This window comes from Tissierella carlieri, assembly GCF_018917285.1.
Classification (GTDB): domain Bacteria; phylum Bacillota; class Clostridia; order Tissierellales; family Tissierellaceae; genus Tissierella; species Tissierella carlieri.
On record NZ_JAHLOH010000025.1, the window covers coordinates 115,344 to 158,571 of the forward strand.

Here is a 43,228-nt window from a genome sequence, read left to right on the forward strand (position 1 = left end):
ACTCATATAGTCTTGGTAGTAAATGTACCAAAGAAGATTTACCAGATCCTGTAGGTCCTATTAAAGCAATGGTTTCACCAGCTTTAACATTAAATGAAAGATCTGATAAAACTGGTTTATTCTCCTCATACTCAAAATAAACATTTTTAAATTCTATATTACCTCTGATATTAGGTTTATGATTGCTTTCATCTAATATCTCTATAGGCTCTGCAAATATTTCATCAATTCTTTTTAATGATACAAATGCCTTCCCCATATCTGTTAGGGTTCTACCCATTTGTCTAACTGGCCAGATTATCATATTAATATAACTAACGAAAGCTACAAAAGACCCAAGTGACAATTCACCTTCATATGCAAGGTAGCTACCAACTATAATAACAAATCCAACCTGGGACATACTAAGTAAATCAGATAATCCCCAATAAGCTGATAAGTTTTTTATTAGCTTATAAGTTAAATCCTTATATTCTAAATTTTTCTCATCGAATTTATCAACTTCGTATTTTTGTCTAGAGAAGGCTTTAACAACTCTTACTCCTGTCAAATTTTCTTGAAGAGTAGTAGTCATTCTAGCCTCTGCCTCATCAGAGGCCTCAAAGGCCTTTTTAACCTTAGTAAAAAATATAAATGAGAACAAAAATGTTATAGGTAATACTATTATAGATATCATAGCCATCTTAATGTTCATGGTGAACATTACATAAAGTATGAAAATCAACATAAACATTGATCCTACAACCTCTACAAGTTGTATAGATAAAAATCTTTTTATTGTATCTACATCAGATGTACATTTTTGTATAAGCTCTCCAGTTTCTGATTTAACATGATATTCATAAGGTAGTCTCTGTATATGATCATAGAGTTTATCCCTTATTTTTTTAGTAGTATTTTCTGCTGATTTACTAGCTAAAGTGTTTTTTAAATATAGAAATATTCCTCTCGAAATAGCTACAGAAATAAGTAAAAGTCCTATAATCCATAGTTTTTCTTTTAAAAATTCTTTTCCACCTAAGAAATCAACAATTTTCTGAATGGTTGAAGAGTTAATTACTTCATCACCAATTATGCTATCAATTGTGGTTCTCAAGATAAGAGGGGTGGCAGTAGTAAGTATTTGTGATATAAGAATAGATATCATTCCAAATAAATAAATAATCCTGTACCCTTCCATAAAGTTTAGTAGTTTTTTAAAATTTTTCATTATCTCCCTCCTTAATAAAAAAACCATAGGTATGCACCTATGGTAAATTATTTTTATATTGAGACACGGATATCCTAAATAGGATATTACAAGAATATAAAAAAACCATAGGTGAACACACCTATGGTATCAAATTCAGTAGCAAAAAATTAGTTCTTGTACCTAGGTCGTGTTGTTAAAATTATTAAGTTTTCCTTATTGTTAATTGTAAAATTCATTCTGATCATCTTCACGACCTCCTTTCATATTTTTGCCAATAATTTAATTATATATGAAAATTTGGAAAAATCAAGCTTTATTTTATAAAAATTATAAAATAAAACAAAAGAATGTTTCTTCAAAATAAAAGAAGCATTCTTTTGAAAATTATTTATTAATATACTTAGAAAACCAAGATTTTCCCTTTGGGTTTATAATCTTATGAAAATCATCTATAGGAACATCTTCATCTTCACACGATTTTTTTATATCATATTCTAATTCACAAGGTATCTTTGCAGCTGTTCCACAGCTTGAGCTGACTTGTCTAGGCACAGGCATCAGCTTTACAGGAATACCTTTATCATTCATAAATTTCTCAAAAATTAATGCATGTTGGGTAACATGAAATGTAACTACACAGTAAAAGTCTTCCATCAAATCACCTATTTTTTAATATGAATTGTATATTCTCCATTTTTTTCCTCTACATTTACATTATACCCTTTTCCAGTAACAAATCTAGTAATATTTTCAACTGCTACATGGGTATCAACTAAAACCTGCAATGTTATATTAGGATTAATATCAATTTCATTTTTAGTCATAATAACAGGTTCAGGACAGGACCTACCTCTAGCATCAATAATATTAGCCATTGATTTTTACCTCCTTAGACTGAGATTTGACTTTTTTACTATTTATTACAACACTATAAGCTAAGAAAAATACAAATATTATACCGATAATAACAGCAAGCTTGCCATTAGCCGTAGCACCCTTAGCGCTGGATGCTAAACCAAAGTTATGAGCAAATGCAGCACCAACTACAAGCCCTAATACTGTAACACCAGCATCGCCATCTCCCTGACTGGCTAAGACAGTTTGTCTAATTGGGCAGCCTCCAAGTAAAACTGAGCAAAGACCTACAAGAGTCATACCTAAGAAATTCCAAAGATGATTTGTATGAGCCACCGGTTGACCTTCAAAACCTAATTTAAAGCTACTGAAATTTAATATAAGATTACCAGCCAGATTAAATACAAAAATTCCAACTAATCCCCATAAGAAATGATAATCTTTAATTAGTATAGCATCTCTAAATCCACCAGCAGTACAGACTCTACTTCTTTGAAGAGCGATACCAACTATTGCACCTAAAACTAAGGATATAATAATAGGTGCTGCCATAGAACCGGGACCCTCTGTACTAAATAATATAAATGCAGGTTTAACAACTAAGAAAATAAGTAAAACAACAGCTATTATCGGGAAAATAAATCCTACAATTTTGGGTTGGTCTATACTTTTACCAAGGGTGTATCCCCTTTTAAGGAATTGTACACCTATGAAGATTCCTGCCACATATCCAAATAAACCTACCAGAGCATTTAAATCTCCATTTCCCAATCTTAGAAGCATTCTGAGTGGACAGCCTAAGAATACAAGAGCACCAATCATTAAAAAGAAGCCTAAAACAAATCTTATTAATGAAGAAGAACCACCTTTAACCTTAAAATCGCCTGTCATATAAGAAATAATAAAAGAACCGAATATTATGCCGATTATTTCAGGTCGTATATATTGCACTACTTCAGCCCTGTGCAGACCAAGGGCTCCAGCAATATCCCTCCAGAAACAAGCAATGCATATTCCCATATTACCAGGGTTTCCAAGCTTCATAAGAATAGCACCTATAAGTCCAATAATACCTCCATAGATAAACATTTTGCGTTTATCACCCATTTACAAAACCTCCTTTGAAAAATAATTATCAATCTTAACTAGATTATATAAAATTAGTTGGGGATATAAAAATAGAAGATATCTATAAATAATTTATATCTATAGATATCTTCTATACATAAATTGGATTATATGGAAATATATTCACATTCACTATTTTAATAAACATTCTTCTAGTAAGTCTATGTCGACAATTTTTAGCTTATTTTTATGGTAGTCAATTATACCGTCTTCTTTCATTTTCATCAATTCCCTCGACAAAGATGGACGAGGAATATTTAATAATTCTGCCATTTTTTTTCTACAGAATGGTAGTGTTAATAGCTTGTTTTTCTGCTTACTGTATTCAGTTAATATAATATTGGCAATTTTTTTTCTAACAGTATCATAAGAAAGATTTGTTATTCTATCATTTAGCATTAAAATTCTATTAGATAAAACTGACACAAAGTTATTTAATACTCTATCATCGGACCTCATTAGTTTAATTATATCATCTTTGTTTATATACATTATTTCAGTATTGCTAGAGGAAATTATAGTAGCTGGATACTTATGACTTCCAGAAAAAATAAGGGCTTCGCCGAATACATTCCCAGCTTCAAAATTATTAATTGTTACAATTTTTCCTGATGGGAAAGGTTTATGAATTTCTACAGTGCCAGACAATATTATACCTAGGCTGTTGCAATCATCTCCTTCTATTGCAATTACATCATCTTTTTGATAATTACTTATACTATATGAGACTACAGAGATTAAATCATTTATTTCATCCTTGTTTAAATTTCTAAATAATATTGACTTATTTAAACTATCTAGATATTTTTTCATAAGAACATCCTTTCTAAGTTTTGATACAAAGGCTACTTAATTTATAATATATACTAAAGGAAAATCCTAATAAAAACAAGGCTAATATTGATAAACAATATAAATAAAATTAATAATAAAATAATAGTCATAAATAAGTTTTTTTTTATAAATATTGGGTAAATAGGATAAAGATAAATGTATTTATTTTTGTATGAAACATTTTAAAAATTAAAATCATAATATTATAATCTTTAACTAATGATATAAACCATATAAACGACAAGATGTTTTGGGGAGGGTGCTGCATGACTTAATTGAGGTTCTTTGCTTATTTGTATTATAGAAAGTCTTTTATAAAATCAAAAAGGAGTTATTGCAATGAATAAAATTATGTTAATTAGTAAATTAAACCCCCAAGATTATACAGATGAGAAGAAGAAGATATTTTTTTTACTAGGTGGAATGAATATACCTACTATTGAAAACAAAATTATAGATATTTTACGTAAATCGGAGTTAGTGGGATTAAGTGATATAGTTTTAAAATATAATGGAATTGAATTAAATATAAATACACAGAAAATACCTAATATAGTTAAACTTCTATGTAAAGAGAATATTTCCATATACAGCATTTATCAATTTTATAATCCAGATTTATAGTATAGTAGCTCTCTGAGAATGCAGAGGGCTATAAAATATTTAAGAGGTGATGTAATGAAATATTTTGACAATATTAAAGGAAAGTTAGTATTAGCAATAATCGTTGTAATATTAATAGTAGGAATTGCTGGATATACAAAAATTTCAATGGATAGAAAGACTATTTTATTATCAAATAAGATTGAGGAAAAAGTTCTTAGACTAGTTGAATTATCTACTGTAAAATATAATTATACTAATATAGTGGAATATGAGGATAAAGTTCAATTAAGTGGTATAAGTGTACCTTTTACCAATAAAAAATTTATTGTAAAATATAGTGGATATATTAAAGCAGGTATAGATTTAAGCACTATAGAAGTCAATGTAAAAAATAAGGATGCAGTAGAAATAAAAATGGCTAAACCACAAATATTTGAAAATGTAATTCCAGAAGAAGAGGTTTATTTTTATGATGAGAAAGATTCCATATTTAATAAGCTAAGTTTTAAAGATTTATATGTAGTACTTATACAAGAAAAAGAGAAGATGAAAGAGGAGGTAATCCAAAAGGGAATACTAAATGATGCAGAGAAAAATGGCACTGATATTATTACTTCATTATTAGAAGGTATGGGCTTTAAAAATATTGTAATAACATTTAAATAATCAACAAGATTCACCCCTTAAACATTATGCAATTTTATAATATCAAAAATAAAATTATAAGTTTAATTTATGGAATTGCTGCATATTAATGTTAGGAAGGGGGGATATAATGAACAAGGATATTAAAATGTTTATTTTAATAATTTTATTAGTAACTGTTTTTTTAATTTTAGGAAACTATATACATAGATATTCAACTATGAAAAAGTTAACCTTAGAGGATGTCTATTTAAAAGATAAAGCAACGAATTATACTATATTAATTGAAGTAGATAAGAAACAACTTAAATTAGTAGATAGAGAAAACGAAAGTATAATAAAAACATACCCAATAGCAACAGGAAAACCAAGTTCACCAACTCCCTTAGGAACATTTAAAATTATAGAAAAAGGACAGTGGGGAGAAGGATTTGGTACTAGATGGATGGGACTCAATGTTCCCTGGGGTAAATATGGAATACATGGCACAAATAAACCAGGCTCTATTGGTGGGAATTTATCTGCTGGATGTATTCGTATGAGAAACAAAGATGTGGAAGAACTCTATTCTATGGTGAATCATAATACTATAGTTATCATAACAAATGGACTATATGGGAACTTTGGTCAAGGGTTTAGGGAACTAAAACCTGGAGATAGAGGTGCAGATGTTTTAGAAGTCCAGAAAAGGTTGGCACAAAGAGGATATTATGAAGGCAGTTTAGATGGAATCTATGGAGAGGGTATGAAAGCATCTTTGATAAGATATTTAAAGGATAATAATATGACTCCTACAGATAAAATAAACTATGGAGTATATAGTATTTTAGATATTATTTTAATGGAATAATATATTTATGATTAAATGGAAAATCTTAGGGTATCATAGAACAGTAAAGGAATATATAGAATTAAATAAATATGAATAATAAAACAACAGGAGGCATATTATGGCATCAGAAAAATTATTAAAAGCGTTAAACGATCAATTTAACTTTGAATTAGCATCTGGATATCATTACATGGGAATGGCGGCATATTGTTCTGATAGAAATATGAATGGATTTGCTCATTTCTTTATAGAGCAGGCTAAAGAAGAATACTCACATGCTATGAAATTCTATGGTTTTATCTATGATATGGATGGAAGAGTTATGACTCAAGCAATGGAAGAACCAAAAAATGAATATAATTCATTCTTAGAAGTTTTTGAAACAGCTCTTGCACATGAGAAATTAGTTACTTCAAAAATAAATAATTTATTAGGAATGGCGGAAGAAGAAAAATCATATCCGACTATTCAATTCTTACAATGGTTTGTTGAAGAACAACTAGAGGAAGAAAATAGTATGAAAGATATAATATTTAAATTAGAGGGGATTAAAGATAATTTCCATGGACTATATCTATTAGATAAAGAGTTAGGATCAAGATAATATAAAATATAAAAAGATAGGTCTTTATTGACCTATCTTTTTTAGAACTTACTACTTAGTAGTTCCAGTTCCACCCATAGTTTGTTGTGCCATTCTAACTAAGTTTTTAGTCATATATCCACCAACATAACCATTTTGTCTTGATGGTAAATTACCTTTATCCATTGAATCATAGTTTGCCATACCTAATTCAGAAGCTATTTCTAACTTCATTTGGTTAAGAGCTTGACGTGCTTGTGGAACAAGAATGTTGTTACTACTATTATTATTTGTAGTCATTTTTTATATCTCCTTTCAATCTTAATTTTGTAAAACTTTGGTGTAGTAGTATTATGTGTAGAAAATCATTTAATAATCATGTAATATTATGCAATATTGAACATGGTTTCCAATTTTTCCATAAACAGCTATTTTAAAAAAATAAGATTATTTTCCCTTTCACATAGACTTAAAAAGAAAATCCTTGTAGCTTTGGGGATTTTCTTTTTAAGTTTAAAAATTTGTAAATACATGATATAATAAGCTGTTCATACTTATAGAATAGGAGGAATAAAACTTGGAACAATTATTATTAGGTGTTAAAAGTCTTGAATTAAACCAAATATTTATGTTTATTATTGGCGGTATACTTATTTATCTGGCAATAAAAAAAGATTATGAGCCAATGTTGTTATTGCCTATAGGATTCGGAGCAATACTAACAAATTTACCTGTTGTTGCAGGTATCCCAGGTATAGCCAGTGATGAGGGGATTTTAGGAATACTTAAAAATGCAGGAATTTTAAATGAATTATTTCCAGCTTTAATTTTTATAGCAGTTGGGGCAATGATAGACTTTTCACCCTTACTTCAAATGCCATCCATGCTTTTCTTTGGCGCAGCTGCACAATTTGGAATATTTATGACCATAATATTTGCATCTTTTTTAGGATTTGATATAAAAGAAGCTGCATCCATAGGAATTATAGGAGCCGCTGATGGACCTACATCTATATTTGTAGCCACGAGATTTGCCAAGCATCTACTAGGGCCAATATCTGTAGCAGCTTATTCATATATGTCTTTGGTGCCTATGATTCAGCCTATTGTTATAAAAGCTTTGACTACAAAAGAAGAAAGAAAGATTAGAATGGAGTATAGGCAAGTTAACGTATCTAAGACTGTAAAGATAATATTCCCAATAGCAGTTACTATAATTGCGGGGATTATAGCACCTATATCTGTTACTTTAATAGGATTTTTGATGTTTGGAAATCTTATTAGAGAATCTGGTGTATTAGAGAGGTTATCCCAGTCAGCTCAAAATGAGCTAGCCAACTTAGTTACTTTGCTTTTAGGAATAACTATTGGATCTACTATGACAGCAGATGCATTTATTAACGTGGATACTTTAAAGATAATGGGACTTGGGTTAGTTGCATTTATATTTGATACAGCAGGTGGAGTATTATTTGCTAAGTTTTTAAATTTATTTGTGAAGAAAAAGTACAATCCTATGGTTGGAGCCGCTGGTATTTCAGCATTTCCAATGTCAGCTAGAGTAATACAAAAATTAGCTAAAGAAGCAGACCCAACAAACTTTGTTTTAATGCAAGCAGTATCTGCCAATGTAGCTGGGCAAATAGGTTCAATTATAGCAGGTAGTATTGTATTGATACTATTATCTTAGGAGGTACATTATGGACGTTATATTATTTAAACTATTAGCCTATGGAATGGGAACTACATTTTTTGTTTTAATATTATTTTATTTTGTCATAAGAATATTAGTAAAATCATTTCCCGAGAAATAGCCCCCTTTTTAGGGGTTTTTTTATGCCAAATAGGAAAGTTCTACTTTTATTTTTTAATTTCAAGAAAAGCCCCTAACGGGTCTTAGAAGCTTTTCTTAAAAATATCAACCTTTAAAAAAGAGGAAAATAATAGATAGCTCAATTAGGATATTTGATGTTGAGGACTGGAATGTTTTGGAGTATATGGAAATATATGGGGGATACGAAAAGATATGATTAAGGATATAATGGAGATAAACAATTAATACATTTAATAGAACTGTTTCGGAGGCTAAATAATTAGCTTCTTTTTTATTGTTTGTAACCATTTGTTTTTTTCTACGTAATATGTAATGAACAGATTTTTTTAGGAGGAGAGAAAATGGATAGAGAATATGAAGGCGAAGGAAGACCATGTTGTCCTGGCGCACTAGCAAGGGCCTGTGTCCCCTTTCAAATTATGAATCAAGTATTTAGTCCGAGAGAAGCATTGAAAAAGGGAACATTATTCCCAGAATTATATCAACCATATATTGTGGAAGAGCATAGAGAAGGTGGGTGCAGATGCTATGGATAGAACACAGATGGATTTTCTAATAGAGTTAATGGAAGTATCTTTTGTTCTAGTGGAGACAGCTTTATATTTAGATACTCATCCAAATGATGAAAAGGCTTTGAGACTTCACAACAATGCATCTCAAAGATATAGTGAATTAGAAACTATGTATCAAGCAAAATATGGTCCTTTAAGAAATACAGGTATGAGTAAATATCCTTGGGGCTATATTGATGGACCTTGGCCTTGGGAAATAAACTTTACTAATTTTTAAAGGAGGATAACTATGTGGGTATATGAAAAAAAATTGCAGTATCCAGTAAGAGTTGATACAACCAATCCAGCATTAGCTGCAATGATATTAGAACAGTTTGGAGGACCAGATGGTGAATTATCAGCAGGAATAAGATATTTAACTCAAAGATGGACTATGCCAACAAATGAAGGTAAGGCAATATTGACAGATATAGGTACAGAAGAATGCGTACCGACAGGTTATCAATAATAAAAGAAAACTACCTGGGCAATTTCAGGTAGAGCTCTAATTCAAATTCATCTATATTGTCGCCACTTCTATTTCCTCTTACTGTTTTTAAATATACGGCTTTTTCTAGTACTTCTTTGAGCAATTTATTTTTATCTGCAGGATCATCTAATGTCCAATAGACTTTTATAATATTTTCTATCTTAGGAGCTAATGCCTCCTCACGTAATTCTTTTTCTTCTTCTAAATTTATTTTTTTAAATAACTTATCTTTATCTTTTTTCAGAGTATCTATTTTTTTAGATACCAGATTAGACCTCTTCATAAATACTTCAGTAGAATATATACCTTGCTCAAGTAAATCATACATATTATTTAACTGATTATTAAGAGTTTCTAATTCAGCATCTAAATCCTGTATAGCTTTATTAATTATTTCATTCTCTAAATTATCTTTTTTCTTTGCTTGCTTTTTATATTTTATCTTATGTTGCTTTAACCATGTCTCTAATGAATCAAATAGTCTTTTTTCTACTAGATGAAGGTGAGAGCTAATATTAGCGCAAGTAGGACCATCACACATAAGGGTGTCAGGGTTTTTATTACTATAGGGCCTTCTCTTCATTTTTCTATCACACATTTTACATACTACTATTCCTGCAAGAGGGTTCATAATTTTATATCTAGTAGGTATTGGTAGAGAAGGATTTTCGGAAAGATATTCCTGAGCTAAATTAAAGATATCTTCATCTATAATAGGTTCATGAAGTCCATCTACTATAATCCAATCTTTTTCATTAGCACGAGGTCTTTCTTTTACTACTTGGCCATCTATCATTTTCTTTACCTCAGGTCTGCTATTCCATCTTATTTTGCCTATATACACAGGATTCGATAGTATTCCTCTGATTGTAGAAGTTGTCCAATCTCCACCTTTAGCAGTAGGTATTTTCATTTCATTTAATCTATTAGCTATAAGAGATACTCCAATTCTATTATTGCCAGTGTAAAGGTTATAGATTAATTCAACTATTTTAGCCTCCTTAGGATTAATTTCTAATGTATATCCTTTCTGCCCTTTTAATTTAACTCTTTCATAGCCATATGGAGCCACAGTGCCGAGATATTTACCTTCCTTGACTGATTGTATTCGTCCACGTTGTAAACGTCTATTAATGGTCTTGTACTCTCTCCTGGACATAAACAAACCAAACTCAAAGTATTCTTCATCAAATTCATTTGAAGGATCATATATCTTCATAGGAGTTATTATTTTAGTATTGGAATATTTGAATGTTTGAGCTACTAATCCTTGGTCCATAGTGTCACCACGAGCCAAACGTTCCACTTCTACTACAAAGACACCTTCCCATCTTCCTTGCTCTACGTCAGAGAGTAACCGTTGCATTTCAGGTCTAGAAGCAATAGTTTCCCCGGATACTATTTCTCTATAAATGGAATCTTCACTAATAGATATATTCATCTTAGCAGCTAAGTCTAAAAGAATTTTCTCATGTCTCTTTAATGTTTCACCCTCTCCCATTAATTCAGCTTCAATATCTTTTCTAGATTTTCTCAGATAAGCACAATACATTTTCTCACCTTCTTTTTATTTAAATTAGAATTGCTATGAAGTTTGTTAGTAATAATCTTTTTAAAATCATTGTACTTGAAGTTATTATAGCATAAATATTGAATGAGTAAGAAAAAAGAAAAGTAAAAGTATAATTAATAAAAATAGATGACATTATATATAAAAATGGTATACTAAAGTATTGACTTTAATTTAAAAAATTGGTATCCTGGAATAAGAAAGAGGGGGGTGCCAATGAAAGTAATAGATCTCTTCGCAGGAGCAGGGGGACTATCAGAAGGCTTTAAAAGACAAGGGTTTAATATAGTTTCTCACGTTGAAATGGATAAGTCCGCTTGCTTGACATTGAAGACACGAGAAGCTTATTTCTATTTAAAAGAGCAAGGAAAGATTGATACCTATAAAAAATATATTACTGGCGAGATAAGTAGGGATGAATTATATGGATATATACCTGATGATATACTTAAGAGAGTAATAAATGAAAGCATATCTGATGAAACCATTGAAGATATATTTAAATTAATAGGTAATGAAGAAATAGATATTATAATTGGTGGACCACCTTGTCAAGCATATTCTTTAGTTGGTAGATCTAGAGACCCAAATAGAATGAAAAATGATCCTCGGAATTATTTATATAGACAATATATTAAATTTATTATAAAATACAAACCAAAATTATTTATTTTTGAGAATGTTACAGGAATACTTTCAGCTCAGGAAGGAAAGATATTTGAAAACATAAAGGATGAAATGAAAAAAGTTGGATATAACTTAGATTATAGGATATTAGATGCGTCAGATTTTGGAGTGTTACAAAGTAGAAAGAGAGTAATACTTATAGGATGGAAAGTAGATATAAATTTTTCATACCCAGACTTTGGGGAAGTAGAATTAAAAGGAACTATTAATGATTTGTTTCATGATTTACCTAGTATACAGTCTGGTGATTCTATAGAAGTTGGCAAATATCTTAATACGAGCAATGAGATATTAACTGAAATGAAGATTAGAAGCAAGGAATGGGATATTTTAACACAGCATACTGCAAGAAAAAATAATGATAGAGATTTAAAGATATATAAATATTGTGTAGAAATATGGAATAAGGAGAGGCGAAGAGTAAGATATGATGAATTGCCAAAAGATTGGATAACCCATAATAACTTAGAGTCCTTCTTAGATAGATTTAAAGTGGTTGATGGCTCAGGTTTATCTCATACCATGGTTGCTCATATATCAAAAGATGGACATCATTATATACATCCAGATATTAATCAAAATCGCTCCTTAACGGTAAGAGAAGCAGCAAGAATTCAATCATTTCCTGACGATTATTATTTTGAAACTTGCAGAACGGATGCATTTAGGCAGATTGGAAACGCAGTACCACCTTTGATGGCAGAAAAAATAGCAATTAAGGTTTTAGAAGAAATAAAAAAACAAAGGATTTAATCCTTTGTTTTTTCTCTTATGTCTTCATATAATTTAATGAATTCAAAATTATAATTTTTTGCTTCATTCAATAGATCAGAATATGATTTTACATATATTCCTTGAGTTTTCAAACCATCTATCATTTTACTTATACCAGGGGCAAATTGCATATTATCAGATATCAAGTAACCATATACCTTATTAACAGAGTCATGGAATTTTGTTTCAATAAATTCAACATACTCTGAAATTTGTTGTATTTCATTTTGTGTTATTTTAATATTGGGTCTCTTTAACTCAATTATGTGAACAGTGCCAGATTGATTAGTACATAAAAAATCAATACGTCTGTTTTTTTGTTCTAAATGTGAATCATTAAAATTATCTTTTAATAGTCTAGCAAAGGTTACCTCTCTCTCGAATCTAGTCATTTTAGCATCTAATAACCATGGAAATTCTTCTAGAAATTTTTGCATGACTTTACTTTCAGATACATTTTCTTTGATGTATTTTTCAAATTGTTCTATAGTTTTTATTCTTCCTTCAGCGACCTTAGCTAATTCTTTAGTTTCTATAATTTGCCAATCAGTCAATAGCTTTATTGCACGTTCGTCATCTAAACTTATTAGTTCATCTAACTGTACTGTAAAAGATTTAAAAGATTCATAGTCAAACATGTCTTGGATATATCCAATGTATTCCTTTGCTTTATTTGTATCAATATCATCATTGTTTATAATGGCATCCGTAATTTTTTTTGCAATTGGTTTTTCTACAGGAGTCAATTCATCTAACCATTCACTGATATCTAACCCAAATTCCTTTATTTCAGTTTCCTTGGCTTCGTTACGCTTTCTTCTCCATTCTGATTGTGTTTTATTTACAACTGTAGTTAGTAGTTGTTCTAAAGTAATCAAATCATCATTTCCGTAAGTATCCCAAGCTATTGATTTTCTATCGGTTGAAGAATAGTCATTTTCTCCATTTTCATCGATAAAATCTATATTAAAATATCCAGACATATAGTTGAAGAAATTGTCATTTGCACGCTTATTAAAGCTGTTATTTTCTTCTACCAATTTACCACGGGAAAATAAAATAATTCCTTGTTTACTTTTATAAATTGTATTACTAGCAGTAAAAATTTTTCCGGTAATTTTCTTTTCAATTGCAAAAGAAATCAGTTCTTCGTCTATTATATCCAAATAATCATTTGGAAAATTCCAAGTAAATTCAGCAGCAGAGTCAAAATATAGATCATTGGTTACTTTAATAGGCTCATCATCATTGTGATAAATGAATACTTGAAAATCATCTGAAAATATTGTAAATCTTTTAGATAAGTCCAAAGCTATTTCTTTAGCATTAAATTTACCGCTTCGCACTATATTTTTAATATTTATTGTGGTACCATTGTATAAATCAGTTTCCTCATCATATATATTCAATTCTGGATTATAGGTTCCATCAGTATGTTTTTTAATATCATCATAATTCATTGTGAATTCATTTATCAGTCCATCTTTTATTGTAGTTACAGTCAATTCTTTTCCAATGCCAAAAACTGATAATTTTCCTAAACCTTTTTTACCTAATATTGGTCTATGCTCTTTAGAAGTAAAATCTTCTTCCATTTCGACTCTACGATTTCGACCAATTCTTAAGTAATGGTTATTAATCTCTTCAAAAGTCATGCCTGTACCGTTATCTGATATTATTATTTCTTTCTTGTCTATATCATTAAAATAAATAGATACTTTTTTTGCATCAGCATCCCATGCATTAGATACTAATTCAGCTATCATTGGAGGGATCTTTCCATATAGCTTTATACCTAAATGGTCTAAAGTGTTTAGATCAAAACTAAGTGTTAGTGTTTTTACTTCAATAGCAGTAGCTTCCATAATAAATCCTCCTTTTAATTCTTGTTAAAGTTATATTAATATTCATTATAATAATCTATATTAAATATTAATTTTAAACTGTAATTATTTGTCGAATAATGTCGAATGTCAGTTCTAACATGAACTTAAAAAAATACTCAAATCTATAAATTTGAGCTAAACCTATTTTATATTTATCATTAAACATAATACAAACTTTCTTCTGTAACATAAAATCCACGTGCTAATTGCTCAAGAGTATATCCTTCATATAAATCTTCATCAATTTTAATATCTAAAATCTTGAGAGCAAAATAATCGGCTTGATTTTCTAATTTACCTTTATTAATAATCTTACTATTATAAGCAGCTTTAGCTATTTCTGTATGTAATAGGGCATGTCCAAGTTCATGTGCTAAAATAAACTTTTCATATTTATAAGGAAGATCATCTCTAATAAATACGGTCTCTAGACCAAAATGATTTCTTATATAAAGAGCTTCATTCCCTTGTAAGAGACAATCATCCTTGTCAATCCTTTTTATATTTATATTTAATGTATTATATATTTCAAAGATATCTTTGGAGTAGCAGTAGTCAATTATTCCATCAACATATTCATCTATCCAGGCTAAATCCATAATGTCACCTCAATGCAACCACTTTTATAATTTATTATTACTTAGTTTTATATTTTACTTTATATTCTTTCTTTGTCTTATAAGTCTTTGTTTTAGGTCATATAATTCTTTTTCAGTTTGGAATTCCTTATGTGTAAGAAAGTCTAAATCTCTGGATACTTTGTTTAATTTATTGCCAATAGCAACATGATTGGCAGCATTAGTACCTTCTAAATCATTTAGCTTATCATCTAGACTATCAAACCTAGTATTTGTTTCTACTCTAAACTCCTTTAATTCAGTTTTAGTATCTTGTAACTCTATATATATTTTTTCTAGTAAATTAAATAATTTATCTTCATTGTTCATAATATTACCTCCAGTATTTTATAATTATTATTACTCAAGTTTTAATAATTAAGCTGTTTTATATTTTTATCACTTATTCTTCTTTTTAATCAACCTATCTAATCTCTTTATAAAATCATCTGCTGAAAAGTTAAAATTATAATTTTCAATTCTTGCAATAGCTAAATCACAGATTTCTATAGCCTCATCATATCTTTTTAATTTTTCCAATAATATGCAGGGTCTTTCATAGTAAGAAGAGCCTTCTGGTATATATTTGTTTAAAATATCAAGGTAGATATTTAAAGCACCATCAATATTATCTGCTTTTTCAAGATTTCTAGCTTGCTCATATAAAGAACTATATTGCATAAATGTATTATTCTTTTTTATATTTATTGTTTCTTGTAATAGCATTGCTGATCTATGTTCTTTAAGTATCTTACTTTCAATTCCAGTATTTAAATATTTTTTCAATTCTATAGCTAATTCATCAGGTGATAATGTTCTCAATTTTCCACCTCATTTTATAATTATTATTGATCAATTTTTTTTATATTTATAACTAACCATCTTCATTTGTTCTAATAAAGCATTAGCAAACTCTAAAATCTCATTATCATCTAGCTTATCAGCATCAAATCCACCAGAACCAAATATTTGGTGCTTATTTACATATGCACGAGCTTCATCTGGATTAGTAAATTCTTCAGGGACTATATCTTGTTCTTCTTTATCATTTAATTTTATATTTTTATTATCAACATCTTCTTGGTTACTTGTATTTATATTTGTATTATCATTAGGTCTTATTAAGATATCTTCGTAACCAGCTAAAGGTAGCAATATATTTATATCTATTTTATATGCATCGCTAATTAGCTTTAAAGTATCAATAGTTGGCTTAATGGGGGCATCACTACGTGGATCCTTGGCCTTCTCTAAGATTGATAGATAATTATGACTAATACCTATTAATTCACCAGCATCCCTAAGAGAAAGTTTTAGTTCATCTCTCTTGTTTTGCAATGTTTTACCTAATTTGATTAAATCCATATATTTCACCACGCTTGTATTTTTGTTTTATAATTTAATTCATTCTTTATTATATTGTAATACATATTTTACATTTGTTTTAAAATATTATAAAAAAAGTAGTACAACATACTTGACAATGAGTAAAACGGGTGTTACAATTAAAAGTGTAAAGGAGGTATTACAAAAATGAGCAACATAGTTAGAGATTTAAGAATTAAAGAGAAAATGAGTCAAGAGGAGCTTGCAACCAAAGCATTTACAACGCGACAAACTATCATTCGGATAGAAAAGGGTGAGAAACCTAGTTTTGATGTAGCAATGAATATATCAAAGGTATTTAATGTATCAGTCAATGAAATTTTTTTACCTAAACAGTAATACGCGTATTACAAAAAATGAGAAACACATAATTTAGGACAACTTAATTATCTCATAAAAATAAATTCAAAAATAGTGGGAAGCGTTGGAAGAAATGGAAAGGGGTGAGAAGGGATGGATTTAACTAAGATTAAAGAAGTTAAAGAAGTGACAAATGTTACAGAAGTAAATAATCTGATAGAAAAGGATTGGATACTACTGAGGGTAGTACCCAATCAGAATGGAATGTTATTTGTTTTGGGGAGGACCAGAGATTAATCCGTTATCCCAATCCTCATTGGCTTGATTTCTACCTTTATCAATACCTAGAACATAATGAATTGTTTGTTGGTGAGGAGCAACATCATGATCATAACAGGTTGTATAAATTTTAAGCAGTTTCCATCCACGGTCCAGTAAATCATTAACTTTTTTAGTTGCTTCGTATCCAGATTCAGATAGATAACTATCACTAAAAATTTCAGTGACCTTAGATATATCAAGCAAATTAACTGTCAATATTTTCACCCCCTTTACTAGATTTTATCATAAGGGGAGTGAAAGTAATACAACAAACCACACAGCATAGGAGGTGAAAAGGAATGATAGATAAAAAATTAGAGATAGCTGAAAAAGCAATAAATTATTTGATGCAAGTTGAGGGAATGACACTGAAAGATACAAAAGATATATTACTTTATGCAGCTATGACAATAGATATATTTTATAGTTTTGCTAAAGAATATAAGCCGAATCAATATGATGAAGAGGATGTAAAAAACTTTTCTAAAGATTATTTACAAAAACATCTAAAGTAAATTAGCATAGGACAAAATTACTCCAACATAAGCTATACAAAGGGGTTGGTGGTATGAAAGGGAAGGTTGGAAAGGTAATAGAAGAATTCAAGATAGGAAATACAACAATAAAATTTAATGATGCGTATATGTATGAGACAGAAGAAGAGGTAGAAAAAGCTTTGGACAGGATTAGCAATATATGGATAGATGCATATAGAAATGGAAGAGTGAATTGGGAGATGTTGGAGAAGTTAGGGCCATTTGAAATGATAGAGGTTTGAAAGGAGTGGAGTAGATGGAAAAGGATCCAATGGAACTCTTAGAATTTGATTTCAGTAAATACAATAAAATATCAATTAATGGAGTGTATCTTGCAGGTATAGAAATTGAAGTAGAGGATCACCCAATACAAATAAATATGTTTGGTAGGAGATATGGAGATTTAGTTATGGTCACTAGCTTTATGAAAGATAGCAAAGTTCGTATTACTGAAAATAGTGGAGATTACTTATCTATAAGAGAGGTGAGAATATGCTAAATGATGATGATTTACTAAGGATTGAATATTTACTTATAGAGAAAATTGCAGAATATAAAAAAGACTTACCAAGACTAGAAAATCCTAAGTTAACAAAAAGAGTGGAGGAAAGAATTAGCGAATACGAATCTACAGCAGAAAAAATATTAGAAATGAGGTTAGGAAATGCTAAATCTAATATGTAAAGCAGTAGAAAAGATAGTTTTCTCAGGAATAGATGGGACAATCCTTATTTTGCCTTTAGTGTTACTTCTTTCGGTCCTATTAGGACAAGCTAAGGATTGTATAGGAGTAGTAAGGAAAATAATGAGAGAGGGGGCTGAGGATAGGATTAGTTAGAAAAGTTTCTTCATTAATTAAATTTTATCACGAAAAGAGGTGAAATTAAATGAATGAAAGGTGCAGAAATATATATCAATTAGCTAGAAATGTTGCAGGTTTAACTCAATTAGAAGCAGCTGAGAGGCTTAATGTAAGTGTAAGGGCACTAGGTAATTATGAACTAGGAAACACAGTACCACATGGTGACATAGTAGCTGCTATGACAAAAATATACGGTGCTAAATGGTTAGGATATGAGCACTTAAGGCAATCAACAGAATTAGGAAAGCAGATTCTACCAGCAATTGATATTACAGATATAGCAAAGTCAGTTTTGGTACTACAAAAGGAATCTGGGGATGTTGAAGAAGTTAAATCTTGCATGATAAAGATAGCTTGTGATGGCAAGATAGACAAGCATGAAGAAAGAAGGTGGGATGAAGTAACAAAAGAAGTATTTGAAATGGCAGGAGCAGCACTTTCAGTAGTATTTTCAAGATAAGGAGGGACAAGCAAGATGGGTAAGTGTTTTGCAGATAATGGCAATAAATGTACAATTCTAAGAACTAAAAATTGTAAAGGTTGTAAGTTTTTTAAAACTCAAAAACAAGCAGAAGAAAGTGAAAAGAAGGCAATGAATCGTATTGAATCCTTAGATACACATATGAGAGACAACATTATAAATCTTTATTTTTTAGGAGGATTCAGATAATGTCTAGGAAAAATAAATCAATAAAAAAAGAGCTCTCAGACCGCCATCTGAAAAGCTCAACAGTTTTAAAAATACTTTTTATTATTATACCACAATCAAGGAGGTATGAACAATGATTAAATTTTCGAGAGCAGGAGCAAAGGATAATAGAGCAAGATTAAGATGGGTGAAATACTTTAAATATATCATAGAGGGTCAAGAATATTACACTAAACAGAAAGCTTATCTAACTTATTGTGATGGATGGATAGATGAAGATCTTATAGTTAAAGAAACGTATGATAGAGCTGTTAAGAGAGGAAAGCAGGAGTGTAGGAGTATCATTGTAGAAGATAATATATTGGAAATATCGATACAAGTTCTTCCGCTAATATATAGTGAGAAATATCAAATAAGCTATACTGCTGCCAATAAGTCAGTATATAAAGCTAGAGAAGCCTTGTTACTGGTGATAAAGCATTGTGACATAAGTTCATCTACAGAATATAGAATCTTCAACAAAGTGTTTAACTATCATTTGAGTATTCAGGATGAAGAGCGTATCGCAATATGAAATGTCCTAAATGTGGTCGAGATGTAAATATAAAAAAGAATAATTTATTCAATTGCAGATGCGGAGCAGTACTTATTGCGGTTGAAATATATAAAAAATTAGTAGTTGCAGATGTAAAAAATTATAAGGAGGAAAAGTAAATGTCATATTCAAAAGAGAGATTTGATAAATTATTTAGTTTAATTAATAGAGAAGGCAAGGACAAGCTACTTGAGTATTTAAATGAGAACGAATATTTTACAGCACCTTGTAGCAGTCAATTCCATGGCTCCAAAGAAGGTGGACTTTTAGATCATAGTGTAAATGTAGCAGATTTAATGCTAGATATATCGGATACATTAAATTATTTTGATAAAGAAATGATAGAGAGCATTATCATAGTAGGATTATTCCATGACATTGGGAAATCAGGATATTTTAATAAGGCTAATTATGTACCTAATATATTAAAGAGTGGTAAACAGTCTGATGCCAAACCATATGAAGTGAATAAAGAACTATTAAAAATACCTCATGAAATATCAGGAATTCATATTCTATCAAAATTCATTCAGTTAACTGAAGAAGAAGTATATGCAATCCTACATCATAACGGAGCATATGGAACTACCTGGTATGAACTTAAAAGCAATGAAAGACCTCTACAGATGGTTTTACACTTTGCGGATATGTGGGCTAGTAGAGTTGATGAAGTTGAAGCTATAGAAGTTAAAGGCACATTGTTCTAGGAGATATAGCTATGAACGTGAATGAAATGGATAGAGATGAATTGTTGATGGAATTAGATAATTATCAATTTGTACCAGGACATGGACCTGATTATGAAAAGATGTCAGATGATGAGTTGAGAAAAATGCTAGAGATATTTAGAAAATTGTTTGAGGAGGAATAAATATGTCAAATGAAATGATGGTTCAAGAAGTAAATCCAATGATGATTATAGAAGGTTTAAAGATAGATAGGGTTCAAGACTCAATGAATAAGATCCAACAGTTTCAAAAAGTAGTTCAAGGTGCTTTATCTGCAGATCATGATTATGGATCAGCATTCCCAGGCTCAAATAAACCAAGCTTATTAAAACCTGGGGCAGAAAAGATATTGATGTTGTTAGGCTTAGCTAGTGAATATGAAATTATAGAGAAGATTCAGGATTATGAAGATGGATTCTTTGCCTATACAGTAAGATGTGTCCTTACTAAAGCTGGACAAGTTATAACTGAAGGATTAGGACATTGTAACTCTAAAGAGAAGAAATATGATAGTGACAAACAAGATAAGTATATGTTAGGCAATACCTGTTTAAAGATGGCAAAGAAAAGAGCACAGGTAGATGCAGCACTTACTGTAGGAAGTTTATCCAATATATTTACTCAAGATTTAGAGGATATGGTTCAGTTTAATCAGAGCGAGAGAGTAAATACAATGACCATGAAAGAAGCAGAAAATATTAAACTGACCTTTGGCAAACATAAGGGGAAGACACTAGAAGAGGTATATAAGGAAGCACCAGATTATATCCAATGGCTACTAGGAAATGATAGAACAGATCCAGCAATTAAAAAAGCATGCGAAATATTAGTGAGTGGTCCTAAAAAAGAAGATTCTAAAGAAAAAGTAAATACTGAAACAGGAGAGATAGAAGATTTACCACCGGAATTTATGAATAATCCATTTGATGGTGAAGATAGTCCATTTTAGGTTAGGGGGAGAAATCCCCCTTCAAATAACTATAGTAGGTGATTGCTAGATGAAATATTTAACTGAAATAAATGCCTTTAGGAATTATCTTAAGACTAATTCATTAGAAGCAATTACACAAGCTTTATGGTACGTGATAATAGACTATCATAACTCATGTAATTGGGAAAGGTGGATTGCTATAGATAATCCAAGGCTTATAGCAGAGTTAAGTATAAGTGAGAAGACATTAATAAAACATAGAAATAAATTGATCCAAGCAGGACTTATAGAATATAAATCTCAGCAAAGAAAAAAGAATTCAGGGAAATATAAGCTACTAAGTTTTGAATTAGGAGAAGTAGGAAGAAATAAAACTACTGAACAAACTACAGGAAATATTCCAGCAGATAAGAAAGCAGATAATGAAACTACTGGAAAAAATACAGCAGATGGTAAAGCAGAACAGAAAGCAGTTCAGGGAGCAGATTGGAAAGCAGATTGTTCAGACTTAAATAGAATAGATAAGACTAGATTAGAAACTAATACTACTAATATTTCTTTAGTTGCTACAGCATTTCAACAAAATGGATTTGGTACTATAAATATCACCATAAAAGAAATACTTTTAGATTTATTAGAACAATATCCAGCTGAATGGATAATTGAAGCTATGAAGGTAGCAGTAAAAGCAAATGTACGTAGTCTTAGTTATGTAGAAGGTATTCTAAAGAAATGGAATGCTAGCGGAGGAATGAAACTTGAAAAAGATAAAAGTGAAAAGGATGGATATGATCCATATGCAAATGTAGAAGTAATTGAATAGGGGGAGGAATAGTTGAAAAATATAGAACTTGAAAACTCAATACTATCTTGCATGATGCTTGATGAAGAATGCTCTAAGGATTGTAATTTATTATCTAAAGATGATTTTACCCATACAACAAATATTATGATATTTCAAGCTATAAGGTCCTTAGTTCAGAGAGAGAAACCAATTGATTACCTAACGGTCTACCAAGAATTAAAACAAGAGGTAAGCATAACATACCTTTCTGATTTAGCCAATTCTATGCCTACCACAGCCAATTTTAAAGAGTATATAAGGCAACTAAAGGATCTTACACTTAAAAGACAATTATCCAAGCTAGGACAGGCTCTAACGGATAAAAATAAAACTGGCAAAGAGTTAATAGAATTTGCTGAAACAGAGATATTTGCATTATCAGAAAAGACTACTATAGGTGAATTTGTAGAAATCAAAGACATAATCCTGGATGTATATCTTGATATAGATAAAAGATACCAAAATGATGAACTTGAAGGAATCACAACAGGATATCATGCACTTGATAAAGCAACGGATGGGCTAAAGAAAAAGAATTTAATATATCTAGCTGGTAGACCATCCATGGGGAAAACTGCATTAGCTATAAACATAGCAGAAAAGAATGTTTTAGCAGGTAATTCAGTAGCCATATTTAGCTTAGAGATGGGCAAAGAGGAACTGGTTAAGAGATTAATTTTAGGTGTTAGTTATATTAACTCACAGAAGATAAAAAATAAGGAACTAACAGCTGATGAATGGGGCAGGATGCTAAAAGGAGCTAATGCTCTTCTAGATAAAAAACTATTTATTGAAGATAATACAAGCCTTACAGTAGCTGAAATGACTAGTATGTGTAGGAGAATTAAAAGAGATAAAGGTTTAGATTTAGTTATAATAGACTATTTGCAGCTAATAAGCTCAAACAATAGTAAGTTGAGCAGAAGAGAGGAAATAGACAGTATATCTAAAAATTTAAAAGCTATGGCCAAGGAATTAGATGTACCAGTAATAGTAATATCATCTTTATCTAGAGCAACAGAACAAAGGCAAAATAAAAGACCAGTTCTATCGGATCTAAGAGAATCAGGACAAATAGAATATGATGCAGATCTCGTAATGTTTGTTCATAGGGAAGAATATTACAACCCTACAGAAGAAAATAAAGAAGAAGCTGAGATAATAATTGCCAAACAAAGAAATGGTCAATTAGGGATAGTAAAGCTTGGTTGGCTAGGACCATATACAAAGTTTGTAGATGCAAGCCATATCGAAAGGAGAGGATCCTATGGACGGTAAGGAAATAATGAAAGAATTATATAAATACTTCGGTGAAAAGAAAGAAGAAGATCAAGAGATGTATAGCATAGCAAATATATTTTATGAGATGGGGACAAAGGGGGAGTAAGCATGAGTAAAGAAGAGGTTATTGGAAGACTGATAAGTTTAAAACATAAAAGAAGTTCAGAAAAATACTTATCTGATAAAGATAGACAAGCCCTAGATAGAGCAATACAGATATTGGAGGTGACCCCTCTTGGATAAATACAAAATAGCAGCAGAGATTAAAAAGAATAATCCAGCAATGACACATAAAGAAGCATTGGATAAGGCTAAGGAGGTGCTGGAAAAAGATGAAGCTTAAATTTACACAAACAACATTAAACTCAATGCTAGATGAAATTATTGAAACCTTCTTTGAAGAAGATAATTGCATGAGTTTAGGAGAATGTATAGACTATATAAAAAATAATTACAAAGATGAAATTGACACACTAGAGGAAGGTCCTACATGGATAGGGAGGTAACTAGATGAAAATAAAAGAGGAACTTATAAGTGATCAGGAGTTACTAGATGTCATAAAGAAACACGAAGGGGAGAATATGACTGTAAGAAGGTTAGCACAACTACTTGGATATTCTAGTCCTTCATCAGTTCACAATAGGCTAGAGAAATTGGAGGCTAAAGGATTAATTAAAAGGGAGAGATTATCTCTTATTAAAGTGAAAGAGGTGTAGAGATTGAATGAAATGAGACAAGCCATAGAAGAGTATAGAATTGCTGAAAATCTATTCAATAATGCAGTTAGTGAGAAGGAGATAGATATTGCTATATACAAGATTAATGCAGCACAAATAAAAATTGATTTAATAAGTGAAGATGCTAAGAAGGTGAGTTAAATTGAAAAACTATAACATGGCCAATAAAGGTAGAGGATTTGAAGAAGAGGTTAAAATGGCCAACAAGCAATATGAAAGAAAAGGAGTAGCTTTAGTACAGAAAATAAGCACTCCATGGACAGTTATTAGAAGGGGAAAGCAAATAGTATCAGCTTTCCCAGAAGGGAAGAGTACATTAGATTTTAGAGGAACAGTCAAGCCAAGAATACCAGTTAGTTTTGATTGTAAAGAAACTACAGACGAAAGAGGGCTACCCCTAGCGAATATAGCGGATCATCAAATAGATTACATGAAAGATGCTCTTGAAGTAGAAGAAGTAACTTTTATACTTTGTTATATGAAACATTTTGATAGGAGATATTTTATTTCAGGGGAGACGGTTATTTATTACTGGGATAGATGGAAAGAGAATAAAGGGAAAATAGGACATAACTTTATACCTATAGGTGAAATGAAAGAAATTAAATCTAGGAATGGGATAATATTAGATTATTTAGAAGGATTAAAGGAGGGATAGAGTTGGACAAGGTGTTAGAGTTAAGCATAAGAGCAGTAATTCGACATCTGAATGGAGATATGACAGAGTTTAATAAGTATAAGAATAAAGCTATAAAGATATATGAGCATGAGAAATTTAAGGAAAGTTGTAGATATCAAATAAGACATATGGTACCTGAAGAAACTAGGCAGAAATTATATGAGATGGTGAGCTAGGAGGAGGTAAAGAGATGAATATTGATAGATGCATAGTAACAGATGATGACATACTAACTTTACTCAAAACTGAAAACATTGACTCCTGGGAAAGACTTTTAGAACGGACAGGCTACACAAATATGGAGTATTTAAAAAGAAGAGTACGAAGAATGCAAGATAAAGGATTAATTATCATAGGCAAAGATAAAAGCTGCTTAAATATATTATTTAAAGATAGAGAGAGTAAAATTGCTTGGAATAAGAGAAGAAAAGCAATACTAGCAGAGGCTAGATCAACATTAAAAGCTATAGGGAGGTAGAGAATTATGGAAGATAGAGAAATTTACATGGAAGAAATAGAAGATGAAGTATGTTCTTGTTGTAGAACAGAGGAGCAAGATAGGATTATAACTGAACTAGAGGAACAATTAAAAAAGAGATTAGAAAAAGACGAACATGAAAACATTCTAAAAGGAAAACAATCAAAGATAATAAATCACTATGGACTAGACCATCAATATGACAGACTTATAGAAGAGTGTTCTGAGTTAATTAAGGCTATTTGCAAATACAAAAGATTTGATACGTTACAGAGTGATATATTATGCACTGCAGATATCGTTGCTGAAATGGCGGATGTATTGAATCTAATTGAGCAGATCCAATTAAAGGATCCTTTTGTAAGTAAAGGAGTTAGTAAAGTAAAGGATTTTAAAGTAGATAGGGAATTGGATAGGATTTCAAAGAAGATTTAGGGGGCAGCCATGGAAGATAACAGAATAGAAATTAGATGTGTAGGGTGTGGGAAATTACTAGGAAGAGTACCAGGAGATACAAATACAACTATAGAAATCAAATGTGCTAAATGCAAGACTATACATACCTACAAGATAGGGAATGAAGATAGGCAAGGAGGATTAAAATGATAAAATTTAAAGGGAAATGTATAGATACTGGTGATTGGATTTATGGATATTTAGTCAAACAATTTGGAAAGTTTAAAATTTATGATGATACAAAAGAAGATTTCGGTAATTGGATATATGAAGTAGAACCTGAAACAATAGGACAGTTTAGTGGAGTACATGTTAGTGGAGTACATGATAAAGATGATAGTGAAATTTATAAAAATGATGTTGTTAGACTTGAACATGAAGGAAACACACATTATGGAGTGGTAGAGTTTGGGGCAGGTAGTTTCATATTAGCAGCAGATTCTTTACCTGACGGATATATAACACTATTTGATATAACTGAATGTGATAGGGAGTATTATTGGATAAATGCAGAAAAAATAGGCAATGTACATGACTAATTAATGAACATAACAAGTATTAAGTGTAGTAATGAAGGAGGATTAATATGGGAGTGGATAACTACAAGACATTATCTAAATCAAGTATTCTTGAAGTGATTTGTCGGGCTTTGGAAATAAGTCACATGGTATCATATCCAATAGAACATTATAGTATGGAAGAAATAAAGATATTAGCTAAGTTGGCAAAACAAAATGACCTAGTATTAACTATAGGAGAAGAAAAAAGTAACTTTTACCAAGGTGTATTATTAAGCCTAATCAAAAGGTCAAGCTTAAAAGATAATAAAATTTTTATAGATAGGTTATAGTTGAACATAAAAAACAAGAATTATATTCATCAAATTAAATAGATAGAGGCTCTAGAAGCCCAGGGAGAATTTAAATAATATCCTTGGGCTTTTATTTTTTAATAAAACAGTGATGTCAACTAAAGGGAGAAAATACAAGGTTTTTGTCAACCAAGGAGGGATTGGATGCAGGAACTTACATTTGAAATAGATAAACTTAGAAAGGATCTAAATAAGACCATAACAGAACTTAATAAAGCAGGATATGAGAAAGCAAAGGCGGAGTATATTTATAGAGTAGCTTTAGCAAAAGAGCTTCTTATGAATAAAGATAAAGGCTTAGCAGCTACTTTGAATAATGATGTATCTAGAGGGAATGAAGCAATAGCAAAGTATAAGTTTAATAGAGATGTAGCAGAGACTATGTATGATACTACTTATGAGAAACTAAGAGCAATTAAAATAGAATTAGGGATAGTGGAGAGGCAGATGGAGGCTATTAGGAAAGGGGAGTAGGAGAGATGCAATTAAAAAAGGAAATAGAAGTTTGTATAAAGAAAACATCAGAGAAAACAGCTACAGAAGTTGTAGAGCTATTAAAAAAGCAAAGATTAATTAAATCTAATATGAGTTTTTACAAAAAGACAGAAATAGTGTTATATAATTATGAAAAATTAAAGTTAGCAGCAAAACAGAAAGATGAAGATATAAAATATATACAAGAAAATGGATTACCAGAGAGGTCAAAGTCAATAGTATTTTATAGTACTGCAGGTGGTAATGTAAGTGCTGGTGACAGATATGTAGAGTTAATAGAAAAATATAAAATTGAGAAGGCTGAAACTGAAAGGGATATAGTAAGAATAGATAATGCATTAGATAAAGTAAGAAATGATAAATACTTCAAGATAATAGAATTAAAGTATTTAAAACAAGAGGCTAAAACTGATGAAGAGATAGCAGAAATATTAGAGAAGGATCAATCAACCATAACAAGGAATAGAAATAGATTAATGAATTCAATAAAAATTATATTATTCCCAGAGAGTATAAAGGAATTTATGTAATCAAAAATCAATTTTGCATAATTCGTGCATAAAACGTGCCATTGTATGTATCAAAACCTTATAGTATTATGATATTGTGCAAAACTTTTCTAAATGTGTCTCAGAAAAGTAAAATTAAATAAGGATTTACATTAAATCTCACCAGTTCCCCGGTGGGATTTTTATTTACTCTAAAGAAATATACTCATAAATGATAACTAAAACGAGGTGAGAAGATGAATTCAAAGGAGTATATAGTTTATAAGTGTTTAAATTGCAATAAAAGTTTCATTCTTCTTGCCAGTGAAGTAAAACATGATGCAGAAGAGGACCAATACATAACTTGCCCCTATCATGGGAAACATAGAAAAATTGTTGTAACCGGAGCCTATGATTCCATAAAAGAATGTATGCAAGAGAGAAGTTATAAGAGGAATAAGGGTAAGATGAAGCAGATAAAATAGTTTTATCCGGATGGTGGAGCAACCTCATTTAATGGCTTAAAATAGCCAAAGTAAAAAATACTGGATTATTATCCCCTCTTTGGTATAATTATGGTAAAAAGGGGGAAAAGTCTTATGAATAAAAAAATATATCAAGTATTTGTAAGCTCCACATATACAGATTTAAAAGACGAGAGATCAGCAGTAGAGCAAGTATTAATTTCTAGTGATTGTTTGCCAATTGGTATGGAAAGATTTCCATCTTCTAATTTGGAACAGTTTGAATATATTAAGAGTGTTTTAAAGTATGTAGATTACTATATTTTAATAATCGGTGGCAGGTATGGAACTATAAATGAAGAAACAGGACTTAGCTATACAGAAATGGAGTATGATTTTGCTGTAGAACAAGGAATACCGATATTAGTTTTTTTAAAGGATGATTCTGCTATATCTATAGATAAAATAGATATTGAAAACACAGACAAATTAAATATGTTCATAAATAAAGTAACTAATAAGAGATTAAGAGGCAATACTTTTAAAGATATAAATGAGTTAAAAGTACAAGTTTTACAATCTATAACATCTGAAAAAAATATTTCTCCAAGACCAGGATGGGTACGTGCAGATTTCGGGGATCCAATGAATTTGCTATTAGAAAACAATAGATTAATGAAAGAAAATGAAGAATTAAAAAAACAACTTGAGGGATCAATATCAATTCAAGAACTAGAACGTGAAATTAAGTTACTGGTATTGGAAGGTAGGACAGTTGTATCTGATGGGCCTATTCCACTTCCTTTTTTCAAAAAAGAACGAGAAATTATTATAACAAAGCAAAAAAAAGAGATAGTAAAAATTCTTGGAGATAAGTATTTAAAAAGCGGTACTTTAAGAGAAAATGAAATAAGCAAATTAATTGTTGACAATTCGAATTTAAAGGGCAGTGACAAAGTTTTAAAATTGGATAAAAGTAGTGAAGAAGATATAAATAAGATATTATTAATAAATGATATTTTTTCATTAGATGATACAGGATTTAAAATTACCGAAAACGGAAAAGTAACATTAAGGAATCTAGAGAAGTAGAAACAGAAATAAATGTAAGAGCCTGTTGGCTCTTTTTTCATGCAAAAAAACATACATAAAAAAAACAAACTCAAATAAGTAGGTGGTGATCATTGGATGAAATCAGGATAAAAGCAAAACAAGACTATTTAGAGGGGATGAAGTATCAAGACATATGTGATAAATACAACATTTCAATCAATACATTAAAGTCCTGGATAAAAAGATATAAATGGTCTGAAGAAAAGAAAAACTATAACAAAAAGGGTGCACCCAAAAAGAAAAAGGGTGCACCCTTAAATAATAAAAATGCAGAGGGTAATTCTGGAGGAGCTCCACCTATAGGAAACATGAATGCAATTAAGCATGGAGCCTATCAATCTTTATATGCTGATATGTTAAGTACAGAAGATCAGATATTATTTAATATGATACAACCTTCTGTAAATATAGATGATGAAATAAAATTAATCAGACTTAAGATTGCAAGACTACTTAATAGAGAGAAAGATTTCTTCTACAATGCATTTGGAATTAAAGTTGATAAAGATATATCTGAGGAAGATAGAGTATCAGGTATTAATGCTTGTATGGACCAGCTTAGAAGACTTATTGAAACTAAAGCTTCAATGCTAACTGATACAGAAAAGTTACAGCTTGAGAAGGAGAAGTTTGAGTTTAATAAATATAAATCAGATATAGAGCTGCAGCTTAAGAAGGAAAAGTTGGAATTAGAGAAGATAAAGGCCCAAGGAGATGATAATAAGAAAAGTATCAGAGTGACCATAGTAGATGATATAGAAGGTGAAGAAGATGAGAGTTAAGCTTTCAGAAATAATTGCACCTTCATTTCATAATCTTCATGTAGATATAAAGAATAATAAATACACCGAATATATGTTAAAAGGTGGCCGTGGTTCCACCAAATCATCATTTACTGGCATAGAAATAATATTAGGAATGATGAGAGATGCAGAACGAGGTGAATTTACTAATGCAGTAGCATTAAGAAAAGTAAAAGACACCTTAAAAGACAGTGTATTTGAACAGTTGGCATGGGCAATAGAAGTATTAGGGGTTTCTGATGAGTGGCATATACCTCAATCAAAGTTAGAGATAACATACATTCCCACAGGACAAAAGATACTATTTAGAGGAGCAGATAAACCTAAAAAGATTAAATCTACTAAAGTAAAAAAAGGTTATATCAAATATATCTGGTATGAAGAATTAGATGAGTTCTTTGGTCCTGAAGAAATAAGAACCATAAATCAATCTCTTATGAGAGGTGGAGAAATATTTGTAGTTTTTTATACTTACAATCCACCAAAGAGTTCAAGGTCATGGGTAAACCAAGAAGCTAAGATTCCTAAGCTTGGAAGAAAGGTTCACCATTCAGATTATAGGTCAGTACCTAAGAGCTGGCTAGGGAAAGTATTCATAGCTGAAGCAGAACATTTATCAAAGACTAATGAAATGGCTTATAGGCATGAGTACTTAGGTGAAGAAGTAGGAACTGGATTAGAAGTATTTACTAATGTAACTTTAAGAGCAATAACTGATGAAGAGATTAAAATGTTTGATAAGATTAAGCAAGGTCTTGACTTTGGCTATGCAAGAGATCCAGTAGCGTTCGAGAAGATGCATTATGACAAAACTAGGAGAAAATTATATTTCTTCTATGAGTTTAGTGGTATTCAAGTATCTAATAGAAAATTATATAGCAAGATAAAGGAGCATGAATCAAAACTCACAATAGCAGATGGTGCAGAACCTAAATCTGTTGCAGAGCTAAAAGACTTTGGTATGAATATAAAGGGAGCTAAAAAAGGACCAGATTCAGTAGATTATGGAATTAAATTCTTATCAGAGGAAATTGAAGAAATTATAATAGATCCAGTAAGATGCCCTAGAGCTGCAAAGGAATTTATAAACTATGCATTAGAGACTGATAAGAACGGAGAGGTGAAAAATACTTATCCAGATAAAGACAATCATACTATAGATGCTGCAAGATATGGTCTTGAAGACGATATGAAATTCAATAAGCTAGAATTCTTAAGGTAGGTGATAATTTGATAACATTTAATGATCTAATGAAACAAAAGTTAATAAGTGAATCCAAAATAAACGATTCCAACATTATAATAGATTTAATTAACGAACACGATACCTCTCATATGATAAAAGGACATAATTACTATCATAATGAAAGTGAAATCCTTAATAGAAAGCAATATTATTACAAAGATGGATTTAAGACAGAGGATAATACTAAATCAAATCATAAGATACCTCATAACTGGCACAAATTATTAGTTGACCAGAAGGTATCTTTTTTAGTTGGTAAACCTGTAGTATTCCAATGTAATAATACTGATAAGGATGATAAAAGTAGCAAGGAATATGAAGAAAGACTTAATCTTATTTTAGGTGAAGAATGGGATGATAACCTCACTGAACTAGCTAAGAATAGCTCTAACAAAGGCACTGAATGGCTTCACATATATATTAATGAAGAAGGTAAATTCAAGTTTTTAATTATACCAGCAGAGGAAGTAATACCAATTTATGATACAAGTCTCCAAGAAAATCTAGAAGCAATACTTAGGTACTACTTAGTAGAGGTTAATGGTAAAGACAGGATAAGGGTAGAGTGGTGGACAAGGGACACAGTGACCTTTTATATTCAAAATGATAGTGGAGAATACGTATTAGATGATACAGAGTCTACTAATCCAGATAGTCATTATTATTATAATGATATAGGTTATGGATGGGGTAAAGTTCCATTTATAGAATTTCCTAATAATCAAGAAAGATATAGTGACTTAAAGTATTATAAAGAATTAGCAGATAATTATGACCTAAACGTATCTGATTTAGCTAACAACTTATCAGAAATACAGGAAATCATAACTATATTAAAAGGATATGAAGGAACTAAGCTAGATGAGTTCTATGAAAATCTTAGATATTATAAGGCTATAAAAGTAAGTGGTGAAGGTGGAGTTGATAAATTAGAATTAAATATTCCAATAGAAGCTAAAAAAGAACATTTAGATAGACTTGAGGAAAATATATTTTTATTTGGCCAAGGGGTGAATTTAAAAACAGATGTATTTGGGAATGCTCCATCAGGTGTTAGTCTTAAATTTATGTACACACTGTTAGATCTTAAAGCTAGTGTTATGGAAAGGAAGTTTAGAAAATCTATAAAAAGATTATTATGGTTTACTACTGAATATATAAACATTATTGATAAGAAGGATTATGATAGTGCTACTATCCAAGTTACTTTTAGAAAGACTATGATTACCAATGATAGAGAAAATGTTGAAATAGCTAAAAATTCTAAAGGAATAATTTCTGATGAAACAATAGTAGCTAATCATCCTTGGGTTGAAGATGTAGCAGAGGAATTAAACAGGCTAGAAAAACAAGCTACTCCTATTGACTTAGACAATCTAGGTGATGAGTAATGAAAGATAAGTTTGAGAAACTCTTTAAGGATTATGAGAAGTTAATAGGTAAAACTGAAAAAGATATATTAGTAAACTTTAAAGAAGCATTAACAGCTGCATATGAGTTATTAGGTGAACACTATAGGAAATTTGAAGAAGATGGGCAATTAACATATAGCGAAATGGCAAAATACAACCGATTAGAGAAGTTTTTTTATCAGTTAGACCTAATCATCAATGAAGGATATAAAAAGTCTTATAAAGGCATAGAGAATGCATTAAATGAAACTTATTTAACCTCATATAATGGAATGAAGGATATAGTAGAATTAACAGTAAATAAAGAGCTTATTCCTATAGTTAAAGAAGAAGTAATGCAAAGAGCACTGACAAATGATATATCAGGCCTTAGATGGACTCAAAGGATGAATCTCCATAGAGATACTGCAGTGTTAAAAATTAGAGAGACAGTAGCTCAAGGACTTCATCAAGGGGAGACATATTCTACCATGGCCAAGAGGTTAAACAATAGTTTATCTAAACAAGTAGTGAATCCCATGAGGATAGTTAGAACTGAAAGTCATAGGGTCTTTAGTGAGGCTAGGAAAGATAGTTTAGATAAGGCCAAGGATAAAGTCAAAATGACTAAGACTTGGATTACCGCTAGAGATGAAAGGGTAAGAGGTCGAAACCCAAAGGATGTTATGGATCATATATCTATGGACGGAGTAACTATTCCTTATAATGATGACTTTCAGCTTCCAGATGGTGCTAAAGGTTTTGCACCAGGTCAGATTGGAGACTATAATGACATAAACTGTAGGTGTGATTGGATTATAGATTTTATTGAGGATTAGGAGGTGCAAAAGTGTTAGATAAAATAATATGGTGTTTAAGGCAATTGTTTCCTTTAACTTATAGAACAACATATATAGAAAAAGGAAAGAAGCATTTCGTAGTGTGGAAAATGTGGTTTGGAAAATGCTACAAAGTTGAGGATTATATAATTGCATAATAGACTTTGTAGAAGATTAGGAGGGGTAAGATGGAAGATAATATAGTAATAAGGAATGGATTAATAGATCCTAATTATCCTGGAACAGTAGAAAAGATTATGAGAAAATACCCTAAATATTATCCAGTAATGATTTTGCCCGGAGAAATACATCTTACAAAAGTAAAAAATGAATCGAATGTAGTTAAACAGGCTCTTACTTAATTGTAGGTGCTTTTATTATGTTTAGAATCATCTTTTTGGCATTGGAGATGTAAAAGAACAAGACCTACAAGGACGGTCACTTGTAAAAAACGAATAGGAATAATAAGGAGGAAGTATAAATGACTTTAGAACAATTGATGGAAATGGGACTAGATGAAGAAACAGCTAAGAAGGTATTAAAAGCTTATCAAGACTCATTAAAAGATAGGTATATACCTATAGAAAGATTTAATGAAGTAAATGAGGATAAGAAAGAGTTAAAGACTCAAATAGAGGATAGAGATAAGCAACTAAAGGAATTAAAAATTAAAGCTGCAGGCAATGAAGAACTTACAACAAAGATTACAGAATTAGAAACTCTTAATAATCAGACTAAAGAAGAGTATGAGACTAAGATTACAGCATTGAGAAAAGAAACATCTATAGAGTTAAAGCTTAAAGATGAAAAAGCTAAAAATATTAAAGCAGTAAAAGCTTTATTAGACTTAGAGAAGGTTTCACTAGATGGTGATAATTTAATAGGATTAGATGAACAGTTAAAGGCTCTTAAAGAAAAGGAGTCATATTTATTTGGTGAAGACAGCATTAGAGGTAGAGGATCTAATCCTCCAGGAGATTCAGTAGGAGATGATTATAAAAAGAATCCTTGGAGCAAAGAACATTTCAATCTAACAGAGCAAGGTAAAATTTATAGAGAAAATCCAGAATTAGCAGCTAAGTTAAAAGCAGCTGCAAAATAAGAAAAGGAGAGAGGAATAATGAATACAAAATTTAAAATGAACTTACAACTACATGCAGGAATTACTAGAATACAAGATGTAATTCAACCAGAAGTATTTACACCCTATACAATCCAAAGGACTATGGAATTATCGGCATTAATCCAATCAGGAATAGCTGAGAATAATAGTGAATTTGACAACTTAGCAAGTGGACCTAACACTCTCATCAATATGCCATTTTGGGATGATTTAACAGGTGATCCAGAAGTAATGCATGATGAAGGAGACCATACACCAGGTAAGATACAAGCTAGACAAGACATGGCAAGAAAACTAGGTTTCGTAAAATCTTATGGTGTAAATGCTTTGTCAGCTATGCTTTCAGGTGATGATCCTATGGGTGCTATAGCTAATTTATTTGCTTCTTATTGGGAAAGACAAAATCAGCAAATATTGTTATCAATATTAGATGGAGTATTTGCAGCTGCAAATATGGCAGAAAAAGTACATGATATCACAGCATTAACAGGTGGAAAAGAACTAATTAATGGTAGGAGCTTTGTTGATGCAGCTCAGGTCATGGGAGATGCAAAAGATTTATTAACTGGTGTTATGATGCATTCAGTCGTAGAAGCATATCTTGTTAAAAATGACTTAATTGAGTACAAAGAAGATTCAAAAGGAAGTATGAGAATACCATACTTTATGAATAAGAGAGTTATTGTTGATGATGCTATGACTTTTGATTCAGTAACAGGAGCAGCAGAAGCTTATTTATTCGGTCAAGGTGCCATTGCATGGGGTAATGGTAAACATAAAGACATACAAGAAACAGAAGTAGTTAGAAGAGGAATGTCTCTGGCAGGTGAAGATATCCTTGTAAATAGAAAGATATCTATACTACATCCTAGAGGTATAAAATGGGTTGAACCAAATTTAGGAACAGAAAAAACATTCCCAAGTCTTACCGAGTTAGAAACTGGTACTAACTGGTCAAGAGTTTATGAACCAAAAGCAGTAAGAATAGTTAAGTTTATGTTTAAAATCGATTAATAGGGGAGCCTTGGCTCCTCTGATTATTTGTAGGAGGGAATAATATGTCAACAGCATTTGAAAGAAGAGCAAAGAGGTTGAGGGAACACGTTCTAAATCACAGCAAGCAAGAAAATGAATCAACTGGTGAAGAAAGACCACTAGAAGATTTAAAAGTAGAAGAATTGAAGGAGCTAGCTAAAGAGAAGGGAATTAAAGGCTCTAGCAATCTAAAAAGAGAAGAATTGATAGAGGTATTAAAAGAACAAGAGGATGAAGAATAATTTCATCCTCTATTATAAGTAGGTGTTTATATGAATGAAAATGAATTAAAAGAAGCTTATTTTGAATTAATAAAAGAGGATTTGAATAACTTTAGGGATATTAGTGAATTAGAAAATGCACCTAAACCAATTCAATTAGCAGTAGAAAAATTAATCAAATATGATTCTAAGGATAGAACAGTACAAAGTGAAGGAATTGCAGATTTGAAGATGAGTTATTTCGAGGTGAAAAACTTTCCAGCAGATGTGAAAGTGATGCTAAATCCTTATAGAAAGCTTAGGTGGTAGCATGTCGATTACCATTAAAGACACTAACAATATTGACAAGTATAAGAAGATTATTAAAGAATTATGCTCTTATAAGGTTAGGATTGGAATATTTGCTAGCGTAGATTCTGATTTAGTAAAGATTGCTGCAGCTCATGAGTTTGGTGCTAGTATTAAACCAAAGAATGGAAGATTTTTAACTATTCCTGTAAATAAAAAGGCTAAAGGAAAGAATCCAAGAGATATCTCAGATTTATTTGTTATAAGAGCAGAGAGTGGAGAGTTATTTTTGGCCAAAGAAAAAGGCAAATCAGATCTAGAATTTTATTATTGGTTAGCTAGAAGTGTTGAAATCCCAGAGAGGAGCTTTATTAGAAGCGGATTTGATGAAAGATTGCCTAAAATCGAAAAGGAGGCTACTAGATTAGTTAAAGATGTTCTAGTAATGAAGATCTCTCCTAGATTATGTTTTGAGTTATTAGGTGATTATATAGTTGGAGAACTTAAAGACTATATGACCAATTTAGATAGTCCACCAAATAGTACATTAACGAAAAACATGAAAGGTAGCTCGAATCCTCTTATTGATAGTGGTAGACTTAGACAGAGTATTTCCTATAAGGTGGTGAAAGCTTAATGGATTTCACAAATTTAATTAACAATAACAGTGAAACTATAACCATATATATATCAGAAGAAGGTAAAAGAGATTGGGATGATGGTGGAACTTGGAAAGAAGGTCCTCTTACTGAAAAAGAAGTACAAGCTGCAGTATTTCGAATAGGAATAAAAGGATTATCTACACAAATTCAATATGGTGAAGGTGGAAAATATGATATATCAGATATTAAGATATACATCTTACAAAAGTTATCTATAGGACAAAGAATTAAGTGGAAAGGTAAAGATTACACTGTATCCGAAGAATTAGACTATAGTAGTCATAGCAAAGATTTATATATCTATATATGTAAAAAGGGCGTGAGTTAATGGACTATAGGAAAATAAGAAATGATATTGTAAAAGGGTTGCGTATCTTCTTAGGTGTAGATATTGTCCCTACTGATGATATAGGTAAGAAACCTAAGTATCCATATGTTAGCTATAAATTCACAACTCTAAAGATACCGCAAGGCTCACATAATATATATAAAGATATAGTACCTTCAAGTAATGATAAGTTTGAGTATGATATCGAACATATCAGGACAGAACAACCTAAAATGGTTATATCTATTAGTGCCTACAGTACTGATGATGTAGAAAGTTATCAATTAGCTTTAAATATAGAATCTTGGTTTAAATTTCATGGATATGAATTCTTGAAAGAAAATGGAATAGTAGTGGTTGATACATCAAATATTCAAGACAGAACCATACAAATAGTAGATGATTATGAAAAAAGACAGGGTTTAGATGTTACTATTAGGGTTATGGATATACAGAAATTTACAACTGAAACAATAGAAGAAACTGAAATAAATAAGGAGGTAATTCAATGAAGGATTTTGTAGTTAATATTACAAAACAAACAAAGGCTATATCCCAAAAAGGATTTGGCCTTCCTTTAATTTTAGGAACAAGTAAAGATTTTCCGTACAAAGAATACGCAGAAATTGAAGGAATATCTAAAGATTTTGGAGTTGATTCAAAAGAGTATAAAATTGCTGCTAAAATATTCAGCCAAACCCCAAGTCCTCAAATGATAGCTATATATTCTATTTTGTATGATGAAGTAGCAGGAGAACCGAATAGCTTAGTAACAGCTTTAAACACACTGATAGAAACTAGTAACGATTGGTACTTCTTGACTTGTACTAATAACAGTGATGAAGTAGTACAGGAGTTAGCAAAATGGACTGATACCCAGATGAAAGTGTTCTTTATCACTACTCAAAACTTAGGGTTGTCAGCATTAATGGAAAATGAAAATACGGCTGTTTACTATCATAATGATGAAGAGGATTTTATAGGTGAAGGTCTAGTGGCTATAGGTGCGGTAAATAATCCAGGAAGTATTACATTTAAATTTAAAACAGTAAATGGATCTAAACCAGCCAATATAAATACAACAGAATTAAATCAACTTCATAAAGATAACGGAAATAGCTACATTAGGAAAATGGGTGTTTTGCAGACAACAGAAGGGAAAATGACCAATGGTGAGTATATTGATATTGTTATGGGAGTTCATTGGTTACAGTCTAAAATGGAAGAGGAATTAATGTATTTAGCAGTAAACAATAAAAAGATACCATACTCCAATGAAGGTATTAGTATGATAGTGGGAGTTATTACTTCTGTACTTCAAAGAGGTGCAGATATGGGGATTATACTAAAAGATGAAAATGATAAAGCAGTTTACGATATCAAGGTATTAAAAAGAGAAGAGGTACCCCAAAATGATGTAGCAAATAGAGTTTATAAAGGGATTACCTGGAATGCTAAACTTGAAGGTGCTATACATCTTTCAAATATCAATGGAACTGTATTGTACTAGGAGGTGTAATTAATGAGCGTTGAATTATATGATCCAAAACTAGTTAATTTAATTGTAGGTGGAATAATTATTACTGGATTTGCAGAGGATTCCTTCATAGCAGTAGAAAAGATGGAAGATACTTTTACTGAATATGTAGGAGCCAAGGGAGAAGTTTCTATGGCTGAAAATGCTAATGAAACAGGAGAAATAACTATTACATTAGCAAGGACAAGTCCAAGCATACCATATTTAAACAAGTTAGGTTTAGCCAAAGGTGAAAATGCCTTAGTTCCAGTTCAAGTAGTAGATCTAAATACAAATGCTACTAATGTAAGTGGAAATGATGCTAGAGTGAGGAAACCTGCAAATTTAGAACATGGAATAGAAATAAACGAGAGAGAATTTACTATATTTGTACCATATATGGATATGAGATAGGCACCTAAAGAAGGGTGTCTATTTTATTATCATAAATATTAATTAGAACATTAAGGAGGAATAAACAATGAGACAAAAAACAGTTAAAATAAATGGAGTGGAGTATAAATTACAAAGTATACCTTACAGGAGTTATCTAGATATAGTAGATAATAGCACTAATGAGAGAGGAGTTCTTATGAAGTCTGCTTATGCGGATGAGTTGTTCAAGCACTGTGTAGTAAATCCTAAGGTAAAATTAGAGGATTTTGATAATGATTATTCATCAGGTTATGAATTAATGAATGAGGTAGAGACCTTTCTTGGTTCCAGAGGTGAACCAGAGGAAACTAAAGAAGAGAGTACAGAATAACTCTTTAATGTGGGCATTAGTATTAAATAGTTGGTTAAGCTATGGTGATGCTTCTAAGATGGACTATGAAGAATTATTGGAAGCAGAGATGGCCATAACTGAATTTAAGAAGAAAAAGCCACAAAATCAAGGTGGTGAATAGATGAGTGAGAATTTAAGGGATGTAGCTGTTGGTATTGGGTTTGAAGATAATGCTACTGTCAGTTTAAATAAGTTAGATAAAAAGGTTGATAATATAGTAGACAACTTTGGAGCTATGGGTAAGGAAGTATCTAGGGCAAGTGTAGGAGTAGCTAACTTAGGAGATGGTGCCAGGAGAGCTACGAAAGACTTAGAAAAAATAGATAAAAGGCATAAACTTTGGCAACAAACTGCTAGCAGTATGGAAAAGGTACTGCATAGCAATGAAATGCAAACTGATGCACTAACACGAAAAATAGGTAGACTAGATAAAGAACTACAAAACTACCCAGAAACTTTAGGTAAAATTAGCAAAAAGTACGGAGAAAACTCTAAGGAAGTTGAAGAGTATAAGAATAATATTCTAGATTTAAGATTAGAGCATGCTAAGCTTAACAAAGAATTAGGTGGTCTTGGTGCTGCTAGTATGGGGAAAAATCTAACTAAGTTAGGTGGGGCAATGACATCTGTTGGAAGTTGGGGGACTACTAGGTTAAGCTTACCTATAGCTGGTGCACTAGGTACTAGTTTTAAAACTTTTGTAGATAGGCAAGATGCATTTTCTGGTGTAACAAAAACTGTAGATGGTACTAAAGCAGAACTCCAAGCTATAAAAAAAGAACTAGACTATATGGGAGCTAATACTATCCCTATAGCTACTACTGAATTATATGCTATGGCAGAAAGTGCTGGACAATTAGGAATTAAAACTAAAGATATTACCAAGTTTACTTCTACAGTTGCGAAGTTAGATAAAACAACTGACTTAGGAAGTAATGCCAGTGCCGACTTAGCACAGTTTGCTGGATTTACTGGTATGGATATTAGTGATATTGATAGACTTGGCTCAACTATAGTAGAGCTAGGGAACAATACAGAGACAACAGAATCTAAAATAGTTGATATGGCCATGAAAATAGGTGCAGCTGGTAAACAGGTAAAGATGTCTCATAGTGAAATAATAGGACTTGCTGCTAATTTTTCAAGTTTAGGTTTAGAGGCTGATGGTGGAGGTACTGCTGTATCAAAATTATTATTTGATATGCAAGAAGCTACCATGACAAGCAATAAGAATTTAGGCAAATATGCCAAAGTTGCAAAAATGACCACTAAGCAATTTAAGAAAGCTTTTGAAGACAATGCAGCAGGAGCAGTAGTAGCTTTTACAGAAGGGTTAGGGCAACTACAGGAAGAAGGAGCCAATGTTATAGGTTTGTTAAATGACATGGGTCTTGGTGAGGTAAGAGTAAGAGATGCTATCCTTAGAACAGCAGGAGCAGGTAACAAATTAAATAATATTCTTGCTATGGGAAATAGAGCATGGAAGGAAAATAATGCCTTAAATAAAGAATTTGCAAATATAGCTGATAATGCTTCATCTAATTTAATGTATGCTAAAAACAGACTAGGAGATATAGGAGAAGTATTAGGTAAAAATGTATTACCTTATGTAAATAAAGGACTTGACCTAGTTCATAAATTAGGGACTAAATTTGGTGATCTTGGAGAGGAAAAGCAAACCAAAGTATTTAATGGATTAGTAGGAGCTGCTGTTGCTAGACCAGTACTAAAAAAACTTGGAGGACTAGCCAAGGGACTGGGAGAATTAAATACTAAAGTATCTTCAGTAGGTGGATGGGGTCCGTATTTGACAGGAGCTGGTGCTGCATTAAAAGCATTTGCAACTGGACCTGTGGGAATAGCTACAGGAGCTCTCCTTGCTCTGGGAGCTGCATATGGAATAGTCAACTATGGTATTAAAAATGCTGATGAAATAGCTGCAAAAGTACAAAACCAAAAAGCTAATCCTAGAGTTGGAGGATTAAATGCTCCAGGTAAACCTATAAAAACAGAAGGATTACTATCCAATAGTGACAAGGCTAGACTTGCTAGAAGTGGAAACAACCAAACAACTGCTCCTAAGCATGATCCTAAGAGATGGAGTAGAATAGGCAGAAATGCTCTAGGTACTAATTACTGGAAAGGCGGACCTACTGAACTAGGTGAGCGTGGTATTGAACTTATAATAGGTAGACAAACACGTAACTTAGCCAATGGAGCAAAGGTTGTAAATTCTAGGGATACAGAAGAAATATTTAATAACTCTACGTCTAATAATTCTACTGTAGTTGAGGGGCATACATTTGCTCCGGTGATAAATGTTACTTTAGCTAATGGTGATAGGAAAGAAATTGAAAAAGTTAAAGATATATTAAGAAGAGAATTTGATCCTCTTATGGAAGACTTCTTCTATAGATGGAGAAACAAATTGGCTATGGCTGATTAAAAATATAAAACTGAAATACAGGATATTAAAGTGAGTTTTTGTTGCCATAAATCATTGATAAAAGACTAGTGATGGTATAAAATGGTAGAAAAACAAGGGGGAATGTTTTTATGGCATTAATATCTTGTCCAGAATGCACTAAAGAAATATCCGACAAAGTGAAAGCTTGTCCGCACTGTGGATATCCACTAGTAGAAGATAATATTGAAACACAGAAAGTGGAACTTACATCCGTCAATGTAAAAATAGAGGAAGGAAAAAAGAAAAAAATAGTTGGAAGATTAATAAGTTTTTTAATAATCATATCAATGCTAATTGGTGGCATTTGGTTATACAATCAAGAAAAAGAAAAGAAAAAAATAGAAGAATATACCTATAATGTTGATGAATTAATTAAAATAATGCATGCAAGTGTCTCAAAAGCAGAAGAATTACTTAATCTAACCTACAAAGTTTGGTATAATACAATATATGAGGAGTCAGATAGTGAAACAGATAAATACACACAAATTGATGAGGAATGGGTAGATGATTTTAATGTAGCAATAGAGAGGTTATATTTTGATAATGAGATAGATTCAGAGGTAAAATCAATGGAATATGCACAGAAAAGAATAGAGAAAGATGTAAAAGAATTAAAGAATATACCAGATGAATATGAAAGATCATACGAAACAATATTGGAACTATATAATGTATATCAAAAAGTTATTGATTTAGCAAGAAATCCAAAAGGAAACCTTAAGTCATTCGGAGAAAGTAAGGATGAAATAATAGACAAATATATAGATATATATAGAAGGTTAGAAACCCAGTTACCTTAGCAATAGAGAGTAAGTTACAAATTAAATATATAATCTTCAAGTCTAACTTATTATGGTATGTTGTTGGTATTGCTAAGGGGGTAGATTAAATGAGTAATCAAGAAGAAAAAATAAGAAAGCTAGAAGAAAGAGCAGATAGATATAAGAAAACTGGTGCGAAATTGGATAAACTAGGTACTAGAATGACATTTGCATTCACTTTTCCTATATTAGGATTTTTTATATTTGGATTTTATGGATTATTAGCAGGCTTAGCAATAGGAATAATAGGATTAGCTATAGTAAAATAAAGCACTTACTTAATGAACCGACCCCCAAAAGTTAGACCTAAGAATCTAACTGATGGGAGGTCGGTTTTTAAATGGCAAAATATAGTTATGAATTTAAGATGAAAGTTGTACAAGAATATTTAGCTGGAAA

The 43,228-nt window shown here is 31.0% G+C and carries 74 protein-coding genes (1 of these 74 running past the window's edge); 61 read left to right on the plus strand and 13 right to left on the minus strand.

What is annotated here, in order from left to right; genetic code table 11:
- The 5 genes from KQI38_RS07385 to KQI38_RS07405 form a co-directional block, all read right to left on the minus strand.
- Positions 1-1,210, minus strand: the 5' portion of a protein-coding gene (locus tag KQI38_RS07385; RefSeq protein WP_216557525.1) for an ABC transporter ATP-binding protein. Its footprint begins 584 nt before the window's first position; 1,210 of the gene's 1,794 nt are visible here — the first part of the coding sequence; its start codon is at positions 1,208-1,210; its stop codon lies beyond the left edge, outside the window.
- 366 nt (positions 1,211-1,576) lie between these two features.
- Positions 1,577-1,846 (minus strand): putative Se/S carrier protein, encoded by a 270-nt coding sequence (locus tag KQI38_RS07390; RefSeq protein WP_216557528.1) that lies wholly within the window; start codon positions 1,844-1,846, stop codon positions 1,577-1,579.
- Positions 1,847-1,854: 8 nt separating this feature from the next.
- A complete protein-coding gene (locus KQI38_RS07395; RefSeq protein WP_216557531.1) occupies positions 1,855-2,067 on the minus strand; it encodes a sulfurtransferase TusA family protein in 213 nt (70 codons plus the stop codon).
- The gene (gene yedE / locus KQI38_RS07400) at positions 2,060-3,154 is read right to left on the minus strand and encodes a YedE family putative selenium transporter (protein ID WP_216557534.1); all 1,095 of its coding nucleotides are present in this window, start codon (positions 3,152-3,154) and stop codon (positions 2,060-2,062) included. Before yedE ends, KQI38_RS07395 begins: the two co-directional genes overlap by 8 nt.
- Before the next feature lie 153 nt (positions 3,155-3,307).
- Entirely contained in the window at positions 3,308-3,988 is a 681-nt protein-coding gene (locus KQI38_RS07405) for a Crp/Fnr family transcriptional regulator (protein ID WP_216557537.1), read from the minus strand.
- 360 nt (positions 3,989-4,348) lie between these two features.
- On the opposite strand from KQI38_RS07405, the gene KQI38_RS07410 reads away from it, so the two are divergent.
- The 4 genes from KQI38_RS07410 (at position 4,349) to KQI38_RS07425 (ending at position 6,696) form a co-directional block, all read left to right on the plus strand.
- Positions 4,349-4,633 (plus strand): hypothetical protein, encoded by a 285-nt coding sequence (locus KQI38_RS07410; RefSeq protein WP_216557540.1) that lies wholly within the window; start codon positions 4,349-4,351, stop codon positions 4,631-4,633.
- Positions 4,634-4,687: 54 nt separating this feature from the next.
- Entirely contained in the window at positions 4,688-5,281 is a 594-nt protein-coding gene (locus KQI38_RS07415) for a DUF4230 domain-containing protein (protein WP_216557543.1), read from the plus strand.
- A gap of 109 nt (positions 5,282-5,390) precedes the next feature.
- Entirely contained in the window at positions 5,391-6,110 is a 720-nt protein-coding gene (locus KQI38_RS07420) for a L,D-transpeptidase family protein (RefSeq protein WP_094902040.1), read from the plus strand.
- A gap of 100 nt (positions 6,111-6,210) precedes the next feature.
- Positions 6,211-6,696 carry a ferritin gene (locus KQI38_RS07425; protein WP_094902042.1) on the plus strand — a complete coding sequence of 162 codons (486 nt, stop codon included), beginning with the start codon at positions 6,211-6,213 and terminating at the stop codon, positions 6,694-6,696.
- 51 nt (positions 6,697-6,747) lie between these two features.
- Here KQI38_RS07425 and KQI38_RS07430 read toward each other — a convergent pair whose 3' ends face one another.
- Positions 6,748-6,975 carry an alpha/beta-type small acid-soluble spore protein gene (locus KQI38_RS07430; protein ID WP_094902044.1) on the minus strand — a complete coding sequence of 76 codons (228 nt, stop codon included), beginning with the start codon at positions 6,973-6,975 and terminating at the stop codon, positions 6,748-6,750.
- Between the two features lie 277 nt (positions 6,976-7,252).
- Between KQI38_RS07430 and KQI38_RS07435 the strand changes: the two genes are divergently transcribed.
- The 5 genes from KQI38_RS07435 to KQI38_RS07450 all read left to right on the plus strand — a co-directional run bounded on the left by KQI38_RS07435 (position 7,253) and on the right by KQI38_RS07450 (position 9,529).
- The gene (locus KQI38_RS07435) at positions 7,253-8,365 is read left to right on the plus strand and encodes a sodium ion-translocating decarboxylase subunit beta (RefSeq protein WP_216557546.1); all 1,113 of its coding nucleotides are present in this window, start codon (positions 7,253-7,255) and stop codon (positions 8,363-8,365) included.
- Between the two features lie 10 nt (positions 8,366-8,375).
- Entirely contained in the window at positions 8,376-8,489 is a 114-nt protein-coding gene (locus KQI38_RS22280) for an OadG-related small transporter subunit (RefSeq protein WP_256312819.1), read from the plus strand.
- Positions 8,490-8,850: 361 nt separating this feature from the next.
- Positions 8,851-9,045 carry a spore coat associated protein CotJA gene (locus tag KQI38_RS07440; RefSeq protein WP_216557549.1) on the plus strand — a complete coding sequence of 65 codons (195 nt, stop codon included), beginning with the start codon at positions 8,851-8,853 and terminating at the stop codon, positions 9,043-9,045.
- Positions 9,038-9,298, plus strand: coding sequence for a spore coat protein CotJB (locus tag KQI38_RS07445; RefSeq protein ID WP_216557552.1), 261 nt, complete (start codon positions 9,038-9,040; stop codon positions 9,296-9,298). The genes KQI38_RS07440 and KQI38_RS07445 overlap by 8 nt, the downstream gene beginning before the upstream one ends.
- A gap of 12 nt (positions 9,299-9,310) precedes the next feature.
- Positions 9,311-9,529, plus strand: coding sequence for a manganese catalase family protein (locus KQI38_RS07450; protein WP_216557555.1), 219 nt, complete (start codon positions 9,311-9,313; stop codon positions 9,527-9,529).
- 10 nt (positions 9,530-9,539) lie between these two features.
- Here KQI38_RS07450 and KQI38_RS07455 read toward each other — a convergent pair whose 3' ends face one another.
- A complete protein-coding gene (locus KQI38_RS07455) occupies positions 9,540-11,102 on the minus strand; it encodes a recombinase family protein (protein WP_216557556.1) in 1,563 nt (520 codons plus the stop codon).
- 234 nt (positions 11,103-11,336) lie between these two features.
- On the opposite strand from KQI38_RS07455, the gene KQI38_RS07460 reads away from it, so the two are divergent.
- The gene (locus KQI38_RS07460) at positions 11,337-12,560 is read left to right on the plus strand and encodes a DNA cytosine methyltransferase (protein WP_216557559.1); all 1,224 of its coding nucleotides are present in this window, start codon (positions 11,337-11,339) and stop codon (positions 12,558-12,560) included.
- Here the strand turns inward: KQI38_RS07460 and KQI38_RS07465 are convergent.
- The 5 genes from KQI38_RS07465 to KQI38_RS07485 form a co-directional block, all read right to left on the minus strand.
- Positions 12,557-14,446: an ATP-binding protein gene (locus KQI38_RS07465; RefSeq protein WP_216557562.1), complete on the minus strand. Its 1,890-nt coding sequence runs from the start codon at positions 14,444-14,446 to the stop codon at positions 12,557-12,559. The two genes, KQI38_RS07460 and KQI38_RS07465, sit on opposite strands and share 4 nt — an antisense overlap.
- A gap of 179 nt (positions 14,447-14,625) precedes the next feature.
- Positions 14,626-15,066 (minus strand): ImmA/IrrE family metallo-endopeptidase, encoded by a 441-nt coding sequence (locus tag KQI38_RS07470; RefSeq protein WP_216557565.1) that lies wholly within the window; start codon positions 15,064-15,066, stop codon positions 14,626-14,628.
- A 54-nt stretch (positions 15,067-15,120) separates the two neighbouring features.
- Complete coding sequence (locus KQI38_RS07475; RefSeq protein ID WP_216557568.1) at positions 15,121-15,414, minus strand: hypothetical protein; 294 nt, start codon at positions 15,412-15,414, stop codon at positions 15,121-15,123.
- A 69-nt stretch (positions 15,415-15,483) separates the two neighbouring features.
- On the minus strand, positions 15,484-15,906 hold the full coding sequence (locus tag KQI38_RS07480) for a hypothetical protein (protein ID WP_216557572.1): 423 nt from the start codon (positions 15,904-15,906) through the stop codon (positions 15,484-15,486).
- A 30-nt stretch (positions 15,907-15,936) separates the two neighbouring features.
- On the minus strand, positions 15,937-16,449 hold the full coding sequence (locus KQI38_RS07485) for a helix-turn-helix domain-containing protein (RefSeq protein WP_216557575.1): 513 nt from the start codon (positions 16,447-16,449) through the stop codon (positions 15,937-15,939).
- A 168-nt stretch (positions 16,450-16,617) separates the two neighbouring features.
- On the opposite strand from KQI38_RS07485, the gene KQI38_RS07490 reads away from it, so the two are divergent.
- Both KQI38_RS07490 and KQI38_RS07495 read left to right on the plus strand, forming a co-directional pair.
- Positions 16,618-16,809 (plus strand): helix-turn-helix transcriptional regulator, encoded by a 192-nt coding sequence (locus tag KQI38_RS07490; RefSeq protein WP_216557579.1) that lies wholly within the window; start codon positions 16,618-16,620, stop codon positions 16,807-16,809.
- 114 nt (positions 16,810-16,923) lie between these two features.
- Positions 16,924-17,067, plus strand: coding sequence for a hypothetical protein (locus tag KQI38_RS07495; protein ID WP_216557582.1), 144 nt, complete (start codon positions 16,924-16,926; stop codon positions 17,065-17,067).
- On the opposite strand, the gene KQI38_RS07500 is transcribed toward KQI38_RS07495, so the two are convergent.
- Positions 17,038-17,307, minus strand: a complete 270-nt coding sequence (locus KQI38_RS07500) for a hypothetical protein (protein WP_216557585.1) — start codon at positions 17,305-17,307, stop codon at positions 17,038-17,040. The two genes, KQI38_RS07495 and KQI38_RS07500, sit on opposite strands and share 30 nt — an antisense overlap.
- An 83-nt stretch (positions 17,308-17,390) precedes the next feature.
- On the opposite strand from KQI38_RS07500, the gene KQI38_RS07505 reads away from it, so the two are divergent.
- The 49 genes from KQI38_RS07505 (at position 17,391) to KQI38_RS07735 (ending at position 43,098) form a co-directional block, all read left to right on the plus strand.
- A complete protein-coding gene (locus KQI38_RS07505; protein WP_216557589.1) occupies positions 17,391-17,606 on the plus strand; it encodes a hypothetical protein in 216 nt (71 codons plus the stop codon).
- A 53-nt stretch (positions 17,607-17,659) separates the two neighbouring features.
- Positions 17,660-17,869, plus strand: coding sequence for a hypothetical protein (locus KQI38_RS07510; protein ID WP_216557592.1), 210 nt, complete (start codon positions 17,660-17,662; stop codon positions 17,867-17,869).
- Positions 17,870-17,883: 14 nt separating this feature from the next.
- Positions 17,884-18,126 carry a hypothetical protein gene (locus KQI38_RS07515; RefSeq protein WP_216557596.1) on the plus strand — a complete coding sequence of 81 codons (243 nt, stop codon included), beginning with the start codon at positions 17,884-17,886 and terminating at the stop codon, positions 18,124-18,126.
- Positions 18,120-18,311, plus strand: a complete 192-nt coding sequence (locus KQI38_RS07520) for a hypothetical protein (protein ID WP_216557599.1) — start codon at positions 18,120-18,122, stop codon at positions 18,309-18,311. The genes KQI38_RS07515 and KQI38_RS07520 overlap by 7 nt, the downstream gene beginning before the upstream one ends.
- Entirely contained in the window at positions 18,292-18,465 is a 174-nt protein-coding gene (locus KQI38_RS07525) for a hypothetical protein (RefSeq protein WP_216557602.1), read from the plus strand. Before KQI38_RS07520 ends, KQI38_RS07525 begins: the two co-directional genes overlap by 20 nt.
- A 49-nt stretch (positions 18,466-18,514) precedes the next feature.
- On the plus strand, positions 18,515-18,949 hold the full coding sequence (locus KQI38_RS07530; RefSeq protein WP_216557605.1) for a helix-turn-helix transcriptional regulator: 435 nt from the start codon (positions 18,515-18,517) through the stop codon (positions 18,947-18,949).
- Between the two features lie 15 nt (positions 18,950-18,964).
- On the plus strand, positions 18,965-19,159 hold the full coding sequence (locus KQI38_RS07535; RefSeq protein WP_216557608.1) for a hypothetical protein: 195 nt from the start codon (positions 18,965-18,967) through the stop codon (positions 19,157-19,159).
- Positions 19,160-19,271: 112 nt separating this feature from the next.
- Positions 19,272-19,712, plus strand: a complete 441-nt coding sequence (locus KQI38_RS07540; protein ID WP_216557611.1) for a hypothetical protein — start codon at positions 19,272-19,274, stop codon at positions 19,710-19,712.
- Positions 19,709-19,852, plus strand: coding sequence for a hypothetical protein (locus KQI38_RS07545; protein WP_216557614.1), 144 nt, complete (start codon positions 19,709-19,711; stop codon positions 19,850-19,852). The genes KQI38_RS07540 and KQI38_RS07545 overlap by 4 nt, the downstream gene beginning before the upstream one ends.
- Positions 19,853-20,440 carry an HD domain-containing protein gene (locus tag KQI38_RS07550; protein WP_216557617.1) on the plus strand — a complete coding sequence of 196 codons (588 nt, stop codon included), beginning with the start codon at positions 19,853-19,855 and terminating at the stop codon, positions 20,438-20,440.
- An 11-nt stretch (positions 20,441-20,451) separates the two neighbouring features.
- Positions 20,452-20,604 carry a hypothetical protein gene (locus tag KQI38_RS07555; protein WP_216557620.1) on the plus strand — a complete coding sequence of 51 codons (153 nt, stop codon included), beginning with the start codon at positions 20,452-20,454 and terminating at the stop codon, positions 20,602-20,604.
- Positions 20,605-20,606: 2 nt separating this feature from the next.
- The gene (locus KQI38_RS07560) at positions 20,607-21,410 is read left to right on the plus strand and encodes an exodeoxyribonuclease X C-terminal domain-containing protein (protein ID WP_216557623.1); all 804 of its coding nucleotides are present in this window, start codon (positions 20,607-20,609) and stop codon (positions 21,408-21,410) included.
- A 49-nt stretch (positions 21,411-21,459) separates the two neighbouring features.
- Positions 21,460-22,215 carry a DnaD domain protein gene (locus KQI38_RS07565; protein ID WP_216557626.1) on the plus strand — a complete coding sequence of 252 codons (756 nt, stop codon included), beginning with the start codon at positions 21,460-21,462 and terminating at the stop codon, positions 22,213-22,215.
- A gap of 12 nt (positions 22,216-22,227) precedes the next feature.
- Positions 22,228-23,514: a replicative DNA helicase gene (dnaB, locus tag KQI38_RS07570; protein WP_216557629.1), complete on the plus strand. Its 1,287-nt coding sequence runs from the start codon at positions 22,228-22,230 to the stop codon at positions 23,512-23,514.
- 111 nt (positions 23,515-23,625) lie between these two features.
- Complete coding sequence (locus tag KQI38_RS22285; protein WP_276515557.1) at positions 23,626-23,760, plus strand: hypothetical protein; 135 nt, start codon at positions 23,626-23,628, stop codon at positions 23,758-23,760.
- Between the two features lie 89 nt (positions 23,761-23,849).
- A complete protein-coding gene (locus KQI38_RS07575) occupies positions 23,850-24,023 on the plus strand; it encodes a hypothetical protein (RefSeq protein WP_216557632.1) in 174 nt (57 codons plus the stop codon).
- Positions 24,024-24,027: 4 nt separating this feature from the next.
- A complete protein-coding gene (locus KQI38_RS07580) occupies positions 24,028-24,234 on the plus strand; it encodes a MarR family transcriptional regulator (protein WP_216557635.1) in 207 nt (68 codons plus the stop codon).
- Between the two features lie 3 nt (positions 24,235-24,237).
- The gene (locus KQI38_RS07585; protein ID WP_216557637.1) at positions 24,238-24,396 is read left to right on the plus strand and encodes a hypothetical protein; all 159 of its coding nucleotides are present in this window, start codon (positions 24,238-24,240) and stop codon (positions 24,394-24,396) included.
- Between the two features lies 1 nt (position 24,397).
- Positions 24,398-24,913, plus strand: a complete 516-nt coding sequence (locus tag KQI38_RS07590) for a Holliday junction resolvase RecU (protein WP_216557640.1) — start codon at positions 24,398-24,400, stop codon at positions 24,911-24,913.
- Positions 24,914-24,915: 2 nt separating this feature from the next.
- Entirely contained in the window at positions 24,916-25,110 is a 195-nt protein-coding gene (locus KQI38_RS07595) for a hypothetical protein (protein WP_216557644.1), read from the plus strand.
- A 14-nt stretch (positions 25,111-25,124) separates the two neighbouring features.
- Entirely contained in the window at positions 25,125-25,412 is a 288-nt protein-coding gene (locus tag KQI38_RS07600; RefSeq protein WP_216557647.1) for a hypothetical protein, read from the plus strand.
- A 6-nt stretch (positions 25,413-25,418) separates the two neighbouring features.
- Positions 25,419-25,847 carry a nucleoside triphosphate pyrophosphohydrolase family protein gene (locus KQI38_RS07605; protein ID WP_216557650.1) on the plus strand — a complete coding sequence of 143 codons (429 nt, stop codon included), beginning with the start codon at positions 25,419-25,421 and terminating at the stop codon, positions 25,845-25,847.
- A gap of 9 nt (positions 25,848-25,856) precedes the next feature.
- Complete coding sequence (locus KQI38_RS07610; RefSeq protein WP_216557653.1) at positions 25,857-26,018, plus strand: hypothetical protein; 162 nt, start codon at positions 25,857-25,859, stop codon at positions 26,016-26,018.
- Positions 26,015-26,407 carry a hypothetical protein gene (locus KQI38_RS07615; protein ID WP_216557656.1) on the plus strand — a complete coding sequence of 131 codons (393 nt, stop codon included), beginning with the start codon at positions 26,015-26,017 and terminating at the stop codon, positions 26,405-26,407. Before KQI38_RS07610 ends, KQI38_RS07615 begins: the two co-directional genes overlap by 4 nt.
- 47 nt (positions 26,408-26,454) lie before the next feature.
- Positions 26,455-26,718 (plus strand): hypothetical protein, encoded by a 264-nt coding sequence (locus KQI38_RS07620; RefSeq protein ID WP_216557659.1) that lies wholly within the window; start codon positions 26,455-26,457, stop codon positions 26,716-26,718.
- Positions 26,719-26,883: 165 nt separating this feature from the next.
- The gene (locus KQI38_RS07625) at positions 26,884-27,213 is read left to right on the plus strand and encodes a hypothetical protein (protein WP_216557663.1); all 330 of its coding nucleotides are present in this window, start codon (positions 26,884-26,886) and stop codon (positions 27,211-27,213) included.
- A 5-nt stretch (positions 27,214-27,218) separates the two neighbouring features.
- Entirely contained in the window at positions 27,219-27,764 is a 546-nt protein-coding gene (locus tag KQI38_RS07630) for a sigma-70 RNA polymerase sigma factor region 4 domain-containing protein (RefSeq protein WP_216557666.1), read from the plus strand.
- 215 nt (positions 27,765-27,979) lie between these two features.
- On the plus strand, positions 27,980-28,207 hold the full coding sequence (locus KQI38_RS07635; RefSeq protein WP_216557669.1) for a hypothetical protein: 228 nt from the start codon (positions 27,980-27,982) through the stop codon (positions 28,205-28,207).
- 114 nt (positions 28,208-28,321) lie between these two features.
- Complete coding sequence (locus tag KQI38_RS07640) at positions 28,322-29,278, plus strand: DUF4062 domain-containing protein (RefSeq protein WP_216557671.1); 957 nt, start codon at positions 28,322-28,324, stop codon at positions 29,276-29,278.
- A 92-nt stretch (positions 29,279-29,370) separates the two neighbouring features.
- Positions 29,371-30,081, plus strand: coding sequence for a helix-turn-helix domain-containing protein (locus KQI38_RS07645; RefSeq protein WP_216557674.1), 711 nt, complete (start codon positions 29,371-29,373; stop codon positions 30,079-30,081).
- Positions 30,071-31,324 carry a PBSX family phage terminase large subunit gene (locus tag KQI38_RS07650; protein WP_216557677.1) on the plus strand — a complete coding sequence of 418 codons (1,254 nt, stop codon included), beginning with the start codon at positions 30,071-30,073 and terminating at the stop codon, positions 31,322-31,324. The genes KQI38_RS07645 and KQI38_RS07650 overlap by 11 nt, the downstream gene beginning before the upstream one ends.
- 29 nt (positions 31,325-31,353) lie before the next feature.
- Positions 31,354-32,739, plus strand: a complete 1,386-nt coding sequence (locus tag KQI38_RS07655; RefSeq protein WP_216557679.1) for a phage portal protein — start codon at positions 31,354-31,356, stop codon at positions 32,737-32,739.
- Positions 32,739-33,578, plus strand: coding sequence for a phage minor head protein (locus tag KQI38_RS07660; protein ID WP_216557682.1), 840 nt, complete (start codon positions 32,739-32,741; stop codon positions 33,576-33,578). The genes KQI38_RS07655 and KQI38_RS07660 overlap by 1 nt, the downstream gene beginning before the upstream one ends.
- 11 nt (positions 33,579-33,589) lie before the next feature.
- A complete protein-coding gene (locus KQI38_RS07665) occupies positions 33,590-33,736 on the plus strand; it encodes a hypothetical protein (RefSeq protein WP_216557685.1) in 147 nt (48 codons plus the stop codon).
- A gap of 30 nt (positions 33,737-33,766) precedes the next feature.
- The gene (locus tag KQI38_RS07670) at positions 33,767-33,940 is read left to right on the plus strand and encodes a hypothetical protein (protein ID WP_216557687.1); all 174 of its coding nucleotides are present in this window, start codon (positions 33,767-33,769) and stop codon (positions 33,938-33,940) included.
- Between the two features lie 119 nt (positions 33,941-34,059).
- Positions 34,060-34,680 carry a phage scaffolding protein gene (locus KQI38_RS07675; protein WP_216557690.1) on the plus strand — a complete coding sequence of 207 codons (621 nt, stop codon included), beginning with the start codon at positions 34,060-34,062 and terminating at the stop codon, positions 34,678-34,680.
- Between the two features lie 18 nt (positions 34,681-34,698).
- Positions 34,699-35,715, plus strand: coding sequence for a major capsid protein (locus KQI38_RS07680; protein WP_216557693.1), 1,017 nt, complete (start codon positions 34,699-34,701; stop codon positions 35,713-35,715).
- 44 nt (positions 35,716-35,759) lie between these two features.
- Positions 35,760-35,978: a Rho termination factor N-terminal domain-containing protein gene (locus KQI38_RS07685; protein WP_216557696.1), complete on the plus strand. Its 219-nt coding sequence runs from the start codon at positions 35,760-35,762 to the stop codon at positions 35,976-35,978.
- Positions 35,979-36,008: 30 nt separating this feature from the next.
- Positions 36,009-36,266 carry a hypothetical protein gene (locus KQI38_RS07690; RefSeq protein ID WP_216557699.1) on the plus strand — a complete coding sequence of 86 codons (258 nt, stop codon included), beginning with the start codon at positions 36,009-36,011 and terminating at the stop codon, positions 36,264-36,266.
- A gap of 1 nt (position 36,267) precedes the next feature.
- Positions 36,268-36,882: a hypothetical protein gene (locus tag KQI38_RS07695; RefSeq protein WP_216557702.1), complete on the plus strand. Its 615-nt coding sequence runs from the start codon at positions 36,268-36,270 to the stop codon at positions 36,880-36,882.
- Positions 36,882-37,235: a hypothetical protein gene (locus tag KQI38_RS07700; protein ID WP_216557705.1), complete on the plus strand. Its 354-nt coding sequence runs from the start codon at positions 36,882-36,884 to the stop codon at positions 37,233-37,235. The genes KQI38_RS07695 and KQI38_RS07700 overlap by 1 nt, the downstream gene beginning before the upstream one ends.
- Positions 37,235-37,747, plus strand: a complete 513-nt coding sequence (locus KQI38_RS07705) for a phage neck terminator protein (RefSeq protein WP_216557708.1) — start codon at positions 37,235-37,237, stop codon at positions 37,745-37,747. Before KQI38_RS07700 ends, KQI38_RS07705 begins: the two co-directional genes overlap by 1 nt.
- Complete coding sequence (locus KQI38_RS07710) at positions 37,744-38,745, plus strand: DUF3383 family protein (protein ID WP_216557711.1); 1,002 nt, start codon at positions 37,744-37,746, stop codon at positions 38,743-38,745. Before KQI38_RS07705 ends, KQI38_RS07710 begins: the two co-directional genes overlap by 4 nt.
- 12 nt (positions 38,746-38,757) lie before the next feature.
- The gene (locus KQI38_RS07715) at positions 38,758-39,165 is read left to right on the plus strand and encodes a phage structural protein (protein WP_216557713.1); all 408 of its coding nucleotides are present in this window, start codon (positions 38,758-38,760) and stop codon (positions 39,163-39,165) included.
- 67 nt (positions 39,166-39,232) lie between these two features.
- Positions 39,233-39,517: a hypothetical protein gene (locus KQI38_RS07720; protein WP_216557716.1), complete on the plus strand. Its 285-nt coding sequence runs from the start codon at positions 39,233-39,235 to the stop codon at positions 39,515-39,517.
- A gap of 7 nt (positions 39,518-39,524) precedes the next feature.
- Complete coding sequence (locus KQI38_RS22290) at positions 39,525-39,659, plus strand: hypothetical protein (RefSeq protein ID WP_276515558.1); 135 nt, start codon at positions 39,525-39,527, stop codon at positions 39,657-39,659.
- Positions 39,660-41,984 (plus strand): phage tail tape measure protein, encoded by a 2,325-nt coding sequence (locus KQI38_RS07725; RefSeq protein WP_216557719.1) that lies wholly within the window; start codon positions 39,660-39,662, stop codon positions 41,982-41,984.
- Positions 41,985-42,094: 110 nt separating this feature from the next.
- A complete protein-coding gene (locus KQI38_RS07730; RefSeq protein WP_216557722.1) occupies positions 42,095-42,808 on the plus strand; it encodes a zinc ribbon domain-containing protein in 714 nt (237 codons plus the stop codon).
- An 89-nt stretch (positions 42,809-42,897) separates the two neighbouring features.
- On the plus strand, positions 42,898-43,098 hold the full coding sequence (locus KQI38_RS07735) for a hypothetical protein (RefSeq protein WP_216557725.1): 201 nt from the start codon (positions 42,898-42,900) through the stop codon (positions 43,096-43,098).
- Positions 43,099-43,228: the final 130 nt, after the last annotated feature.

Excerpts from the sequence above, each read along its gene's own strand:
- KQI38_RS07465 (WP_216557562.1), bottom strand. The coding sequence starts at position 14,446 with ATGGAAGCTACTGCTATTGAAGTAAAAACACTAACACTTAGTTTTGAT.
- KQI38_RS07430 (WP_094902044.1), bottom strand. The coding sequence starts at position 6,975 with ATGACTACAAATAATAATAGTAGTAACAACATTCTTGTTCCACAAGCA.
- KQI38_RS07540 (WP_216557611.1), top strand. The coding sequence starts at position 19,272 with ATGATTAAATTTTCGAGAGCAGGAGCAAAGGATAATAGAGCAAGATTA.
- KQI38_RS07415 (WP_216557543.1), top strand. The coding sequence starts at position 4,688 with ATGAAATATTTTGACAATATTAAAGGAAAGTTAGTATTAGCAATAATC.
- KQI38_RS22285 (WP_276515557.1), top strand. The coding sequence starts at position 23,626 with ATGAGTAAAGAAGAGGTTATTGGAAGACTGATAAGTTTAAAACATAAA.
- KQI38_RS07730 (WP_216557722.1), top strand. The coding sequence starts at position 42,095 with ATGGCATTAATATCTTGTCCAGAATGCACTAAAGAAATATCCGACAAA.
- KQI38_RS07445 (WP_216557552.1), top strand. The coding sequence starts at position 9,038 with ATGGATAGAACACAGATGGATTTTCTAATAGAGTTAATGGAAGTATCT.
- KQI38_RS07405 (WP_216557537.1), bottom strand. The coding sequence starts at position 3,988 with ATGAAAAAATATCTAGATAGTTTAAATAAGTCAATATTATTTAGAAAT.
- KQI38_RS07700 (WP_216557705.1), top strand. The coding sequence starts at position 36,882 with ATGGATTTCACAAATTTAATTAACAATAACAGTGAAACTATAACCATA.
- KQI38_RS07680 (WP_216557693.1), top strand. The coding sequence starts at position 34,699 with ATGAATACAAAATTTAAAATGAACTTACAACTACATGCAGGAATTACT.
- KQI38_RS07510 (WP_216557592.1), top strand. The coding sequence starts at position 17,660 with ATGAAAGGGAAGGTTGGAAAGGTAATAGAAGAATTCAAGATAGGAAAT.
- KQI38_RS07560 (WP_216557623.1), top strand. The coding sequence starts at position 20,607 with ATGTCAAATGAAATGATGGTTCAAGAAGTAAATCCAATGATGATTATA.
- KQI38_RS07410 (WP_216557540.1), top strand. The coding sequence starts at position 4,349 with ATGAATAAAATTATGTTAATTAGTAAATTAAACCCCCAAGATTATACA.
- KQI38_RS07440 (WP_216557549.1), top strand. The coding sequence starts at position 8,851 with ATGGATAGAGAATATGAAGGCGAAGGAAGACCATGTTGTCCTGGCGCA.
- KQI38_RS07580 (WP_216557635.1), top strand. The coding sequence starts at position 24,028 with ATGAAAATAAAAGAGGAACTTATAAGTGATCAGGAGTTACTAGATGTC.
- KQI38_RS07515 (WP_216557596.1), top strand. The coding sequence starts at position 17,884 with ATGGAAAAGGATCCAATGGAACTCTTAGAATTTGATTTCAGTAAATAC.
- KQI38_RS22280 (WP_256312819.1), top strand. The coding sequence starts at position 8,376 with ATGGACGTTATATTATTTAAACTATTAGCCTATGGAATGGGAACTACA.
- KQI38_RS07390 (WP_216557528.1), bottom strand. The coding sequence starts at position 1,846 with ATGGAAGACTTTTACTGTGTAGTTACATTTCATGTTACCCAACATGCA.
- KQI38_RS07550 (WP_216557617.1), top strand. The coding sequence starts at position 19,853 with ATGTCATATTCAAAAGAGAGATTTGATAAATTATTTAGTTTAATTAAT.
- KQI38_RS07565 (WP_216557626.1), top strand. The coding sequence starts at position 21,460 with ATGAAATATTTAACTGAAATAAATGCCTTTAGGAATTATCTTAAGACT.
- KQI38_RS07520 (WP_216557599.1), top strand. The coding sequence starts at position 18,120 with ATGCTAAATGATGATGATTTACTAAGGATTGAATATTTACTTATAGAG.
- KQI38_RS07620 (WP_216557659.1), top strand. The coding sequence starts at position 26,455 with ATGGGAGTGGATAACTACAAGACATTATCTAAATCAAGTATTCTTGAA.
- KQI38_RS22290 (WP_276515558.1), top strand. The coding sequence starts at position 39,525 with ATGTGGGCATTAGTATTAAATAGTTGGTTAAGCTATGGTGATGCTTCT.
- yedE (WP_216557534.1), bottom strand. The coding sequence starts at position 3,154 with ATGGGTGATAAACGCAAAATGTTTATCTATGGAGGTATTATTGGACTT.
- KQI38_RS07660 (WP_216557682.1), top strand. The coding sequence starts at position 32,739 with ATGAAAGATAAGTTTGAGAAACTCTTTAAGGATTATGAGAAGTTAATA.
- KQI38_RS07600 (WP_216557647.1), top strand. The coding sequence starts at position 25,125 with ATGAATATTGATAGATGCATAGTAACAGATGATGACATACTAACTTTA.
- KQI38_RS07615 (WP_216557656.1), top strand. The coding sequence starts at position 26,015 with ATGATAAAATTTAAAGGGAAATGTATAGATACTGGTGATTGGATTTAT.
- KQI38_RS07605 (WP_216557650.1), top strand. The coding sequence starts at position 25,419 with ATGGAAGATAGAGAAATTTACATGGAAGAAATAGAAGATGAAGTATGT.
- KQI38_RS07655 (WP_216557679.1), top strand. The coding sequence starts at position 31,354 with ATGAAACAAAAGTTAATAAGTGAATCCAAAATAAACGATTCCAACATT.
- KQI38_RS07715 (WP_216557713.1), top strand. The coding sequence starts at position 38,758 with ATGAGCGTTGAATTATATGATCCAAAACTAGTTAATTTAATTGTAGGT.
- KQI38_RS07505 (WP_216557589.1), top strand. The coding sequence starts at position 17,391 with ATGATAGATAAAAAATTAGAGATAGCTGAAAAAGCAATAAATTATTTG.
- KQI38_RS07495 (WP_216557582.1), top strand. The coding sequence starts at position 16,924 with ATGGATTTAACTAAGATTAAAGAAGTTAAAGAAGTGACAAATGTTACA.
- KQI38_RS07530 (WP_216557605.1), top strand. The coding sequence starts at position 18,515 with ATGAATGAAAGGTGCAGAAATATATATCAATTAGCTAGAAATGTTGCA.
- KQI38_RS07455 (WP_216557556.1), bottom strand. The coding sequence starts at position 11,102 with ATGTATTGTGCTTATCTGAGAAAATCTAGAAAAGATATTGAAGCTGAA.
- KQI38_RS07685 (WP_216557696.1), top strand. The coding sequence starts at position 35,760 with ATGTCAACAGCATTTGAAAGAAGAGCAAAGAGGTTGAGGGAACACGTT.
- KQI38_RS07610 (WP_216557653.1), top strand. The coding sequence starts at position 25,857 with ATGGAAGATAACAGAATAGAAATTAGATGTGTAGGGTGTGGGAAATTA.
- KQI38_RS07535 (WP_216557608.1), top strand. The coding sequence starts at position 18,965 with ATGGGTAAGTGTTTTGCAGATAATGGCAATAAATGTACAATTCTAAGA.
- KQI38_RS07545 (WP_216557614.1), top strand. The coding sequence starts at position 19,709 with ATGAAATGTCCTAAATGTGGTCGAGATGTAAATATAAAAAAGAATAAT.
- KQI38_RS07690 (WP_216557699.1), top strand. The coding sequence starts at position 36,009 with ATGAATGAAAATGAATTAAAAGAAGCTTATTTTGAATTAATAAAAGAG.
- KQI38_RS07735 (WP_216557725.1), top strand. The coding sequence starts at position 42,898 with ATGAGTAATCAAGAAGAAAAAATAAGAAAGCTAGAAGAAAGAGCAGAT.
- KQI38_RS07675 (WP_216557690.1), top strand. The coding sequence starts at position 34,060 with ATGACTTTAGAACAATTGATGGAAATGGGACTAGATGAAGAAACAGCT.
- KQI38_RS07470 (WP_216557565.1), bottom strand. The coding sequence starts at position 15,066 with ATGGATTTAGCCTGGATAGATGAATATGTTGATGGAATAATTGACTAC.
- KQI38_RS07425 (WP_094902042.1), top strand. The coding sequence starts at position 6,211 with ATGGCATCAGAAAAATTATTAAAAGCGTTAAACGATCAATTTAACTTT.
- KQI38_RS07555 (WP_216557620.1), top strand. The coding sequence starts at position 20,452 with ATGAACGTGAATGAAATGGATAGAGATGAATTGTTGATGGAATTAGAT.
- KQI38_RS07635 (WP_216557669.1), top strand. The coding sequence starts at position 27,980 with ATGAATTCAAAGGAGTATATAGTTTATAAGTGTTTAAATTGCAATAAA.
- KQI38_RS07710 (WP_216557711.1), top strand. The coding sequence starts at position 37,744 with ATGAAGGATTTTGTAGTTAATATTACAAAACAAACAAAGGCTATATCC.
- KQI38_RS07640 (WP_216557671.1), top strand. The coding sequence starts at position 28,322 with ATGAATAAAAAAATATATCAAGTATTTGTAAGCTCCACATATACAGAT.
- KQI38_RS07650 (WP_216557677.1), top strand. The coding sequence starts at position 30,071 with ATGAGAGTTAAGCTTTCAGAAATAATTGCACCTTCATTTCATAATCTT.
- KQI38_RS07395 (WP_216557531.1), bottom strand. The coding sequence starts at position 2,067 with ATGGCTAATATTATTGATGCTAGAGGTAGGTCCTGTCCTGAACCTGTT.
- KQI38_RS07525 (WP_216557602.1), top strand. The coding sequence starts at position 18,292 with ATGCTAAATCTAATATGTAAAGCAGTAGAAAAGATAGTTTTCTCAGGA.
- KQI38_RS07475 (WP_216557568.1), bottom strand. The coding sequence starts at position 15,414 with ATGAACAATGAAGATAAATTATTTAATTTACTAGAAAAAATATATATA.
- KQI38_RS07670 (WP_216557687.1), top strand. The coding sequence starts at position 33,767 with ATGGAAGATAATATAGTAATAAGGAATGGATTAATAGATCCTAATTAT.
- KQI38_RS07490 (WP_216557579.1), top strand. The coding sequence starts at position 16,618 with ATGAGCAACATAGTTAGAGATTTAAGAATTAAAGAGAAAATGAGTCAA.
- KQI38_RS07420 (WP_094902040.1), top strand. The coding sequence starts at position 5,391 with ATGAACAAGGATATTAAAATGTTTATTTTAATAATTTTATTAGTAACT.
- KQI38_RS07625 (WP_216557663.1), top strand. The coding sequence starts at position 26,884 with ATGCAGGAACTTACATTTGAAATAGATAAACTTAGAAAGGATCTAAAT.
- KQI38_RS07695 (WP_216557702.1), top strand. The coding sequence starts at position 36,268 with ATGTCGATTACCATTAAAGACACTAACAATATTGACAAGTATAAGAAG.
- KQI38_RS07575 (WP_216557632.1), top strand. The coding sequence starts at position 23,850 with ATGAAGCTTAAATTTACACAAACAACATTAAACTCAATGCTAGATGAA.
- KQI38_RS07725 (WP_216557719.1), top strand. The coding sequence starts at position 39,660 with ATGAGTGAGAATTTAAGGGATGTAGCTGTTGGTATTGGGTTTGAAGAT.
- KQI38_RS07705 (WP_216557708.1), top strand. The coding sequence starts at position 37,235 with ATGGACTATAGGAAAATAAGAAATGATATTGTAAAAGGGTTGCGTATC.
- KQI38_RS07630 (WP_216557666.1), top strand. The coding sequence starts at position 27,219 with ATGCAATTAAAAAAGGAAATAGAAGTTTGTATAAAGAAAACATCAGAG.
- KQI38_RS07450 (WP_216557555.1), top strand. The coding sequence starts at position 9,311 with ATGTGGGTATATGAAAAAAAATTGCAGTATCCAGTAAGAGTTGATACA.
- KQI38_RS07485 (WP_216557575.1), bottom strand. The coding sequence starts at position 16,449 with ATGGATTTAATCAAATTAGGTAAAACATTGCAAAACAAGAGAGATGAA.
- KQI38_RS07720 (WP_216557716.1), top strand. The coding sequence starts at position 39,233 with ATGAGACAAAAAACAGTTAAAATAAATGGAGTGGAGTATAAATTACAA.
- KQI38_RS07460 (WP_216557559.1), top strand. The coding sequence starts at position 11,337 with ATGAAAGTAATAGATCTCTTCGCAGGAGCAGGGGGACTATCAGAAGGC.